63 protein-coding genes and 1 tRNA gene (2 of these 64 only partly in view) are annotated in these 57,671 nt (G+C 35.7%); 10 read left to right on the top strand and 54 right to left on the bottom strand.

Going from position 1 to position 57,671, the window contains the following annotated elements:
* From CBF31_RS01775 to CBF31_RS01765, 3 genes are all read left to right on the top strand, one after another.
* Positions 1-25, top strand: the 3' end of a protein-coding gene (locus CBF31_RS01775) for an ATP-binding cassette domain-containing protein (protein ID WP_126830372.1). 608 nt of this gene lie to the left of the window's left edge; the window shows 25 of its 633 coding nt (coding positions 609-633); the start codon falls outside the window, past its left edge; its stop codon occupies positions 23-25.
* Positions 22-537: a hypothetical protein gene (locus CBF31_RS01770; RefSeq protein WP_126830370.1), complete on the top strand. Its 516-nt coding sequence runs from the start codon at positions 22-24 to the stop codon at positions 535-537. The genes CBF31_RS01775 and CBF31_RS01770 overlap by 4 nt, the downstream gene beginning before the upstream one ends.
* Positions 538-924: 387 nt before the next feature.
* A complete protein-coding gene (locus CBF31_RS01765; RefSeq protein ID WP_126830368.1) occupies positions 925-1,281 on the top strand; it encodes a bacteriocin immunity protein in 357 nt (118 codons plus the stop codon).
* A gap of 243 nt (positions 1,282-1,524) precedes the next feature.
* On the opposite strand, the gene CBF31_RS01760 is transcribed toward CBF31_RS01765, so the two are convergent.
* Together CBF31_RS01760 and CBF31_RS01755 are read right to left on the bottom strand one after the other, a co-directional pair.
* Positions 1,525-2,775, bottom strand: a complete 1,251-nt coding sequence (locus tag CBF31_RS01760; RefSeq protein ID WP_170167837.1) for a DUF4767 domain-containing protein — start codon at positions 2,773-2,775, stop codon at positions 1,525-1,527.
* Between the two features lie 118 nt (positions 2,776-2,893).
* Complete coding sequence (locus CBF31_RS01755; RefSeq protein WP_126830364.1) at positions 2,894-4,249, bottom strand: acetaldehyde dehydrogenase (acetylating); 1,356 nt, start codon at positions 4,247-4,249, stop codon at positions 2,894-2,896.
* Positions 4,250-4,475: 226 nt separating this feature from the next.
* On the opposite strand from CBF31_RS01755, the gene CBF31_RS01750 reads away from it, so the two are divergent.
* The gene (locus CBF31_RS01750; RefSeq protein ID WP_126830362.1) at positions 4,476-5,255 is read left to right on the top strand and encodes a helix-turn-helix domain-containing protein; all 780 of its coding nucleotides are present in this window, start codon (positions 4,476-4,478) and stop codon (positions 5,253-5,255) included.
* Positions 5,256-5,352: 97 nt separating this feature from the next.
* Here the strand turns inward: CBF31_RS01750 and CBF31_RS01745 are convergent, their stop codons facing one another.
* From CBF31_RS01745 to CBF31_RS01735, 3 genes are read right to left on the bottom strand one after another with little or no spacing between them, the layout of a single operon-like run.
* Positions 5,353-5,661, bottom strand: coding sequence for a DUF3784 domain-containing protein (locus tag CBF31_RS01745; RefSeq protein ID WP_126830360.1), 309 nt, complete (start codon positions 5,659-5,661; stop codon positions 5,353-5,355).
* A 15-nt stretch (positions 5,662-5,676) separates the two neighbouring features.
* Positions 5,677-6,489, bottom strand: a complete 813-nt coding sequence (locus CBF31_RS01740; RefSeq protein WP_126830358.1) for an AAA family ATPase — start codon at positions 6,487-6,489, stop codon at positions 5,677-5,679.
* 11 nt (positions 6,490-6,500) lie between these two features.
* Entirely contained in the window at positions 6,501-7,070 is a 570-nt protein-coding gene (locus CBF31_RS01735; protein ID WP_126830356.1) for a GNAT family N-acetyltransferase, read from the bottom strand.
* 156 nt (positions 7,071-7,226) lie between these two features.
* On the opposite strand from CBF31_RS01735, the gene CBF31_RS01730 reads away from it, so the two are divergent.
* On the top strand, positions 7,227-7,553 hold the full coding sequence (locus CBF31_RS01730; RefSeq protein ID WP_126830354.1) for a DMT family transporter: 327 nt from the start codon (positions 7,227-7,229) through the stop codon (positions 7,551-7,553).
* Positions 7,553-7,879, top strand: coding sequence for a DMT family transporter (locus tag CBF31_RS01725; protein ID WP_126830352.1), 327 nt, complete (start codon positions 7,553-7,555; stop codon positions 7,877-7,879). The genes CBF31_RS01730 and CBF31_RS01725 overlap by 1 nt, the downstream gene beginning before the upstream one ends.
* Positions 7,880-7,915: 36 nt before the next feature.
* Here CBF31_RS01725 and CBF31_RS01720 read toward each other — a convergent pair whose 3' ends face one another.
* The 6 genes from CBF31_RS01720 to selA all read right to left on the bottom strand — a co-directional run bounded on the left by CBF31_RS01720 (position 7,916) and on the right by selA (position 14,104).
* Complete coding sequence (locus tag CBF31_RS01720; protein WP_126830350.1) at positions 7,916-8,131, bottom strand: hypothetical protein; 216 nt, start codon at positions 8,129-8,131, stop codon at positions 7,916-7,918.
* 51 nt (positions 8,132-8,182) lie between these two features.
* On the bottom strand, positions 8,183-9,565 hold the full coding sequence (locus tag CBF31_RS01715; RefSeq protein WP_126830348.1) for a hypothetical protein: 1,383 nt from the start codon (positions 9,563-9,565) through the stop codon (positions 8,183-8,185).
* Entirely contained in the window at positions 9,558-10,127 is a 570-nt protein-coding gene (locus CBF31_RS01710) for an RNA polymerase sigma factor (protein WP_126830346.1), read from the bottom strand. The genes CBF31_RS01715 and CBF31_RS01710 overlap by 8 nt, the downstream gene beginning before the upstream one ends.
* A gap of 150 nt (positions 10,128-10,277) precedes the next feature.
* Positions 10,278-12,128, bottom strand: a complete 1,851-nt coding sequence (locus CBF31_RS01705) for an acyltransferase family protein (RefSeq protein WP_126830344.1) — start codon at positions 12,126-12,128, stop codon at positions 10,278-10,280.
* Positions 12,118-12,552, bottom strand: coding sequence for an MORN repeat-containing protein (locus CBF31_RS01700; RefSeq protein ID WP_126830342.1), 435 nt, complete (start codon positions 12,550-12,552; stop codon positions 12,118-12,120). Before CBF31_RS01700 ends, CBF31_RS01705 begins: the two co-directional genes overlap by 11 nt.
* A gap of 145 nt (positions 12,553-12,697) precedes the next feature.
* Positions 12,698-14,104, bottom strand: a complete 1,407-nt coding sequence (gene selA / locus CBF31_RS01695; protein WP_211330804.1) for an L-seryl-tRNA(Sec) selenium transferase — start codon at positions 14,102-14,104, stop codon at positions 12,698-12,700.
* 201 nt (positions 14,105-14,305) lie between these two features.
* Here selA and CBF31_RS01690 point away from each other — a divergent pair, with 201 nt between their 5' ends.
* Positions 14,306-14,656: a hypothetical protein gene (locus tag CBF31_RS01690; protein ID WP_126830340.1), complete on the top strand. Its 351-nt coding sequence runs from the start codon at positions 14,306-14,308 to the stop codon at positions 14,654-14,656.
* Between the two features lie 47 nt (positions 14,657-14,703).
* Here CBF31_RS01690 and CBF31_RS01685 read toward each other — a convergent pair whose 3' ends face one another.
* On the bottom strand, positions 14,704-15,486 hold the full coding sequence (locus CBF31_RS01685) for a hypothetical protein (protein WP_126830338.1): 783 nt from the start codon (positions 15,484-15,486) through the stop codon (positions 14,704-14,706).
* Complete coding sequence (locus CBF31_RS01680; RefSeq protein ID WP_126830336.1) at positions 15,479-16,261, bottom strand: hypothetical protein; 783 nt, start codon at positions 16,259-16,261, stop codon at positions 15,479-15,481. Before CBF31_RS01680 ends, CBF31_RS01685 begins: the two co-directional genes overlap by 8 nt.
* Before the next feature lie 188 nt (positions 16,262-16,449).
* Here CBF31_RS01680 and CBF31_RS01675 point away from each other — a divergent pair, with 188 nt between their 5' ends.
* Positions 16,450-17,022: a hypothetical protein gene (locus tag CBF31_RS01675; RefSeq protein ID WP_126830334.1), complete on the top strand. Its 573-nt coding sequence runs from the start codon at positions 16,450-16,452 to the stop codon at positions 17,020-17,022.
* Positions 17,023-17,042: 20 nt separating this feature from the next.
* Here the strand turns inward: CBF31_RS01675 and CBF31_RS01670 are convergent, their stop codons facing one another.
* From CBF31_RS01670 to prdC, 14 genes are all read right to left on the bottom strand, one after another.
* A complete protein-coding gene (locus tag CBF31_RS01670) occupies positions 17,043-18,197 on the bottom strand; it encodes an aminotransferase class V-fold PLP-dependent enzyme (RefSeq protein WP_126830331.1) in 1,155 nt (384 codons plus the stop codon).
* A 31-nt stretch (positions 18,198-18,228) separates the two neighbouring features.
* Complete coding sequence (gene selB / locus CBF31_RS01665) at positions 18,229-20,109, bottom strand: selenocysteine-specific translation elongation factor (RefSeq protein WP_211330803.1); 1,881 nt, start codon at positions 20,107-20,109, stop codon at positions 18,229-18,231.
* Between the two features lie 20 nt (positions 20,110-20,129).
* On the bottom strand, positions 20,130-20,387 hold the full coding sequence (locus CBF31_RS01660; protein WP_126830327.1) for a putative Se/S carrier protein: 258 nt from the start codon (positions 20,385-20,387) through the stop codon (positions 20,130-20,132).
* Between the two features lie 12 nt (positions 20,388-20,399).
* Complete coding sequence (gene yedF, locus CBF31_RS01655; protein WP_126830324.1) at positions 20,400-20,996, bottom strand: sulfurtransferase-like selenium metabolism protein YedF; 597 nt, start codon at positions 20,994-20,996, stop codon at positions 20,400-20,402.
* Between the two features lie 24 nt (positions 20,997-21,020).
* Positions 21,021-22,040, bottom strand: a complete 1,020-nt coding sequence (gene selD, locus CBF31_RS01650; protein WP_126830322.1) for a selenide, water dikinase SelD — start codon at positions 22,038-22,040, stop codon at positions 21,021-21,023.
* A gap of 95 nt (positions 22,041-22,135) precedes the next feature.
* Positions 22,136-23,017, bottom strand: coding sequence for a sulfite exporter TauE/SafE family protein (locus tag CBF31_RS01645; protein ID WP_126830320.1), 882 nt, complete (start codon positions 23,015-23,017; stop codon positions 22,136-22,138).
* A 30-nt stretch (positions 23,018-23,047) separates the two neighbouring features.
* Positions 23,048-24,061, bottom strand: a complete 1,014-nt coding sequence (locus tag CBF31_RS01640; RefSeq protein WP_126830318.1) for a proline racemase family protein — start codon at positions 24,059-24,061, stop codon at positions 23,048-23,050.
* A gap of 24 nt (positions 24,062-24,085) precedes the next feature.
* Complete coding sequence (locus tag CBF31_RS01635) at positions 24,086-24,565, bottom strand: glycine/sarcosine/betaine reductase component B subunit (protein WP_126830316.1); 480 nt, start codon at positions 24,563-24,565, stop codon at positions 24,086-24,088.
* 22 nt (positions 24,566-24,587) lie between these two features.
* Positions 24,588-25,331 (bottom strand): proline reductase cluster protein PrdD, encoded by a 744-nt coding sequence (prdD, locus tag CBF31_RS01630; protein ID WP_126830315.1) that lies wholly within the window; start codon positions 25,329-25,331, stop codon positions 24,588-24,590.
* Between the two features lie 84 nt (positions 25,332-25,415).
* Complete coding sequence (locus CBF31_RS11310) at positions 25,416-25,661, bottom strand: hypothetical protein (RefSeq protein WP_245977898.1); 246 nt, start codon at positions 25,659-25,661, stop codon at positions 25,416-25,418.
* Between the two features lie 27 nt (positions 25,662-25,688).
* Positions 25,689-26,141 carry a glycine/sarcosine/betaine reductase selenoprotein B family protein gene (locus tag CBF31_RS11305; RefSeq protein ID WP_245977897.1) on the bottom strand — a complete coding sequence of 151 codons (453 nt, stop codon included), beginning with the start codon at positions 26,139-26,141 and terminating at the stop codon, positions 25,689-25,691.
* Positions 26,142-26,444 carry a CBO2463/CBO2479 domain-containing protein gene (locus tag CBF31_RS01620; RefSeq protein ID WP_126830311.1) on the bottom strand — a complete coding sequence of 101 codons (303 nt, stop codon included), beginning with the start codon at positions 26,442-26,444 and terminating at the stop codon, positions 26,142-26,144.
* 24 nt (positions 26,445-26,468) lie between these two features.
* Positions 26,469-28,358, bottom strand: a complete 1,890-nt coding sequence (prdA, locus tag CBF31_RS01615; RefSeq protein WP_126830310.1) for a D-proline reductase (dithiol) proprotein PrdA — start codon at positions 28,356-28,358, stop codon at positions 26,469-26,471.
* Positions 28,359-28,415: 57 nt separating this feature from the next.
* Entirely contained in the window at positions 28,416-29,702 is a 1,287-nt protein-coding gene (prdC, locus tag CBF31_RS01610; protein WP_281272802.1) for a proline reductase-associated electron transfer protein PrdC, read from the bottom strand.
* A gap of 208 nt (positions 29,703-29,910) precedes the next feature.
* Between prdC and CBF31_RS10995 the strand changes: the two genes are divergently transcribed.
* Positions 29,911-30,007 (top strand) — tRNA-Sec (locus CBF31_RS10995).
* 310 nt (positions 30,008-30,317) lie between these two features.
* Here the strand turns inward: CBF31_RS10995 and proS are convergent.
* The 24 genes from proS to CBF31_RS01490 all read right to left on the bottom strand — a co-directional run bounded on the left by proS (position 30,318) and on the right by CBF31_RS01490 (position 53,198).
* Positions 30,318-31,757, bottom strand: a complete 1,440-nt coding sequence (gene proS / locus CBF31_RS01605; protein WP_126830306.1) for a proline--tRNA ligase — start codon at positions 31,755-31,757, stop codon at positions 30,318-30,320.
* A gap of 421 nt (positions 31,758-32,178) precedes the next feature.
* Positions 32,179-32,625 (bottom strand): hypothetical protein, encoded by a 447-nt coding sequence (locus tag CBF31_RS01600; protein WP_126830304.1) that lies wholly within the window; start codon positions 32,623-32,625, stop codon positions 32,179-32,181.
* 170 nt (positions 32,626-32,795) lie between these two features.
* A complete protein-coding gene (locus tag CBF31_RS01595) occupies positions 32,796-33,989 on the bottom strand; it encodes a GNAT family N-acetyltransferase (protein WP_126830302.1) in 1,194 nt (397 codons plus the stop codon).
* A 99-nt stretch (positions 33,990-34,088) separates the two neighbouring features.
* Positions 34,089-34,592 carry a biotin transporter BioY gene (locus tag CBF31_RS01590; RefSeq protein WP_126830300.1) on the bottom strand — a complete coding sequence of 168 codons (504 nt, stop codon included), beginning with the start codon at positions 34,590-34,592 and terminating at the stop codon, positions 34,089-34,091.
* On the bottom strand, positions 34,589-35,380 hold the full coding sequence (locus CBF31_RS01585; RefSeq protein ID WP_126830298.1) for a biotin--[acetyl-CoA-carboxylase] ligase: 792 nt from the start codon (positions 35,378-35,380) through the stop codon (positions 34,589-34,591). The genes CBF31_RS01590 and CBF31_RS01585 overlap by 4 nt, the downstream gene beginning before the upstream one ends.
* 21 nt (positions 35,381-35,401) lie before the next feature.
* Positions 35,402-36,190: an acetyl-CoA carboxylase carboxyl transferase subunit alpha gene (gene accA, locus CBF31_RS01580; protein ID WP_126830296.1), complete on the bottom strand. Its 789-nt coding sequence runs from the start codon at positions 36,188-36,190 to the stop codon at positions 35,402-35,404.
* Complete coding sequence (accD, locus tag CBF31_RS01575; protein WP_126830294.1) at positions 36,183-37,058, bottom strand: acetyl-CoA carboxylase, carboxyltransferase subunit beta; 876 nt, start codon at positions 37,056-37,058, stop codon at positions 36,183-36,185. The genes accA and accD overlap by 8 nt, the downstream gene beginning before the upstream one ends.
* Positions 37,059-37,084: 26 nt before the next feature.
* Positions 37,085-38,443, bottom strand: a complete 1,359-nt coding sequence (accC, locus tag CBF31_RS01570) for an acetyl-CoA carboxylase biotin carboxylase subunit (protein WP_126830292.1) — start codon at positions 38,441-38,443, stop codon at positions 37,085-37,087.
* Complete coding sequence (gene fabZ / locus CBF31_RS01565) at positions 38,443-38,874, bottom strand: 3-hydroxyacyl-ACP dehydratase FabZ (RefSeq protein WP_126830290.1); 432 nt, start codon at positions 38,872-38,874, stop codon at positions 38,443-38,445. The genes accC and fabZ overlap by 1 nt, the downstream gene beginning before the upstream one ends.
* A gap of 30 nt (positions 38,875-38,904) precedes the next feature.
* Positions 38,905-39,369 (bottom strand): acetyl-CoA carboxylase biotin carboxyl carrier protein, encoded by a 465-nt coding sequence (locus tag CBF31_RS01560; protein WP_126830288.1) that lies wholly within the window; start codon positions 39,367-39,369, stop codon positions 38,905-38,907.
* A complete protein-coding gene (gene fabF, locus CBF31_RS01555) occupies positions 39,370-40,608 on the bottom strand; it encodes a beta-ketoacyl-ACP synthase II (RefSeq protein ID WP_126830286.1) in 1,239 nt (412 codons plus the stop codon). It abuts the gene before it with no gap.
* Positions 40,609-40,651: 43 nt separating this feature from the next.
* Positions 40,652-41,377 carry a 3-oxoacyl-[acyl-carrier-protein] reductase gene (gene fabG, locus CBF31_RS01550; protein WP_126830284.1) on the bottom strand — a complete coding sequence of 242 codons (726 nt, stop codon included), beginning with the start codon at positions 41,375-41,377 and terminating at the stop codon, positions 40,652-40,654.
* Positions 41,370-42,326 (bottom strand): ACP S-malonyltransferase, encoded by a 957-nt coding sequence (gene fabD / locus CBF31_RS01545; RefSeq protein WP_126830282.1) that lies wholly within the window; start codon positions 42,324-42,326, stop codon positions 41,370-41,372. Before fabD ends, fabG begins: the two co-directional genes overlap by 8 nt.
* 37 nt (positions 42,327-42,363) lie before the next feature.
* Positions 42,364-43,392 (bottom strand): enoyl-[acyl-carrier-protein] reductase FabK, encoded by a 1,029-nt coding sequence (gene fabK, locus CBF31_RS01540; RefSeq protein ID WP_126830280.1) that lies wholly within the window; start codon positions 43,390-43,392, stop codon positions 42,364-42,366.
* On the bottom strand, positions 43,392-43,625 hold the full coding sequence (locus CBF31_RS01535) for an acyl carrier protein (protein ID WP_126830279.1): 234 nt from the start codon (positions 43,623-43,625) through the stop codon (positions 43,392-43,394). Before CBF31_RS01535 ends, fabK begins: the two co-directional genes overlap by 1 nt.
* 56 nt (positions 43,626-43,681) lie before the next feature.
* Positions 43,682-44,665: a beta-ketoacyl-ACP synthase III gene (locus tag CBF31_RS01530; protein ID WP_126830277.1), complete on the bottom strand. Its 984-nt coding sequence runs from the start codon at positions 44,663-44,665 to the stop codon at positions 43,682-43,684.
* A gap of 12 nt (positions 44,666-44,677) precedes the next feature.
* Positions 44,678-45,118, bottom strand: coding sequence for a fatty acid biosynthesis transcriptional regulator FabT (gene fabT, locus CBF31_RS01525; protein ID WP_126830275.1), 441 nt, complete (start codon positions 45,116-45,118; stop codon positions 44,678-44,680).
* Positions 45,119-45,290: 172 nt separating this feature from the next.
* Positions 45,291-45,929, bottom strand: coding sequence for a nicotinamide riboside transporter PnuC (pnuC, locus tag CBF31_RS01520; protein ID WP_170167836.1), 639 nt, complete (start codon positions 45,927-45,929; stop codon positions 45,291-45,293).
* A 136-nt stretch (positions 45,930-46,065) separates the two neighbouring features.
* Complete coding sequence (locus CBF31_RS01515; RefSeq protein WP_126830271.1) at positions 46,066-46,908, bottom strand: HAD family hydrolase; 843 nt, start codon at positions 46,906-46,908, stop codon at positions 46,066-46,068.
* Between the two features lie 56 nt (positions 46,909-46,964).
* Positions 46,965-48,386, bottom strand: a complete 1,422-nt coding sequence (locus CBF31_RS01510; protein ID WP_126830268.1) for a glycoside hydrolase family 1 protein — start codon at positions 48,384-48,386, stop codon at positions 46,965-46,967.
* Between the two features lie 28 nt (positions 48,387-48,414).
* Positions 48,415-50,310, bottom strand: coding sequence for a beta-glucoside-specific PTS transporter subunit IIABC (locus CBF31_RS01505; RefSeq protein ID WP_170167835.1), 1,896 nt, complete (start codon positions 50,308-50,310; stop codon positions 48,415-48,417).
* A gap of 127 nt (positions 50,311-50,437) precedes the next feature.
* Positions 50,438-51,274 (bottom strand): PRD domain-containing protein, encoded by an 837-nt coding sequence (locus tag CBF31_RS01500; protein ID WP_126830264.1) that lies wholly within the window; start codon positions 51,272-51,274, stop codon positions 50,438-50,440.
* A gap of 219 nt (positions 51,275-51,493) precedes the next feature.
* On the bottom strand, positions 51,494-52,528 hold the full coding sequence (locus CBF31_RS01495; protein ID WP_126830262.1) for a sensor histidine kinase: 1,035 nt from the start codon (positions 52,526-52,528) through the stop codon (positions 51,494-51,496).
* Positions 52,521-53,198 carry a response regulator transcription factor gene (locus CBF31_RS01490; RefSeq protein ID WP_126830260.1) on the bottom strand — a complete coding sequence of 226 codons (678 nt, stop codon included), beginning with the start codon at positions 53,196-53,198 and terminating at the stop codon, positions 52,521-52,523. Before CBF31_RS01490 ends, CBF31_RS01495 begins: the two co-directional genes overlap by 8 nt.
* A gap of 126 nt (positions 53,199-53,324) precedes the next feature.
* Here CBF31_RS01490 and CBF31_RS01485 point away from each other — a divergent pair, with 126 nt between their 5' ends.
* Positions 53,325-55,679 carry an ABC transporter ATP-binding protein/permease gene (locus tag CBF31_RS01485; RefSeq protein WP_126830258.1) on the top strand — a complete coding sequence of 785 codons (2,355 nt, stop codon included), beginning with the start codon at positions 53,325-53,327 and terminating at the stop codon, positions 55,677-55,679.
* A gap of 34 nt (positions 55,680-55,713) precedes the next feature.
* Here CBF31_RS01485 and CBF31_RS01480 read toward each other — a convergent pair whose 3' ends face one another.
* The 3 genes in view from CBF31_RS01480 to trpX are tightly spaced (at most 15 nt apart) and all read right to left on the bottom strand, a layout consistent with a single transcriptional unit that may run on beyond the window.
* On the bottom strand, positions 55,714-56,481 hold the full coding sequence (locus CBF31_RS01480; protein ID WP_126830256.1) for an ABC transporter ATP-binding protein: 768 nt from the start codon (positions 56,479-56,481) through the stop codon (positions 55,714-55,716).
* A complete protein-coding gene (locus tag CBF31_RS01475; protein WP_126830254.1) occupies positions 56,482-57,366 on the bottom strand; it encodes an ABC transporter permease in 885 nt (294 codons plus the stop codon).
* 15 nt (positions 57,367-57,381) lie between these two features.
* Positions 57,382-57,671, bottom strand: the final stretch of a protein-coding gene (gene trpX, locus CBF31_RS01470; protein ID WP_126830252.1) for a tryptophan ABC transporter substrate-binding protein. The gene runs 712 nt beyond the window's last position; only the last 290 of its 1,002 coding nucleotides appear in the window; its start codon lies off the right edge, out of view; it ends in the stop codon at positions 57,382-57,384.

The following is a 57,671-nucleotide window of genomic DNA, read 5'->3' as shown; positions in this document are numbered from 1 at the left end:
AATTTTAAAAGAGGAAAAATTATGAAAAAGATAATACAATGGCTATTTATTTTTTTTATTGCTATTAGTGGAATACGGTATTATTTATTAAATAATACTGATAGGTATTTGATAACAGAATACGATGTAACTATAAATGAACCTATGGATATGGATAAACTGACATATACGATATTGGGCATTAAAAATAAGAAAGAATATAGCGAAAGCTATAAGCAAGATGTTATTAGGTACACTATTAGGTTTAAAGCTGAAAATAAGACAGAATCTAACCGAGACCTATCCATTTATAAAAAGCTAGCACTAATATCAGGAGGAACATCTTGGTGGATTGATCCGATAGAAAATTTAGAAAATTTGAGAAATGAAAAAGTATTGTTAACTTTAAAGCCAAATGAATCTACAATGGGAGAAGTTTGGATTGATGTTGTCCCTGATAAAGAAGGATTTTATACAGAAAATGTCCTAAAAGATGCGGACATATACTATATAGAACATTTTCATAGAGGAGCCTATAAATATCACTTATTATATTAAAAGGGAAGCCAAATCTTATTTAACCTCTTGATAAACATAATCTGATATTAAACCGGTAAATCCGTGAAAAATATTAATTCCAGTGTAGTACTAGCTTCAGACTTATGAAATTATGGTTACACTTTTGGTACTGCGTGTTCATATTATCTACAATCGCATCAAAAGAAGCCTCCTCGTCAGTAGGTAGGAGCGCTTTTTTATACTATAGACGAATCAATAAGAACGAAAGACCGTAAAACGAAGATAGGTATTTTGTGCGATATCTTTTTAAAACAGAAGGTTATACGTCTTGAAATCTAATTCTGATTGACAAATGTGATGTTAGTTGTAAAATTAAAGTGTAAGATATACAACTATAAAATCAGTTGAAGAATGGAGATTATTGTAATGGACAAAGAAATTAAAAATAACGCACAAAGATATGTAGGAGATCTTATCAAGCTTCTCGAGAGTCGCACAGAGCAACCTAGCAAACTTCTTGATATAACAGATGTGCTATCGCAAGTAAGTCTTAAACTTGATTCCGAAAGTAATCCTGAAGTGTTAGTAAATAAACTAGTGAATTATATTAGAAGTGTTGCAATAGCGGGAAGAATTAATTTTTCAAAAGAAGAAGAAGCTCTTGTTATTGAACTTGGCACAATTGGACAAAAAGCTGGGATAAATGGTCAATATATGGCTGATTTTTCTGATAAATCACAATTCTATGGTATCTTTGATAAGAATAAAATACCACGTCGTTAAAATATTTTTTTAAACGTTATTATTTGTCTGAAAGGCATACTTCTTTAGAATTGTATAGTTACAGTAATAACTTTTTTGTTAGACAATACAAAATAGGAGTAGATATATCATGTAGTATTAACATGTTTTTATATTTAGAATTTATATATTATTCTAGTTTACATAATATATATTAAAGAAAGTTGTGTTATTAAGATAAAAAAGAAGCCTTCTATACAAAGCTTCTTTTTTATCCTTATTTTATTAACTGTACTTAGCGATCAGCTCTTGTAATTTAGTTTGAGCTGCAGAATCTTCAGATACGATTAATGGTGTCGGTGGATATTCTGTGTTGAAAGAACCATCATCATTACACTCAGTGAATCCAGAACCTGGACTTAAGCCATCACCTGCAGCTTTTTTTAATTCATAAACAGTACCATTATCACCCAGTATGTATTTACTTGCTGGTAGAGACTTATCTAAATTAAGAGTGTAACCATCGGCTGTGGCTCCAGAATTTATTTTATCATCATGGCCAATAGTACCATCTAATGCGTAGAAGAATAGCATTCCACCGATAATATCGATAGGAAACGCATCGCCACCTGGTAAATTTTGCTTGTTATCTTGAACTAACATTTTACCATCAGGTGTTTCCGCATACCAATCACCACGACCTGCAGCACCGTGATTAAAATAAAGTGTTGTAATAGCCATATCTCCTTTTTTAGCCTGATTAGTTGCCCAAACGTAAAATTCATTAGTGATTGCTATTTTAGTATCATTACTGAATGTGTGAGCTGTCTTTTTAGATTTAGCTGGACCAGAAAAATTATGACCATTACCATCCGCAATAGACTTAAAGTTGCTCACTAAGTCTTGGTTTTCTGACTCTTTAAAATATAATAAGTTCTCAGCATTACCCTGATTTTGTGAGGTTACAAGAACGTGCGGTTGGTTGTCTTTAAGTGTAAAGAAATATAAATGCGCACCACCGAAACCAATATGATCAATATCAGAGTATATTCCTACTATTTGATACGTATTTTTATCAGTAGCCGCCCTATCATTAGTAACCATATTTATAGCTGAACCGTTTAGACCAAAATTATTTTTGGCTACATCATTAGGGTAATGATACCCATAGTAGTTAATTTCATGGCCACTCGGATAAGCTTCATCATACTCTTGGCCCATAACACTGCCAAATTTCGCCATTAAATCAGCTAGTTGTCTGCTTTTTTCTTTTGTCCATGCGGATGTTGAATTATTTTTTTGCTTTGCTTCCTTATCATTATTATTGTTTTCTTTAGTTTCTTTTTTAGCTTCTTTCACTGCTTTCTCAGCTTCAGCTTTCGCTTTTTTAGTTTCAGCTTTCGCTTTTTCTACTTCAAGTTTTAATTTTTCATTAGCTAACTGTTCTTTAACTTTAGCTGAGTCTTGTGCATCGTTACTCCCACAACCAGTTAAGAGTACAGTAGCGAGTAATAATGTCCCTAATAATTTTTTCATTTGATTAAGTATCCTCCAATAGTTTTATCTCCCTTTATTTTACAATAAACAAAGAGTAATTGAAAACAATTTCAAAAAAAGACTGATCTTATCTAAGATCAGTCTTTTTAGTATTATACTATTCCATCCCGTATGCAATATGGTACGTGTTAAGGAGTTGTGCCACATGAACGTTCTCAGATAAGCTACTTCCACCTACAGCACCGCAACCAAGTGTTAATGATGGTTTTAGTTTAGTAGTACTTCCGATAGCGCCAAGAGCGGCTAAGCTATTAATGATAATACGTGATGCAGGAATACTCACACCAAACTCACGTACTAATTGGTCATTGGTTGTATGAAGAACCGCTGTATGACCAATTCCTTCATTTTCTAATAAGGCACGACACGTTGCGACACCTTCTGTGAAATCTTCAACAGTATACATGGCTAAAATTGGTGTTAATTTCTCACGTGAATACGGATTTTCTTTACTAATAGTTGTTTGTGGTGATATTAATACAGTTGTTTCTTTAGGGACAACGATATCACTTAATGCGGCTACATCAAAAGCGGTTTGACCAACGATTTGTGGATTCATAGAGCCATTTTCGCGCATGATGTATTTACTGATTTTTCCAGCTTCTTCTTCTGATAAGAAGTACGCATTTTCTTCTTTAAGAGCGTTAATGACATCATCCTTAATGTCTTTTTCAATGACTAATGCTTGTTCTGATGCACAGATAGTACCATTATCAAAAGTTTTGCTTGAAATAATTTGGCTAATCGTTTTCTCGATGTCCGCTGATTTTTCGATTAATACAGGTGTATTTCCCGGACCAACGCCAATCGCTGGGTTCCCTGATGAATAAGCTGCACGAACCATTGCTTCACCACCGGTTGCTAGTATAAGAGCTGTTTTTTGGTGTGCCATTAAAGCTTGAGTTGCTTCTAGTGTTGGTGTTGGTAAAACTTGAACCAGATGTTCTGGAGCACCAAGTGTTGCCGCTGCTTCATTAATTAAGCGTGCTGTTTCTTGAATAGCGTGTAAGGCTCTTGGGTGTGGTGATAAGATAATAGCGTTACGTGTTTTAAGAGCTAATAGTGCTTTAAAAATTGTTGTAGAAGTTGGGTTAGTCGATGGAATTAATCCTGCTACAATTCCCATTGGAACAGCAACTTTCATTACTTTATCTTCTTTATTTTCTTCTAAAATCCCAACGGTCGGGATATCTTTGATACTTTCGTAAACTTCTTCACTGGCAAATAAGTTTTTGATAACTTTGTCTGACACTTTTCCAAATCCAGTTTCTTCATGAGCTAATTTTGCTAGATATTCAGCTTGTCCACTTAAGATTTCTGATACTTTTTTTATAATTAAGTCTACAGCTTGTTGTTCGTACGTTGCATATACCGCTTGGGCCTCATGTGCTTGATTGACTAAAATTTCTACCTCGTTTAAAGATTGTTGGATTTTATCATGTTGTTCTGTCATGTCTATCTCCTCCTTATTGATTACACCCTTATCATAACCCGTTGTAAGCGATTACTTCAGGACGATTATAAGATGCTTTTGGATTATTATAGACAAGTTTGTTAGCTTTATAACAAGCGTTATATCAACGTTTAAGACAGGTATATTTGTTTTATCTTTAATAAAAGTATGTTACACTTTAAGTGTAATGTAAGCATTTTCTAAGACTACCCAAGGAGGGGTTATTATGTGTCACGTACTTATTGCAACACCTATTGATGCTGATTGCCAATTTATTAAAAAGATTATTAGACGTGATTTTTTTAATATCAGTCTCTTACCTGATGCTCATACAACTGATGACGTTTTAAAAGCAGCTGATTCTCATGTGATCGACCTATTGATTTTGGATATTAGTGGTGCCATGGCAGATGCTTTCGAATGTAAAACGCAAGTTATCAAAAAATTTCCAAATATTAAAACTATATTGATAGATCAGGTTCAAGACTACCAACATTTACATAAATCACTACGTTGTGCGGCTATTGATTACTTAGTGAGCCCCTTAGATGAGGTTGAATGCCAACAAGCGATTCATAGAAGTATTTTATCACTTAATCAAATCTCTCTCTTATATGTAGAAACGGATAAAAAAATAACAGATAATAAGAGTGAACAAACGAAACAGATGATTCAATACATTCATGTTAATTATCAAGAAGCCATTTCACTTGATACGCTAGCTGCATTTACTCACCTTCACCGTAATTATGTTAGTCGCTTATTTAAAGAAGCGTCCGGAATGACATTTACAGAGTATTTAAATCAGTATCGTGTTGAGCAGGCGAAGCGTTTATTATCGACGACTCAACACTCTATCGCTGAAATTGCTGAAAGTGTTGGCTATTTAGACCCCGCTTATTTTAGTCGGTTATTTAAAAAGATAACAGGTTTAACGCCAAATCAATTCAGACAAGACTACCCTGGCGTCTATACACCAGGAGATATCGCTTTTGCACTGAGTTAATCGTATAAATAAAAAGGTTATGCAAGTTTAATTGCATAACCTTTTTTGTGTAACTGTATTTACTTAACAGAATATATTTATCGTAACCTATTGTTCTTTATTTTTTATTCAGACTAATCAAACACCAAATAGTAACCAATAAAATGCTAGCTATAGCAATCGCAATAACCCATTCCGTAGGTTTTAAAAGCATTGTAAAGCAGGATAAGGCTGATAGAAAACAGACTAGTGCTACTTTCTTGCCGACATTTCGTTCTTCGGCTCTACTTTTTTCTTGTGGGCTAGCAGTATTATAGCCTGCAATCAAGTTGAACCATTTTCCACGATAAAATTGAACACCGCAGATAAGAAGTAAGCTAATAATCGGTATCATGATAAATGACAATACAATGGTTTCTGTTGACATGATGTTTCCTTCTTTCTATGTATTGAACTGGTTGCTAAATTGACTAAAAAAATCATAGTATTCCTTCATTGCAGGAAGATTTGTCCATTTACTCGTCTGTATACCTGGTAAATCTAAATTATAGATAGTGCCCTCTAATTTTCCTAATAAAAAGGGAGAATGCGTGGCAATTACAAACTGACAGTTTAAAAAACGTGTGTGGTACGTAATGATATCTGCAAGAATAAGCTGATTTTTTGGTGATAAGGACACCTCAGGTTCATCTAAGAAGTAAATTCCATCCGGCATGAGGTAATCCTCAAATATCTGCATGGCCGTTTGTCCATTTGAATATTTTTCTTGAGCGAACAACAGCTTATCAATATCACGGTCAGTTTTTTCTTCGGATTGTTTGGTCATAACTTGTTTTTTAGATAGTCCTAAACGTTTACGCTCATAACGGTAACCTTCTCTCAAGACTTGTTCTTGTTGGATTTTTTTGACCTCATATAAGACATCTTCACTTTTCAGATAATAACTGTTTTCAGGGACTATTTTAGACCATCCTGTTTCTTCATCCTCTTCAAAGGTAATAGCTAGATGATTTAAATACTGCTCATAATAGTCTTTCTTGCCAAAGTTACGAGGCTTTTCAGCTCCTTTTATATTAAGTTTATCTACTAATAGATTCAATAAGGTTGATTTTCCTGAACCATTATTTCCGTAAAATAGTGTAATACTATCAAAAATGATTGTTTCAGCAAGTTTCGAACGTAAGCTATTATACGGATATAAATTAGGATTTTTTACGTCATCTTGTGGTAAGGAACAGGTTCTTATATAACGCATGACTTCCCCCTTTATTTAAAGTTGATTTTAGCATAATCTTCTTTTGTCATCCCATAACGTGCCACTTCTAAAGTGTCAGTTTGGTATTCTTCTGGACTGATGTAGTCTTTTCCCCAATAGCTCATGCCGATTTTCTCCATTACACGTCCGGAATTTGGATTCTCTACGTGATGTTTCGCTTCTATTTTTTGTAACCCTAGTTCTTCAAATGCAAGTTTTACTAGCGGTCGGGCTACCTCTACTACTATCCCTTGACCCCAATACGCTTCCGAAATAGCCCATCCAAATTCAGCAGACTCTGCTGTCATTCCCATCATATCGATGGTACCAATCATTTTGTTGGTTGCTTTATAGACAATAGCCCACTTCGATAATTGTTCAGGCATAAAGAAATTTGCGATTGCCTCTTCAGAATCACGGACAGACTGATGTGGTTGAAATGTAGTATATTTAGCGACATTAGGGTTTGAACAGTAGTCAAACATATCCTGGCTATCTTCTAATGTGATTTTTCGTAGAAAGCAGCGTTCCGTTTCGATGGTTGCATGTTCTGCTAATATTAAAGCTTGGCTTTTTTTCATAGTATCATCCTCATTTCAAGGTTTATTATGCTTAGATTATACCACTTTCGTGAATAAAATATTGACTTTCATTTAACGGTTGGATAAGATTAACCGGTTAGGTTTCTATTTTTATACATCTAACTTATCTTGACGAATAAATACGGAGGAAATGATATGAAAATAGCATTATTATTAGGTATCTCGATTCTTGCAGAGGTCGCTGCAAGTTCATCTTTAAAATTAACTGAAGGTTTTAAAAAAATAAAACCAAGTCTTATTGTAATTGGTTGTTATTGTCTTTCTTTTTACTGTCTGTCACTTGTATTAAAAGTATTTCCAATTGGAAATGCATATGCTATTTGGGGTGGATTAGGTACAGTATTCACGTGTTTAATAGGCGTTTTTTACTATAAAGAAAGTCTGACAAAACAAAAATTACTGGCCATTTCACTAATCATATTAGGTGTTATTGTTCTTAATTTATGGGGAGGAGCTCACTAATGCGTGGTTATATCTATTTATCCGGTTCTATCATTTTAGAAGTATTTGCTACAACAATGCTAAAATTTTCAGATGGTTTTAGTGTCTTACTACCAAGTATCCTACTTATTATAGGTTATGTGGGCTCATTTTACTGCCTGTCACTGTGTCTGAAATATTTGCCACTAAGTTTAGCTTATGCCATTTGGACTGGTTTAGGTACAGTTTTAACGGCTATTATTGGTATCGTATTGTGGCACGACCCATTTAATACCTTCACACTTATTGGCTTCGCTTTAATTATCAGTGGTGTTGTCTTATTAAATTTAAATTCTGAAGGGCATTAAAAAAGGAAGACCTTGTATTACAAGGTCTTCCTTTTTTTATAGTGATACGAGCTTGATTAAGTCTGCTATTTCCTTTTTACTAGGTATTTTTTCTAACGTTCCCTCTTTTAATGCTTGAGTAAACAAGACCTGTAATTTCTCTTGTAACTCTTCTTTTGACAAGTTTTCTTTAACGAATAAGCTTGCTTCTGTAATAATTTCTTGATGACCTAATACTGTTTTCTTTTTTCTAAAAAAATCAATAATTCCCATACTAGCCCCCCCTAATTCTTCCTTTTAAGAGTAGTATAGCATAGTGAGTTGTTATTTAAAGGGAACTGTCTTTCCAGCAATAGTCACAGACGCAACATCTTCTAGCTCAAAGTAAGTTAACTCCGACATAAAATGATCTGATTTTTTAGTCATGTCGCTTGGCTCAAAACTCACTTCTTTATGAGTCCCATTTTTTAATTCAATATCTGTTTTAATCGTTTTATCAAGACGTTTATCTAGAGTGTAGTCGAAGGATAAACCTAAAGGAGATAAACTAACATTTTTTAATTCAATACCCTCTTCTTTCAGTGAAAGATCTTCAAGTTCCTTGCTTACAAGGTACGTTGGTTCTGCTAATTTAATAGCCCAATTTCCTTTAACATAATCTTTCATAATCGAACCTGTTAGTTCTAAAGAGTAGTCCTTTAAGTCTTTGTCTCCAATATTGAATATAAAGTGTTCGTAATCAGTTCGACCACTCTCGTTATTGTGTGTTCCTTCATCAACTTGGAAGCTAGCAACATATCCAAGAGCTACTCCATCCTGTTTAGACTTTACTATCAGATCAAATCCATCATGATTGACGTCATTAGGTCTTTTAATTAACATATGTAATAACCCGTCTTCTAGTGCCATATTTTCTAGTATAATATCTTGTTTGGTTGATACTACTTCATTTATTACACCAGGTTTAAGAACTCGCTTGTCTAATTCGTCCCAATCCAAGCCTAATTTATCTAATTCCACGTCATTAGCCCCACCACCAGAGTTAGTATTATCAATCCACTTAGCCTCTTTTGGCATTAATTTTTCTAAATCACCCTTGTATATTTCGTCGAATTTTTCTTCATGACTTATAAAAGAATTCAGCTTAAATCCTAGTAGTTTTGTAGTATCCTCCATAGTAATGGCACGTGTTACTAATGTAGCTGTTTTCGTCTTAGGATTATAATCGACCACTTGAGTGTTTCCGCCGCTCAACATTTCCCACCTTTGAATACGTGTGTCCTTTGCTAAACGATCTTCTTTTAAATCTGTTAATTCACTGACAAAATAAGTCCGATTTTCGTCCTTAAAGCTTGTTTTCGCTTTTAATTTAAGTCCATTATCAACGACCTCGTCGTTTAGTTTGTCCGATTTTAAAAGTAATTTTTGAGATTCCGTTCCAAATGATTTCATATAAGCTATTTTGATGTTATCACGTTGGCTAAATGCAGATAATAGTAAAACGCTCGCTGCTGCTGTTGCAATAATTGTTGCTTTTTTCTTTTTAAAAGGCATCACTTTCTTTTCCTCCGATTGTTTTACTTTTATTTTTTGCGTTAATTCTTTTTGCTCAATCTCTCTAAACGGCATCTCTAAATAATTTAAAAAGTCGTCCAGCTGTTCATCTGTTAAATGTTCTAATGGCTCTTTTTTATAGTTTTTATCCATGTCCCCTCACCTCATTTATAAATGTTGTATAATTCAGTTCCTTCTTAATCTTTTGCTTTCCTCTGTAGAGTCTATTGTCTACTTCTTTAGCGGATAAATTGAGTTCTTTTTGAATAGCAGCTGGTTTCATGTCACAAAAGAAACGTTTGATAATAACAGACCGAGTAGGCTCATCTAACGTCATGACGACTCTATAAAGCTCTTGCCAATCTAATTCCGTCATCTCTTCCGTAGTTATCATTTCTGATAAATCTGATCCATCTGTTGGTTTTTCTTTTTGCCGTTTCCTTGTTGTCAAAAGATTGATTGCCATACTTTTGGTCATAACTGCCAAATAAGTCTTAATCGTCCCCCTTGCAGGGTCGTAACTCTTAGGATTCCGCCACAATCTTATAAAGACATCGCTAACCAGCTCTTCAATATCCTCTCTAGCTTGAGGTTGTGTGGGAGTTAAAACTGAAGCTGCTACTGCCCATAGTAATTTAGAATAATCAGTAACCACCTGATCGAACAGCTCTTCATCACGGTTTAACAATCCCGTATAGATTTCCTCATTTGTCATTTAATTACACCTCCTAACGTCTTGTTCGCTAATATTACAATCAGAAATTTAAAATTCCTCACATTTTTTACATTTCTTTTAAAGTTTAGTTTAAATGGTATGCAAATGTAAAAAAATAACCCTTATCTTCTTAATAGATAAGGGTTATTTTTACTTGTCTTTTGCTGGACCTTCAGATGATTTAATCACGGCATCGCGTATTGTTTCAGTAAATAGTTTACGTCCTTTTTTATTATCTAAAACATGAATTTTATCTTCAGCTAATTTATCTAAATTTTGTGGTGCAATAGTTGCCCAATCAGCAAGTGTAATAAAAGGAAATTCATTCTTTATTTTACGTTCAAATTCAGTTACTTTTTCAGCTACTGCGACTTTACTGCTATCTATGCCACCATTAAAAGGTGTGACAAGTATTAAACGCTGTCCCTTCTTAACGCCATTAATCATACTAGCTAAGTCTTGTCTCCAATTTCCAGTATCTTGTTCATTCAAACCAAGTGATAGGATTATATAATCATACGGATCATCCTCTTGAATAATTTGATTAAATACAGCCAACCCTTGGTTCATATTTCTACTTATCTCTGCATCAAGATTACTGATAGGGAAGACAGTTTTTAATTCATCATGAGCTCCAAGAGGGACGGAATCACCAATGAGCATTGTTTTAACATTAAGTGTCCCTTTTTCCGAAAGTTTTAAATGAGTTGGATTTTTTAATCTTGGTAGAGCTCGATCTGGTGCTAATTTATCACGTCTATTTATTATTGCGGCAATATCTTTCTTTTGATTACCTGCAATTATCCCTTTTTCAACAGAATTCATTTCTTTAGAGTTAAATGCTGCTATTAGCGAAATAACTGCAAGTACTGTGATACCGATTGAGATGACTAATTTACCATTGGTTGATACTTTATCAGTTATCAATGTATTAGGTAATGATTTTGTCATATGATGTGTGACAAACGCTAAACCAAAGCTTGTAAAAAACGCTAAGATACTCACAATGATATTATTAGAAGTTACATTTGAAAATAAAATATAGAGAGGCCAATGGAATAAATAAATTTGATAAGAAATATCTGATAATACTCTCAACATCACAGGTTCATTTTTGTTAGGTTGTAAGTCATGCAAACATCGTGCACCAATAATCATAATTGCTGTTGCAATACTTGCAATTAAAAATCCAAATCGATAAGTCGTGTGATTGTTAAATTTTAAGAATACTCCTAAAAGGATCAGCACTATGCCTGCTCCTAAAATAGCCCCCAATATTTTTGAGCTAGCGCCTTGCTTTTGAAGCACTCTAGTGATACGCTCATTTTCCCCAATGCCAAAATAAACAGCTACGATTGACCCAATAAAGAATGGAAACATATGGCTAATAGTTGAGAAATAGGCACGTGAAAGATCACTAGGGTGTGTTGCGACTTGCCACTGCATAAACCCAAAGGAAAACAAGGCAATAAAACCACTGAAAATTAGGATGTTCGTACGGAATTTATTGCTTTTACCACTGCTATCTTTACTAATAATGGCTAAACTCGATAAGCCTAAGCCAGCTAAAATATATGAAAACATTTCAATGCTTAATGACCACGTATGGACAAATAAATGCGGAAATAATTGCCCTTCATATCCTGTGCCTGAAAATAATTCATATTGATTCGTTGTAAAACTCAATACACCTGAAACTTGTCTCGTTAAATCAACTCTATAATCACTACCTAAAAATAGTGATAAGGGTAACATGAGTAATAACATGACAACCAAGCTTGGATAAAGTCGCCAAAATCGGCGTTTTATAAATGATATAAACGACAGTTTCCCAGAATCTCGGTATTTTATAATCAATAAAGAGGTAATTAAATATCCAGAAAAAACAAAGAAAACATCTACTCCAATGAAACCACCGGGTAACGCACTTGGAAAGAAATGATAAATTAATACCAATAGTAATCCTATAACACGAACTAAACTTAACCACTTAATTTTCATTTAGTATGTCCTCCTGTACCTCATCTGTTGGTTGTAATTTAGATTTAGTTTGAGGTTTTTTACGAGGTTTAGTACTATCATCAAAAACTTCAACAGCACCAGGTATATGTAACTGACCATCTCCAGCTCTCTTTCCTTTTTTGAAAGTTCCTTTATATATAGACCCGTCGTTTAGGATGAGTTGGCCTACTCCCTCAAAACGGCCACTTGAAAAACCGCCTACATATACCTCTCCTGATTTGGTTATAAGCGTTCCCGTTCCTTCAGCACGCCCACGTCGTTTTACACCAATAAATTTCAGCCCTTCTGAATCATAGTCCTTTTGATTAATACTTTGATCTGAATTAAAAATCATACCACTAGAGTATAGTCCTAAGACAAGTATTGCCAGAGTAAATATACCCCAACCTATTTGTTTTTTCACATCTTCCCTCCTAAACCTTTATAAAATCTATTTACTTTAAGTTTACTTGTTTAGACTATCAAAAAAAAGCTTTTTACAAGAAAAAAACCAAATCAGTCCGTTTTTATAAAATTTAACGTCGGATTCGGTCTAATTCTTTATATTTTTAACTTAAAATTTCTTTAAAAGCTGTCACGACATAATTGAAATCTGCTTCAGAGATGGTTCTCACATCTAGAATCAACTCATTATCTTTAATACGCGCGACAACAGGCACCTCAACTTGTCTTAGTTTTTCTTCTAATTGACTTGTTGATAATTTATCTGAGGTAAGACTTAAGATAACACTTGGAATTTCTTCACCTGGATAAGACCCACCACCAACTTGTGAGAAAGCTTCTTTTTTAGTTATTGTAAGACCTAACCCTAGTTCGTTTAACGCTTTAGCATACTCAGTAGCTCGAGTGTCTGACTCTTCTTTAGTCATCGTTAACATTTGAAGGGTTGGAATATGCTCTAGGGCTTGTTTTTGGTCACGGTAAAGGGACATCGTCGCTTCAAGTGATGCTATGACCATTTTATCAACACGTAGAACACGTGTTAATTGATTTTTCTTCATACGTTCAATGTATTCTTTTTTCCCTACGATAATCCCTGCTTGTGGCCCTCCTAAGATTTTATCTCCACTGAATGTGACCACATCTGCTCCATTTTTAAGAACATCCATAACAGTTGGCTCGTAACTAAAACCATATTTACTTAAATCGACAAGCAAACCACTCCCTAAATCTTCTATATAAGGAATATCATGTTTCTTGGCTAAATCACAAACGTCGTAACCAGGTACTGAATCAGTAAATCCTACAACTTTAAAGTTACTTGTATGGACTTTTAATAACGCGCCGGTATTTTCGTTTATCGCGTCTTCGTAGTCATATAAATGAGTTTTGTTAGTTGTACCTACTTCTTTTAAATAACATCCACTCGCTTCTATAACACTCGGAATGCGGAATGAGCCCCCTATTTCGACTAATTCCCCACGTGATACGACTACTTCTTTATCTTTTGTAAGAGTATCTAATACAAGTAAGACTGCCGCTGCATTATTATTAACCACCAAAGCATCTTCTGCACCAGTTAATTCTCTAACCACTTCAATTAAATGATCATAACGAGAGCCACGTTTGCCGTTAGCCACGTCATACTCTAAATTGGAATAACCACCTGCGATTGTCGTTAAATGCTCCATAACAAGCGGTGAGAGGTTAGAGCGTCCTAAATTAGTATGTAGAACTGTTCCAGTAGCATTAATCACTTTTTGTAAACTTGGCTTCGTCTTAATTGAGACTGCTTTTTCAAGTTCGTTTAAAAGAACCGCAGTATTCTCTTGTTTATTATTTGAAATTACCGTATCGTCACCTGATAAAAAATGTTCACGCTTATTGGCCAACAGCTCTCGTGCAGACATTGTGATAACATCTTGCCCATGGATCGTAATAAGTTCTTTTATTTTATCTTGTTTCATTAAATCGTTAATTGATGGTAAACATGCTAATTTACTCTTATCTATCACGTTATATTCCTCCAATGATTCCGTCTAGGTTCGTGTCTTATGTTACTTTGTAATCCCTTGATAGTCAAGGGATTATCCTGTATTGTGAATTGATTAACTAAAAACAATTAATTAGATTGTAGATTTAAATCAGCACGTGTATAATAAGGGCAAATAGCTGACAATTAGTAGCAGGTCACACTATTAAAAGGAGGAACACGTATGCCTACCGTTTCTAAGCTCTATTCTCATTTTATGACCTATTTCCATTATATCGGATTAGCTATCACGGTGTTTATCATTTTCTTATTACTTAAAATTGATGGGATTATCCCTACGCACATGACCGCTACCATGCATATTGATGGATATGGAAGTAAATATATTCTATTATTGTTACCTATCGCCTTTTTATTTATGAGTGTTGCTGCTAAGCCTAAACTTATTGATACGATGTACCCTAATTTCACGGATAGTAACATCATAACTAAAGTTATTTTTATGGCGATTAACAGTTTATTACTTGTTACTAGTATCATCTATCTCGTACAGGTTATGATATTTGTAGTTTAATCCAAAAAGGTTACGACGATTGATTTATCGTCGTAACCTTTTTTATGTTATGAATAAAATCTGATAAGTAAACCAGTTACAACTGAAAAAGCCAAACTCAAAAGATTACCTACTAAATAATACTCTGCGAACTCTTTATCATCTTCGATACTTTTAAAACGAGATAATGTTTTAAGTGCAATAACTGTAGCCACACCTGAATAAGCTTCACCTACTACAAATAAGATAATAATACTTCTCTCTAAAACTCCAATGATAATACCGATACTCTGATTAGAAATAGGAGTCCCTTTTACATTAGAGAGACTTAGTGCTGACAAAAATAGCTTTATAATCTGAGCAGCTGATAATGTCCCGATTAGAAAAAATGTTAGGATTAACAAGTTAACCGTTTCTCTAGGAATTAATGTAGCATCTAAAGTATTAATCACCTGAAATGTTAGTAAACTACGGTGACTAACTATACATGTTACAACATAGATACTTCCAAGTCTTGCGATTTGTTCGGTAAGGTATATAAATAAGTCCTTATATTTTGGAAACCATTTTTTAAACGTCGTTTTTATTGACTGACAGGTTAGTACATAATCTATAAGACTATTAGTAATAAAGACAAGTCCAGTTGAAAGTAACCAATTTCCCCAGTTCAAATCTAAACCACTCAGAATTAAAACTACTGTTAGGACTATACTTATTAGAACCCTTATTTTAAAAGAGGTCACTATGTGAGTAGATTTGTTTGATGGTATCGCTTGATTATCTATTTTTTTTATAATTGTAAAGTTACTTATAAGTTGAGAAATCATTAATAAACAAAATAATTTAAGCATGGGTCCCCCCTATATTATAGTGATGATGTAAAAATAATCTTAAATCATCTACTGATTTTTTATACAAGTCATATTGAGATTTTGTTGTTAGATTGCTAATTTGACTAGAAATTCGTCTACGGTCTGTCACATCATTTTCATCGAACTCATACCCCATAATCTTAGCAAGTTCGTAGTTCTTAGCATGTGGTAACGCCTCTTTTAAGCTAAACAATTCATTTTGGCGATTATTAGCAATTAACTTTTCAAAAATCAAATAAAACATCGGGTTTAAGATAGTATTAATAGTGTCAGATGAATCTGTTTTAGCGTAAAATTGAAAAGATTGTAATTTAAAAGCATAATCAGATTTTGAAGTCGTGGCCTCTTTTGCTGAATCAGCTGCTTCTTTTGCACGACTAATCGCAGTACCATTAACCGCTTCAATATTTGTTAGCACATTATCAGGAGTTGTGATATCGCCAACTCCAACTCCAAAATAATATTCAATAGTCTTAGGATTAATTTGGTGCTGAATTGAAAAAGTCATAAACTCATCAGCAAAAGAAAAGCCAATACAACTTTGGTAGATATCTATCATTAATCTAGCATCCTCCACCCCGCCTATAATGGCATCACCTTGTCTAACATCAAAAGGTGTGATCAATTGTTTTTTATATTTTTTATTTAAATACGTCGCCAGTAAATTAAGCAGCTCATTCGCCTCTCCTTGGTTAGCGAATACTTTTCTACTTCCTTTGATATCAATGAAAAAGTATATCAGATTATTATGCAACTAAACCACCCTTTCTCACATAAAAGTCTATCTGAATTCTAACATACTTAGGTAAGTATGTCTACAAACGGATAGATTTATTGCCGTGTTGGAATAACTACAGTGTGAATTATATCAAATAAATATTTGACTATAATATAGTTAATCTATACTATGGGTTATATAAGACTATTTAGGAGTGATAATGAATGTTTGAATCGAATATGGGCACTATTATGAGTGCTGTTATTGGTGGATTAGTTGGGATGGTTGGTGTAGCAATTGCGCTTTATTATAATTATAAAACGAAACTTAATACTCAAAAATTCCAGCGAGAATTAAATGAAGAACAACATCTTTTTCAAAAAGAGTTACTCTCACTGAGTCTCAATCAACATAAAAACACAGGTTCTAACATTAATGAGCGCTCTTTTAAAGCAGAGATGATTTGGCAGAATAAATACAATACCTTTATTCAGTTAATGAGTTACCGTCATGAACTAGAGTCAAAAGAATTTAAAGCTGCACTAAATTCCATTACGGGTTCATTTTGTGAATCAAAAATCATTTTAGATAATACAAATAAATTACATGCTTCACTTGCTGATGTTAGTGCATTAGAAGGTCGAGCAAAAGATGACTTAATTACCTTATTAAAATCAATGATGACAGACTTGGGATTAGAAACTAAGAATAATGATATGATCTTTACCAATATTTTTGCTATTCCGGATGCCCCTACTGTTGTACATGTTAATATTCTTAACCAAAAAGACGCGTAATCATAAGATTACACGTCTTTTTATTTATATTTCTCAACCAATTCCTTCATCGCATTCACGGCATAATTAACTTCTTCGACTGTATTAAAGCTAGAAAAAGAGAAACGAACCATGCCCTGTTCTTCCGTTCCAAAAGTTTGATGGACCAGAGGAGCACAATGAGCGCCGGGTCTTACTGCTATATCGTAGTATTCTGACAAGTCATTTGCTACAGTTGCAGCAGAAATACCTTTGATATTTAATGACACTATTCCTGTTTTCTTATCGTTATTAGTTGTTCCGTAAAAGATAAGTTCAGGTAAATGGCATAACCTCTCATAAAACGTTCTAACTAACGCGTGTTGAGCACCTATTAAGTTCTTTGTCTTGTTTTCTATCACATAATCAAGTCCTGCATCGAGTCCCAAAAGACTATGAACATTTGCTGTACCAGATTCAAGAAGGTCTGGAAGTTCTGATGGTTGTGTTTTAGAAAAAGATTGCGTCCCACTGCCGCCAACAAGTAGTGGTGTTAATGAACAGCCTTCTTTTACAATTAAACCACCCGTTCCTTGAGGCCCATAAAGTGATTTATGACCAGTAAAACATAACGCAGTTAAATTTAATTCATCAAAATTGATATCGCAAACACCAGCTGTTTGTGAAGCATCTACTAGTAACATCAACTCATGTTTTTGACAAAATTCTGAAATAAAAGCTAAATCAAGAATATCTCCCAATACATTTGAACCATGAGTACAAACAACAGCTTTGGTTTCAGGTGTCAACAACTTTTCAAAATCATCATAGTTCAACTGATTAGCTTCAGTATCGTAGCTTACAAATGACGTTGAAACACCTCTGGCTTCTAGCTGATAAAGTGGACGTAAGACTGAATTATGCTCTAATACCGTCGAGATAACATGACTATTGTCGGGTATTAATCCTTTGATTGCGATATTTAAAGCCATCGTCGCATTCATTGTAAAGCCTATAGTTAACTCATTAGATACGTGGAACAGTTCTGCTACTTTAAGTCGCGTTTGATATAGACTTCTAAAAGCATTAAGAGAGGGTTCGTGAGCACCTCTAGACGGGTTTCCTAATGTCTCTGACTGTATAGCTTCAAATACAGCAGTCGCCACACTGGCAGGTTTTTTTAAAGTTGTTGCTGCATTGTCAAAATAATAAACCATCTCTACCACCCTCTCTTTTACCTTACTTTACTTAATATAATTCACGCGTATTTTCAACGCGTTTTGTTACATGCATTTTATCCATATATTCTAGAATTAACATTGAATATTTACGACTTGAACCGGTCATATCACGGAAATCTGCTAACGTCATACTACCATTTTGGGTAATAAACTCACTTGCTTTGCTTACAGCTTCATCGTAATAGTTTTTATGAATAACAGTTGTATGATCTAATCTAATAACACTTACACCCACAAGAGAATTAATAACTTCTTGGATTTGGTCATCCCCTTTAGTCAAATCTTCATCTGAAGGTGGTGTGAATTTAGCTTTTAACAGCGTACTTTCAATCTTATCTCGGTGTGCTTGATTGTATTTATTATACACGACTTCAAAGTCTTTAAGTGAAAGAAAACCATTTGTTTCTTTTAGTAACCCATCAGCTAAGTAAAAAGCTAGCAAGGTATCAAATTCTTTCCCTTTCATCTCTAATTCACTACGAGATTTAAGCTCTTCTTTTGGCATTCCTTGACGTAAGCGGAAGTTCTTATGGTATTTATCTAACACAGCTACCAAATCATTGCCAATACGGTTGTACTGATTAATACTGATATACTTCCCATTAATATCTTTAACAGTACCCTCATCAATCATATCAACCAGTAGTTCAGCTACTTCGGTTTCACTCTTACCAATATTAGTTGCAATAAACCCTTTAGGAGATAATCCTTTCCCTTGTTGGTCTAATAATTCAACTAAAATATCTTGAATAGACCCTTCTTCTTTAATTGCAAGACTAGCTAAAACTGAGTCATCATAACGTTTATTCTTCTTAGGTTGGCTATCTAAAATAACACCACCACCGATTGTATGGACAGGTGAATACGAGCGGATAATAAAACGATCACCATCGCGTGCAACAACTTGCTCTTCTAAACGAAGTTGAACAAACCCTTCTTCACCAGCTTCTAATTGTTCGACACCTAGCGGAACAACACGTGCAAAGGTTTCTGTTGTCCCAATTCCTAATCGAACTCTATCCCATAATTTAAGCCCTTCAGTAGCACTAGGGAGTAAGTTAATTTTAACGTTCAACATCCATGATACCGTCACATTATCTTTTGTGGTAAGGACGTCACCACGACTGACATCTTCAAGTGTAACATTCGTTAAGTTAATGGCCGTACGTTTTCCTGGTCCAGACATCTCTTCATCCTGTTCATGAACTTGCAAGCTACGAACACGTGTTTTGATTTCTTGAGGATAGATAATTACATCATCACCGACATGCAACTCCCCTTCAAGTAATGTTCCGGTAACGATTGTTCCAAACCCTTTTAAAGAGAACGAACGGTCGATATTTAAACGAGGCTGCCCTGTGGCTTTCGTTGGTTCGATTGTTTCACATTTTTTAGCTATTGTATCAAGTAAAGTAGGGATACCCGTCCCACTGATAGAATCCACCTCAACTACAGGAGCGTCTTCTAACACTGTGCCTTCTAATTGTTGCTCGATATCTTCTTTAACAAGCATCATTAAATCCTCATCGACTGTATCTACTTTTGTTAACACGATAATAAATTCTTTAACACCTAATAAGGTCAAGATATCCATATGCTCACGAGTTTGTGGCATAATCCCTTCATTAGCATCAATGACCAGTAATACAAGATTGAGACCAGCAGACCCTGCTAACATATTTTTGATAAATTTTTCATGACCTGGAACATCAACAACACCGACACGCTCTCCATTTGGTAAATCAAAATAAGCGAACCCTAGATTAATTGACATCCCTCTCAATTTTTCTTCTTTTGTTTTATCCGTTTCAATCCCTGTCAGAGTTTTGATTAAGGTTGATTTTCCGTGGTCAATATGACCAGCTGTACCGATTACGATATTAGACATAATTTCTCCTTACCTCTTGCTTACTTAATTTCTTGATAAACTTTTGTTCCCGATTCACTTATGACCTGGTAAAGACCGTGCCACGTAATTGAGCGTTCTTTTAAGAAGTCTACAATGGCGTGTACGTCTTGTTCTGTTTTTAAGGTTAAGCCACATCCAGCTGTAATCTCTCCAGGAGTTGGAATTAAACGAAACGTGTAATCTGTTCCTTTTAATAACGTTTCAGACTTAATAGCCTGATGGGTTGAATCAAATGATAGTAAATAATACTCGTTCATTGTTTTTTCTCCTTATGAAGGTTTTACAGTATGGTACTGACGCATTGTTTCTAAAATACTGTACATATTTGTAACTGACCCTACTGCTAACTTGTCTTTAACTTGATAATAATCAGCACATAGGCCACATGATTCTATTTCCACACCTTTATCAGCTAATTGACGTAAGTCTTCTAAAGATTCAGAGTTTTTTGTTGCTAAATAGACACCTGAATTGTAGAACAAAATCTTTTTAGGTAAGACATCTTGCTCAGTTAGAGCATATAAGAAGCCTTTGATTAAGATTTTACCTAATTCTTCTTCGCCGCCACCCATTTGATTTGAAGAAACTGCAACAATATATTCGCCTGTTTCTGATACTGGTGATGTCATAATCTCACATGTTTCTTCTTCAATAGTTCCATCTTTAGAAATCACAACGTTATATTTTTTTTCATCTAATTGAGTGGTTTGGCAAGTAAACCCTAATTGTTTTGACATTTTGGCCAAGTTTTGCGTCGCTATTTCATTGTCTACAAGAACGGTTACTTGATTATTTTCTCTTAAGGCTTTCTTTGTTTTAATAACGGGTAATGGACACGCTTCTCCGATGCAGTTAATCATTTCCATGATAAAACACTCCCTTAAATTTAATTAGTTAATTGTAATTTTTGTTGGTTTTGCTGCCGTCACTTTCCCAATGATAGAAGCTGTCACATTATTCTCTTTTAACTCAGTTAATAGGTCATTTGCGATAGCTTGAGGTACACTGATTAGCAACCCACCTGATGTTTGTGGATCAAAAATTAATTCTTCGACAGCGAAATCATTTGTTTTATTATCAACAAATTGCTCAAACTGATTACGATTACGTTGACCACCAGCTGTTATTAAGAACTCTTTAGCGCAGTCATAGGCCGCATTAATATAAGGAATATCCTCAAAAATAAGCTCGGCACTATAATTATCATCTAACATCTCTAGTAAATGACCAATCAAGCCAAAACCAGTTACATCTGTACAACTGTTAACTGGGTATTTAGTAAAGACTTCTGACGCATATTTATTTAGAGTCTGCATAGCGTCTGTCGCTTCAATAAAAGATGCTTCATCAACTTCTCCGACACTATAGGCTGTTGTGATAATCCCAACTCCTATCGGTTTAGTCAGTATTAAAACATCATCTTCTTTACAATTATTGTTTTGTAAAATTTTATCAGGATGGATTGTCCCTGTTACAGATAAACCATACTTCGGTGTACTATCGTGGATAGAATGACCGCCGACTAAAACACCGCCAGCTTCTTTAACCTTCTCTGCACCACCTTTTAAAATCTCACCTAAAATTTCTATATTTTTTTCTTCTGGGAAACACACAATGTTCATAGCTGATAATACTTCCCCACCCATAGCATACACGTCACTAAGAGCGTTAGCGGCAGCTATTTTACCATATAAATAAGGGTCAGCTACCATTGTTGGGAAAAAGTCTAAAGTCTGAATAATTGCTGTATCATCATTTATTTTTAAAACGGCAGCATCATCTGCTGTATCAAAGCCGACTAATAATTTATCCGATGACGTTTTTGGAATATCTTTAAGTATCTTACTTAAATCACCTGGTCCGATTTTAGCATTACATCCACCACATATAAATAACTGTTCTTCTGACATATTAGTCCTCTCCTCCAAAACGTAATAATAACTCTAGATGGCTCGCCTTGATTAAAGCCATCAAGACGAGCCATAACAATTATTATTATACCAAATTAAGCAGCACTAGGCGCTTTTTTTGATTTAAGTAACATATTAACACCAGTGTAGATAACAACCGCAATGATAACCCAAGTTAAGATATTCATATCTAAACCTGAAACGAAGTTAACAGCTAAGACAACTCCGATAACACCACCGACTGTAATACCTAATGAAATTTTACGAGCATAGTTACCTGTTTTAATAAACTCACGACTTGCTACTGGCATTAAAGCCGCGCAACTTGTCATCATAATAGGCATTGCTACAATTGGGCTAACACCTAACATGTAAATCATCGCCATACATGGTGCATATAGACCAACACCGGCTGTCATTAGGGCACCAAATACTGCATTACCAATAATACCAATGATTAGTTTAAATCCAGTAAGACCGATTGCTGTATTACCTGTACCAAGCATGTCTAACCAGCCTAATTGTTTAGCACCCATTAATAATGCTGTTACAATCAAAGCGATCCCCATAACTAATTGAACCTTACGTTCAGGCATTTTCGCAACAATTTTTGATCCGAAAATTGAACCTACTGCTGCTGCAATAACTAATGAAAATAAAGTCATTGGCTCAACTTTTACAACTTTTACGAACAAAATAGCTTCAACAATAACGGGTATAGTATGAGCCACATTTAACGTACCAGGCAGTTGACGATCAGATTCTAATTGTTTTGTTGCATCTAATGCTAAAGCAGTTGGTGCAAAACTACCAATCCCTAAAGTATCTAACGCATCGGTAATGAACCCAATAAGGAATGCAACTACCCAATTTCCTTTACCTAAATCGTCTTTATTTTCCATAATATCTTTAATAAATATAACACTGAAGTATGCTGCTAGAATTACTAATAACACTTGAATGGCTAATACTACCATATCGTCACTCTCCTTTTTCTATGTGTCTGCTTACGCTAGTACGAAACCATCTGACAATGGATCTTCTGGGTCAAATAAGAACGTATTGAATCCAGTAATATAAGCAGAACCAGAAATTTCAGGAATAATTGCATTGTAACCAGCTAATTCAGCTTCACGCACTACTTTACCAGTGAATAATGTTCCTAGGATACTTTCATAAACAATGCTTTCGCCGACTTTTAATTCACCTTTAGCAAATAATGTAGCGACTTTAGCTGACGTACCAGTTCCACATGGTGAACGGTCAATTTGGCCATCACCAAATACTACAACATTTTTATGAGTAGCTTCTGGATGTGTTGGTTTGTCATAGATTTCAATTAAATCAGCTGATTTAATATGTTCTAATGTTGGATGTTGAATTTCAATGTTTTCATTAACAGCGTTTAAGACTTTCATACCGATTTCAGAAATTTTAGTTCCATTTTCTGGTTTGATTTCTAAGCCTAATTCGCTTGCATGAATGATAACGAAGAAGCTACCACCGAATGAAATATCGAATTTAACTGTTCCAACACCTTCAACGTCAAGTGTTTGATTTTCTTTATAAAGGAATGATTCCACGTTTTCAAATGACACTTTTTCAACTTTGTAATCGTCTTTCATAAAGGCTTTAGCACGAACAAGTCCTGCTGGTGTATCTAAGTTAACTGGAGTGATTTCTTCCCCACTAGGTTTAACCATACCAGTTTCTACAGCTGCAGTTACAGCGGCAATACTGTTATGTCCACACATGTTTAAGTACCCCCCTGCATCCATGAAGATAATCCCAAAATCAGCATTATCAATTGTTGGTGCTAAGATAAACGCACCAAACATATCGTTATGTCCGCGTGGTTCAAGCATTAGAGATGTTCTTAAAACATCATTATGGTCAAGTAAATATTGTTTCTTCTCTGCCATTGATTTACCAGGAATAAATGGAATACCACCTGTAATTAAACGAGCTGCTTCCCCTGCTGTATGTGTATCAATCGCTTGTAACATTCTAGAAAATTTCATTAGTTTTTCCTCCCATTGTTTAGGTTATTTAGTTTCACTGTGATCTTTTCGGATTTTAAGTTTTAAAAGTGCTAGAGCTTTTCTAGCATCCAAAACATTGAGATTGTTTTCACAAACAACCTCAGTTTCAATCCCTTTTTCAGACTTATTAATGTCTACCATCAATTCTGTATGCTTATTAGTGACGACAAATTTGGCTTGCTGTCCAATAAATTTCATGCCAACCACGCTGATGCCTCGTGTCCCTATTTCTTCTAGGGTATTAGCAAAATCAACGTCTGAATTACCCCAACCATCAGATGATACAATCGCACCATCTGTACGCATACCTTCTAACCATACCGCAGCACGGTGGCCCACAAGGTGCTTCATCCGGTTATCTTGAGGCGTTCCAATTAACATGACCCCTTGTAAATCAACATCTGGATCATTCCCAACCACATCTAATAATGGGTCTCTGAAATGATGAAGTGATGTTTCTTTTGTTGAAGGCCCGATTCCCATACGCTCACTTCTTTCTAGAAAATTAAACCATTGCCCGAATGGCACCGTCTCGGTATTCATTTGGAGAAAGTAAAACAGGCATGTTATTTAAATCAATAATGGATAGTCCTCCTGCTAAACCACTTGGTTCATCAGGGAATAACAAATTATCATACATAGCCCCTTGCCCTGCTATCTGTTTAACAATAGCGACTTTAGGTTTTCCTTCTCTTACTTTATCTTCATAAACATGAACTTCGTCGGCTTTTCGACCATTTAATAGTTTTAATTTTTCTCTAATTGGTTGAATATAGTCATCTGAAACTTTAAACATAGTAGTGGCTAACTCTCGAGTATAGCTTTGATTTGGCTTTAAGATCATATCGACGTGAATAATATAATCATCTGATCCTGGTGAGCCAGCTCGGTTTAAAACTAACTGCTCAGATAAAATACCTTCTGAAGAACCAAATTCATGCATTTGGACACCGTCAGTATCTGCACCTGTAATCATGACATACGCTCCTGTTAAGGTATGAGTAATCCCTTCACCTAAACGCCCTAAAACCTTTGTCGAAATAGGGACAATATCCATAATCGTGTTGATTTTAACGTCATGCTCTCCTGGACGAATGATATTAATCGAAACGTCTTCAAAGAGTGTGTCGTCATAGTCAACAGACTTTGATAACAAAAGAGTGTGGTCTTTGATTGCGGTTGTTTCAGAGAATTCGACTGACGTCATATGATACGCTTTAATCCGTAATTCTCTTTGAACTTTTTTCATAATCCTCACCTTATAAAAAATAAGAGTGGTGAAGTAACAACTTACATTCTCCACTCTTATTTTCATCATTAGATAGTTATTTTATTACACGTGCGCAATATATTCGTATGGTAATGAAACGATTTTACCTGCACTTGGAATTTCAACTAATTGAGTTAAAGTATCTTTTAAGATACCAGTTTGCATTTCGATGTTATGTGGTTCCCCAGCGTTAGCACCCATTGGTACAAGTGGTGCAACAGATCTAGGTGTTCCGTTTTGTCTTACTACTGGAGGTAACGCTGCAATTAAAATTGTAGGAATTCCAGCTTCTTCAATGGCTCTCTGCACGATCACGGCAGTTCTATGACAAGTCCCTCAACCAGCGGTTAAGACAACTGCGTCAACTTCTTCAGCCTTAAGTTTTTCAGCGATTTCTGGACCAGTTACGTTTGTAAACGCATCTTGGTCTCCTCCGCCTCCCATAAAGCCGAAGTGCATTGGAGCAACTTCTTTAATAAATCCTTCTGCTGCTAATTCATTTAAACGGTCAATTGGGAACATGCAGTTAACGTCTTTATTTACGTCTCCGTTATCATATCCTCCGTGTGATACCATTAAATCATCGCTAGGAGCATTACCTGGAATTTCACGGTAACCTGTATCCCCTGCTAAGTTAAAACGTTCGTCTGATTTTAAGTGAACCCCTGCAGCTGTCGCTAAAGCAACGCGCATTTCTTTCAACTCTTTAGTTACTGGAGTGAAGACTGGGTTAGGCGTAATCGGAACAAAAATTTCTGATTGTAAGCCTTCAATTGATGTTAAAGTCATCTAAATTTCTCCTTCCACATGTTGTTCTTTATTTTTTTCTTGCATTTCTTTTTGACGTCTTTGGTTTTCTTCAAGTGCATTTACATACTCTTGATTAGGTTTTTCATCAAGAACTTCTGGATAAGACAACATAAATCCAACTTCTTGACCTATTTGTAGTTCATGTTCTGAAATAATCATTCGTTTAGGAATTTTGAATTGGCCTAAGCGACCTTTTAAGTCGATTGTAACGCCACCATCAGTGATTTCAACAAGAATCCCTTCAAACATTCGTTCTGTTGAGATATATTTTAATCTTTCCATTGTTCTGTCAGCTACCTTCGTCTATTATTCTTTTTCGTAAACTTCTAAACGTTTTTTACTCTTAGGTAATGATTGTTCATTGTCTACTAATTCAATTTTTCTACCTGTTGCTTTTTCGATTGCATCAATGTTATTTTGTTTAACATTTGCATTCCATTTGCGTTCAGGTTTTTTGATTTCTCCGCCAGCCATTGATGTTTTTAACATAGCCATTGAACGGATTGCATCTTCTTCACACAATGTATTGTTTTCTAAAATTTCATTTTCAATACCTTGCATTGATTTATTATTATCCACCATACAGTTCATGTATTTGTTACCAACTACTAATGCACCTTGGACTGCTGAATATGTAACACCTACAACACTAACGCCACGGCTACCGATTTGTTCGATATGTGAAGCGAAGTCGATGTGGTTATTACCAAATCCTTCAGTTGTTACGATAGCACCATCTAAGTCCATTGCTTCAATCATCATACCTAAGCGTTTTGATACGTAGAATTTCTCTGAGTTAGCTTGAGGAGATCCGACAAATGCCACACCTACTAAGTCAATTTCAGGGTCATTCATTGCTTCAATAACTAAAGGTTCTCTGAAGTAATGACGAGAACATTCTTTAGATGCAGGTCCAATACATGTTAACGCATGGATACCACCATCTAATACTTCTGTTGGTGCTAAGATAACTGGTAAGTTACCTAAGTCAACGTTTGGTTTCGCGCCTAAAGTACCAACTGGCTCAACTGGCATGATTAAGTTATCATGCATTGCGCCTTGTCCCATGATTTCTTTAACGATAAGGACTTTTTTGTTACCATGACGACGTTTTTGAACGATTTCTTCAGTATTTACTACGATTGAATCATCAATTGTTTTTAATACTTTACGGATTTCTTCAGTCACATAGTCTGATGCTTTATGAGCGGCTAATGGTCCAACACGTTCCATGTTAGTACCAGCTTTGATTGTTACTTGTGTTTTGATAAAGATATCGCCTTTATCTGGAGCACCTGGACGGTTCCACATGATGTTTTTGTCTAATTCACCTTCAGATGAACCGAACTCACCGATTTGAACGCCGTTAGCGTCAGTACCAGTTAAGATCATAACAACGCCATCAACCACACGTGTAACACCATGGCCTAAGTCGCCTTCTTCTTTAGTAGCAATTGGTTGAACATCCATTACTGTTTCACTATAAGTATTATAGTTATCAGGTGTGATGATTTCCATGCTCATGTCTTCAACAAGTTCGTGTAAAGCGATAGCTTCGTCACAAATTTCTTTAGGGTTACGTAAGTATAATGTATTCCCTTCGATTTTAGTTTCTTCAGCGAACTCTACTTTGTTGATTTTGTAATATTTTTTGATTAAGCTACGAACTACTGTTTCTTTAACTTCAGGTTCTGTAGCCATTGGAGCTGTTGTTGTTTGTACTTCTGCGGCTGCTTGAGCAGGTACAACTCCGCTTGCAACTGGAGCGACTGGTGCTGCTTGTGGCATTGGAATTTCTAAGTTAATTCCTTTACCTTCAGCGATTTGAATTTTAAGAACTTGACCGTTAGCTACTGCTACTGGTGCAACTGGAGCTGCTGGTGTCGCTACTGCTTCACTAACTGCTTCTTCTTTAACTTCAACTGTCTCTTCAGTTTCTGCTTTTACAATGCCGTCTACGATTGATGGAGTTAACGGAACAAGAGCGTCCGTTGTTTTAGTTAATTTAGCACCTAAAACTTCCTCAATTGTTAATGTATCTTCAGGTAATGTTAGTAAACCTGAATCGATTAAATCATCGAATAAAGCTGGATCTTCTAAGTTTGATGGTTCGATTACGATACCACCTTCTGCGCGACAACACAATACCGCTGGATCTTTCGCATGCTCTTTAGCTGTTTCTACAGTAATTGACATATTGTCAAAACCTCCTATTAGTTTTTATCGAATTTTTTTGTTTCTAATTGATTAATCTTAGTTCGATGGAAGTCTTCTGTATAGCTTGTGGCTTGCTCCGCGTAAAACGTGATCGGTACTGTGATAAACTGGAACTCCTAACCTAGGAGCTACACCCATGACGGTGTTTGTTCAATCCTGGCATGTACCAGCAAGAACAGTTTCTGCGCCGTCTTTCTTCATAGCGAGTACTTTCTCAGCTTGTCCCGGGCAAATGCCTGGTAAGCTACATCTATATCTTCCATTTACTTCAACCATACGTTTACACATTTGTTCAGAGACTACCTCTGCACCCATACCTTCAGCAATTTCGTGTAATCGTTCTCTACCAGCACCACATTCGCAAATTAGGATACCTACTTTACGTTTGTCGTTTGGATATGGCATAGCAACTAAAGCACCACCAGTTGTTTTAGTAACAGGTGTATCTTCTGAGCCACTTTGACCAGTGAATGGTCCGCCAACAACGATTTCACCATGTGGATGAATGTATCCACCAGCTTCGTCGATAAAGTGTTTTAATGGTAAGCCAATCGGTTGGTTCATGAATACTTTTAATTCATCTACCACACGGCCGCCTACTGTTAAATCTTTATCAATTACAGGTTTTCTAAGGTCAATCGCTTCTGAAATGTGTTTAAGTGTTTCCACGTTGACAACTACAGCATTCGCTTTAAGTGGTAATTCACCAGGTTCAAGCGTAATACCAAGGATTTCACGTACGATCACTCGTTCGTCACCAGCAGGGTACATATCTGATAAATACTTAAGTTGAATACGATCATCTTTTTTAGCTGCTTTACTCAAGGCGATCATTGCTTTTTTATTTTTAGGTTTGATTGCGATATACGCCGCTTTCGCTTCTGTAATATCTAAACAGTGAATCAAACCATCAATAACAGTTTCTGGATGAGTCTCCATTTGTTCCACGTTATGTGAAAGTAATGGTTCACATTCAGCTGCATTGGCTAAAATATAACCACCAGGAATTTTAGTACTTAATTTTACATGTGTTGGGAAACCTGCACCACCAGCTCCTACAATACCTGCCGCTTCAATAGCTTCAAGTTTTGTTGCTGTCTCAGGGATTTTCATGAAATCTGTTGTAAAATCACCAATTTGTTCAATTTGAACACCTTGATCTGTGATAGCTACAACTTTTCCATTAACACTTGCATGGATGTTAGCACCTAGCCCTTGTGGCTTAGCAATTAATTGTCCTCTTTTCACCTCGTCACCAACTGATACAATCGGTTCGCACGGGGCTCCAACGTGTTGTTTTAATGAAATCATTAGACTTGTCATTTTTTTCACCTCCTTATATATAGAGTGACTTTCAAAGTAAGTTCAATTAGAACATCTCCCTCACTACAACAGAATGATAACATCTTCACAATACTATTGCAATACTTTTCACAATCTTTTCGTGAGATAAATTCATCAAAAAAACATCTCATTATTTTCTTGCAATGTGTTTGGAGCTATGTTATATTTTTATGTGTTAAAACATTTTGGGAATGGATGGGTTCTGGTGTTCCCTCTGGTCTTCAAAACCAGTATGAGGAGTTAAGAGCTTCTTGGGTGGGTTCGATTCCCACACTTTCCCGCCAAATAGATTATTCAAAAGCTACTGAAAATTTTCAGTAGCTTTTTTCTTTTATCATGAAAGTTTTCTTTTGTTATAGAAATATTTCACAATATATACATTGCGGTTGTGCGAATGTTAACAATCAGTTTCATGAAAGTACTATTTATCATTTTTAAATTGATGACGCCTTTCTTCTATAGTAGAAGAAAGCAAAACCACCCTCCATATTTTGGAGGGTGGTTTTGCTGTTGGCTTAGCCAACATATATAGTATCACCAATTAGAAGCAAGAATTCGACAACTTACTATTAAGGTTATGACACACACTTTTTATTAATACGCTCTTGCCCAGTGAACTAAGTGTTTCGCTTGTCCACCGCAGCAGATACATTTCTTATCTGACATATCTTTGTCTAAGTTTTCAAAACTCATACAGCGAGATGTTGCCATTGTATTCTCTTTAATCTTCTCTTCACAACTTTCTTCGCCACACCAAGGTGAGATTGCAAAACCACCTTCTTTAATATGTGCAGCAAATTCATCTTTATCTTCTGTTTCAAGAGTTTTATCGTCTGCACGTTTTTTAGCTTGTTCAAACATGTTGTCATGGATTTCGTCCATAAGTGCTGCAATATTATCATTTAATGACTCATCTAATGTCATTGTTACTTTTTCTAACGTATCGCGACGAACCACAACGACTTCATTATTTTCGATATCTCTTGGTCCAATTTCAATACGAACTGGAATACCTTTCATTTCACAATCGTTAAATTTCCAACCAGGTTGTTTATCAGAATCGTCTACTTTCACTTTGAAATCAGCAGATAATTGTTCTTTCAAATCAAAAGCTTTATCTAGAACCCCATCTTTATGTTGGGCAATTGGCACGATCATAATTTGCGTTGGCGCAATACGTGGAGGCATTACTAATCCACGGTCATCCCCATGAACCATGATCATTCCACCAATTGAGCGTGTTGTAATTGCCCAAGATGTTTGATGTACAGCTTCTTTTTTACCTTCTTTATTTAAGAAAGTAATATCAAACGCTTCACTAAAGTTTTGACCTAGGTGGTGAGATGTCGTAATTTGTAATGCTTTTCCATCATACATTAGTGTTTCGTTCGTATAAGTATGAACAGCACCAGCAAAACGTTCGCTCTCTGTTTTGACCCCTCTCACAACTGGAATAGCTAAGATATTTTCGCAAACATCTTTATACATTTCTAGAATTTCACGTGCTTCACGGTCAGCATCTTCATAACCATTATGACACGTATGACCTTCTTGCCAGAAAAATTCTGTCGTTCTAAGGAACGGGCGTGTATTTTTTTCCCAACGAACCACACTCACCCATTGGTTGTATAATTTTGGTAAATCTCTATATGAATGAATCACATTTTTGAAGTGTTCTGCAAACATAACTTCTGATGTCGGACGAATCGCTAGACGTTCTTGAAGTTCGTTATTGCCACCATGAGTTACCCAAGCAACTTCTGGCGCGAATCCTTCTACGTGTTCTGCTTCTTTTAGTAATAAATGCTCAGGAATCAGCATTGGCATCATCACATTTTCATGTTCTGTTTTTTTCAGTCTTTCGTCTACAATTTTTTGAATGTTTTCCCATAAGGCATATCCTGTGGGGCGAAGAACCATACAGCCCTTTACACTAGAGTAGTCACATAGTTCTGCTTTTAATACAATATCCGTATACCATTGGGCGAAATCTTCATCGCGTGTTGTAATTTCTTTAACAAATTCTTTTGACATACTGCCACATCCTTAATAATTTTTTTATAAAAACAAAAAAGCAACACTTTGATAAGGGACCGGATAACCGGCGGTACCACCCTTTTTCAAAGCATTGCTTTACGTCTCATACGATTTTAACGGTATCAAACCGAACGTGCATTACACACATTTTCAAATTTGGTAGGTTCAAGGTCCGTCTTGAGATTTCTCAGCACTCAATCTCATCTCTGTATGTGTTGTCCTTTACTAGTCCAAATGTCTTGCTTGATTACGAGTATAGACTCTTTTTTTTAAATGTCAAGCACTTTAATGGCAAAAAAATAAGTATAGGATATATTTTATCATTATTTTCTCATCTAAACACAAAACTATGTGAAGACTGTTAATGCAGACAAGTAAAGGTTTTCATCGTATTGTTTCACAAAAAAAAACGATAAAATTATCGTCTCTTTTTTTGTCCTTTATGAATAATATGACCACGTGGTTTTTTCTTAACCATTGATATCGAAACACCCGCTATTGTTATTGCTAATACGAAAAAAGATAATGTAAATTCTATCTCTAACTTTTCTTCAAGTAACTTATTAATTTTAGATGTTTTGTTGTCTGGAATAAAAAAATCAACTAGATTAATTTGTTTTCCAGTTTTACCCATATGACCAATATCGCCACCGGTTCCTTTTCTACCTTTTCGGCCTTCACGACCAGATCGCCCTTTTTTACCGTCGTGACCATCTAAACCATCTAGTCCATCATCTGGAGGAGGCCAAAAACCAGGTGTATGTTTGTACTCGACTTTCTTTTTCGGTGCATTAGCAAACTGACGGTATCTGTCTTCAGATAACGTTAATTCATCTATTGAAATAAATTGAACAACATCGTACATGATACAAAATCCTTTCCAATACACTTAAAAATTATCACTCTAATATAATTATAAAATAAAAGAAATCGTTTTTACAGTATCAATTCAAATTCATACATTTAATACCTTTTTGCAAGTTAATGAACACACTCACTCTTGGCTTATATGGTACTCAATAAAGGACTTTTTATTTAGAAATAATCATATAAACAAGGTGTGACGTTCGGTATTGCATTTTCTAGTTCTTCAATTTTTTCTTCAGAGTTTCCTGTTATGTACTCTAAGAAAATATGACTGTTTAACTTAGAATGACCCATAAATACTTGTGTCCATTTTTGAATTGTTCCAGAAAAATCTGCATTTTCTAAATGGTCATCAGACAGTTTTTTACAGCTAGCTGCCCCGTTTTCGATGGTTAATTGCCAAGTGCCGTCATTGTATTGGCTTGAATTATCTTCGATAGATAAAGAAACAGAAAGATTTGTATTAGGATTAAACGGATATGAAGTCATGAACTTGTCGAATAAAACAATCTTAACCATCATGTCTTGTTCAATCTTTTGTTCTAATACTCGACATTCTGGGAATAATAATGTCATTTTTTCTAATAAGCTCGCGCTGTAATGAAACGTTTCAAATGTCCCACTGTGAGATGAAATAAAGCCGTTCAATTTATAAAGAGCTTGTTTTGTCTTATAGGCTAATTCTTTAATAATGAACTTAGACCCTTCCATTTGATACATCAAATAGCCTACTGGTTCTTGGGCACTGTCAAAAACAACAGCGACTTCATGGATTTTACGGTAGCTAAGTTTCGCTTCCCACCACCAGTCTTCACGTACAACTGTTCCAAAATCTTTTCCTAATGTTTCGCTGTATAATGTCTTTAAAATTTCTCGCCACTTAGGGTCATTTTTGTCTACACGTTTAATAGTTCCTTCAGTAGTAAAGGGCAACTGCGTGACAGTATCACGTGTTAATGTGCCTGATACTGTTTCGAATACTGTTTCATAACCAAATTTACGGTAGAAGGGTTGGCTAAATGGTGCTAGATAAGAAAGTGGGATTTCTTTTTCTTCTAGTTCTTTGAATATTTCTCCAAAAAGGGCTCTAATCCCACCATTACCACGATATTCAGGATAGGTTGCGACATTCCCTATTCCGGCCATCTGTACATCCTGTGATCCTATTTTAACACTATAAGGTAAAACCATAATTTGACTAGTTAGCGTCTCGTCATCAAAAGCCCCCCATAAGTCACAATGTGGGATCATGTCTAATGCGCGTTTGTCATGGTCTGGTGTTCTTGTATAGTTAAATGCATACGAATTTAAATTTAAAAACTGTTGCTGATCATGTTCTGAATTAAATTTTTTTATTGTCATTATTCACACCTCTTTTGTTATTAGTCACTCTAGTTTAACGTTTATCCTTTTTGTTCGCAAATTTAAACCTAAAAAAAACTACCCTAAATTGAGTAGTTTTTAATAACTTATTTTTATTCTTTTCGCAATACGGTAAGCTACTAATCCTTTTACTACATCACCTGGAATAAATACCAACATGCCCATTTGTATAATTTGCACTAATGTAAAGGAATTTTCTTGTATCTTAACTAATACAACCCACATATAGGTTAACCCTATAACGTATGATAGTAGTGTTGCCATTACTATCCCTATAATCAAATACTTTGATTCCCTATGATAGTTTCGGTAATACCATGAAAGTAGACTGGCTATCACTGGAAAACTTATTAAAAATCCAAAACTAGGGAGTATCACTAAGCCAAATCCCATTGTTAGAAACTTTAATAAGAAATGTATAATCTGTGACCATGCTGCTTCTTTAGGAGATAGAATAACACCTGCTAAAAGTACCACCAGAGTTTGAAGTGTTATGGGAACAGGTCCTATTGGCAATGATAAATACCCACTTATAAAGGAAAGAGCTCCTAATAAGGCAATTTTAGGTAACTGTTTTCTCACCGTTTTAGGCCCTCTTTTTCATAAGCTAAGATGCTTGTATCACCATGATTAAGGATTTCATCACGACCGCTTTCCATTTTGACAACTAACTCCCCACGAGGTGTTAATTTTTCAGCTCGTCCGACCATTGTTCTTCCATTCTTCTTCCATGAAATAATTTGATTTAAAGTGAAACATTTAGTTTGATAAGCGTTTATATAATCTGATGTCTTATTATCTTCAAGCATTTCTACAATACGATTAACAAGTGAAATAGCCCAGTCTTTTTTATCTTGTGCCGTCAATTCTATCTGATCTTTGAATAGAAAACCTCTTTTGTTCCGCAAGTCTTCTGGTTCATCCTCTTTTTCATTACGACTTATATTAATACCGATACCTATCATTAAATTTTGATTGCCCACTGGAAAAAAAGTGCTTTCCGCTAAGATTCCAGCTACTTTCTTACCATGTAAATAGACATCATTCACCCATTTTATAGCAGGCGATTGGGTAGTTCTTTCTTCTATTTCCATAGCAACAGCTAAAGCGGCTAAAAAGGTTAGACAATCATCCTCTGTTATCTTAAATCGTGAAGGGAGAGTGAAAGTTAGATAAAGCCCTGACTCTCTCGGTGAATAAAACTGACGACCAAATCTTCCGTACCCTGCACTTTGACAATCTGAGACTATTATCCAATTTTTAGAAACGTCTTTAATTTTACATTGCTTTGCCACTATATTAGTAGATGTTACGTCACTAAGATGCTCAAAATGAAACAAATCATCTTGAATCATTATTTTTTCAATCATCTTTTCATGTCACATCCCTAATTAAAATTTACGATATTTAGCATAACGTTGTTCAAGTAACTCTTCTAACTCTAAGTTTTGTAACTTGCTGAGTTCCTTCTCTAATACACGTTTTAAGTTTGATATAATTTGATTTGAACTTAACTCTCCATCATCATCTGTTTCGTACACGATCTCATCTACCACACCTAGTTGATTTAACTCATCTGCCGTTAACTTCATTAAATCAGCCGCTTCATTTGTACGACTTGTATCTTTCCATAAAATTGAAGCAAAACCTTCTGGTGATAAAATAGAGTAAATACTATGTTCTAACATCATAATTCGGTCTGTTAAAGCTAGTGCCAACGCACCACCGCTTCCTCCTTCACCAGTAAAAATAGCTAGAGTCGGAACGTTTAAATCACTTAACGCCATTAGACATTTGGCAATAGCAGCGCCCGCTCCTCTTTCTTCTGCTTCTATACCGCAAAAAGCTCCAGGTGTATTAATAAATGTAATAACAGGTCTATTAAATTTTTCTGCTTGCTTCATTAAACGATAGGCTTTTTGATACCCTTCCGGATGAGGAGAGCCAAAGTTACGTTTCATATTTTCTTCCAAATCTCGCCCTTTTTGTATCGCTAAAATCGTGACCGGTTGCTTATCAAGATAGGCTAAACCTCCAATTAAAGCTTGATCATCACCTAAAAATCTATCTCCATGACATTCGATAAACCCATCAAAAATAGTATCAATATAATCAAGGGGGCTTAGTCGAGAGAGTTGTCTCGCAATCGCTACAATTTCGTTTGGACTTTTTTTAACCATCATTATCCTCCTTGCTTTGACAATGAAATTCTAAAAACTTACCTATCGTTTCTTTGAGTTCTTCTCTAGGTACAATTTTATCAATAAAACCATGGTCTAATAAAAATTCAGCACGTTGGAAATCATCTGGTAGTTTTTGTTGAATCGTTTGTTCAATTACTCGAGCTCCTGCAAAGCCTATTCGAGCATTAGGTTCTGCTAGAATGATATCACCATCCATGGCAAAACTAGCTGTTACGCCGCCCAATGTTGGGTCTGTTAAAACCGTTAAATAAAAAAGACCTTGATTACTATGTCGCTTCACTGCATTTGTTATTTTGGCCATCTGCATTAAGGATATAATACCTTCTTGCATACGAGCCCCACCTGAAGCTGTAAAAATAACAACAGGTAAACACTTTTCAGTTGCCTGTTCAAATAAACGCGTAATCTTCTCACCAACTGCTTGACCCATACTGCCCATCATAAACTGACTATCCATAACAGCAATCATAGTTGGTACTGTATTAATAGTTGCTTTTCCAGTAACAACCGCTTCTGTTAAGCCACTTTTAGCTTGTTCAGTACAAATTTTTTCTTGATAACCTGGAAAATTTAGTTTATCTTGTCCCATTATGGTACTGTCGATTTCTTCAAATGTATCCCTATCACAAATCAATTCCAGTCGATCTCTCGCACCTAATTTAAATGCAAAGTCACAGTGAGGACATGTCCGGTAAGCTGTTATACTTTTAACATAAATAGCTTTCCTACACGACTCGCACTGAACCCACATATCATCAGGAACGCTAGGTTTTGGTAACTGTATATCTGAAGATTGTTTTGTGGCAATCGGTATATACTGTCTCTTCTTTTTAAATAATCCCATAGGCAGTTACACCTCCTAACTGTTAACTAATCAAACCATTTAGGTAAAAATTTTTCTTCTAAGAAACTTGTATCGTAATGTCCCTCTAAAATAGCCGAATCTGCAATTAAATCAAGTTGAAATTGTTTATTTGTGGCAATTCCCTCAACATTTAATTCTGATAAAGCACGTTGCATTTTAGAAATGGCTTCTAGTTTTGTCTCCCCATGAGTAATAATTTTTGCAATCATTGAATCATAGTACGGTGAAATGTCACAGCCTGAATACATCGCACTTTCTACTCTAAGGCCCATCCCTCCACTTGGTAAGTGCAGATGAGTAAGACGCCCTGGTACTGGTGCGAAATTAAAACTTGGGTCTTCTGCATTAATGCGACATTCAATACTAAATCCTTTAAATGAAATATCTTCTTGTATTAGGTTTAAAGGTTGACCGTAAGCTAGTTCAATCTGTTTTTTTACAATATCTATCCCTGTAATCATCTCTGTAACCGGGTGCTCTACTTGAATTCTTGTATTCATTTCCATGAAATAAAAATTATCATCTTCATCTACTAAAAATTCAATTGTTCCTGCATTTTCATAAGACACGGCTTTTGCTGCCTGAACAGCAGATTGACATATTTTAACTCTCGTATTCTCAGATAAATCTATCGCCGGAGCTGTTTCTAAGACTTTTTGATTGTGGCGTTGAAGAGAACAATCTCGTTCTCCTAAATGCACGCTATTCCCAAACTTATCTCCTAAAATTTGAATCTCAATATGTCTAGCTGGGTAAATTATTTTCTCAATATACATGTCATCATTACCAAAAGCCGATAAAGCTTCTTGTTGGGCACTTTGAAATTGACTGACTAACTCACCAGGGTTAAGAACTTTCCTAATCCCTTTTCCACCGCCACCAGCTGCAGCTTTTATCATTAAAGGATAGCCGATAAGTTCTGCGATTTGTTTTGCTTCATCTACTGTCGCGATTTTTCCATCACTACCTGGAATGACAGGAACACCCGCTTCTATCATAGTTTTTCTGGCATTTATCTTATTTCCCATTAATTCAATAGTGTCATGATTTGGACCGATAAAGGCTATCTGACAGTCCTGACACATAGCGGAAAAGGTACTATTTTCTGATAGAAAACCAAAACCGGGATGAATAGCCTCTGCTCCTGTTAGTATAGACGCACTTAAAAGTTGCTGCTGATTTAAATAAGAATCGATAGCATGAGCCGGTCCAATACAGACCGCTTCGTCTGCTAGCTCAACATGAAGTGCATAACGGTCAGCCTCAGAATAAACTGCAACTGTTGCAATTCCCATCTCTTGGCAAGCACGGATTATTCTAACGGCGATTTCACCTCTATTAGCAATAAGTACTTTGTTAAACATTATTTTGCTCCAATAATAAAGGTCATTAAAGCTTCACAGACTTTTTTATCTTCCACATAAGCGATAGCTTTTCCTACACCAATATTTCCTTTTTGTTTAATAATTGTCATTTCCATCTTCAGAACATCACCTGGAACAACTTTTTGACGGAATTTAACTTTATCTATGCCACCTAAATAACCAGTTTGACCTTCAAATTCAGGACTTTTCAGCAAAGGAATTGACCCTGTCTGAGCTAATGCTTCTAAAATAAGGACACCTGGCATAACAGGTTCTCCTGGAAAATGCCCTGGGAAGAAATGTTCATTGTAGGTTACATTTTTAATAGCAACCACTCGCTTACCTGGTTCTAATTCTAGAACACGATCGACCATCATAATAGGGTAACGATTTGGGATAATTTCCATAATTTCTTGTACATTTAATTGCATGTTAGTGCCCTCCAATTAGGTTAATTTTACTTACTTGCTCTCAACTTCAAATAATAGTTGTCCATACTCTACAACCTCTTCATTACTAAATAAAACTTTCGAGATAGTCCCTGATACAGGACTCGGAATATCATTCATTATCTTCATTGATTCAACAATACAAACTGTTTCACCAACTTCAACAGTATCTCCAACTTGTTTAAATGGACTACTTGTTGGATCACTGCTTGTATAAGCAATTCCTACTAACGGAGACGTTATAAATTCGCCCTCAGTTGGTGTTGCGACAGTATTTTTTTCAGCTGTTGGAACAACCTGATTATCTGATATTTCTGCAACTGATGATTCCTCATTTATTACTGTATCTTGTTTTGTTAAAGTATTTATCTCATTTTTATTAACGTATAACTTGTAGTCACTGGTTTCCAAATTAAACTCTCTAATAGAACTTTGATCAATATAAGTAATTAAGCCTTTTAATTCGTTATTTTTCACTTATGCTTCCTCCCACTTTTTAAAGAGGCAAACGGCATTGTGCCCACCAAATCCTAATGAGTTACTCATTGCATAAGTTAAATTAGTCTCCCTGCCTTCATTTGGAACATAATCCAAATCACACAACGGATCGTTATTTTTTAATCCTAATGTTGGTGGAACAAATTGGTCTGTAAGAGCTTTAAGACAAACAATCCCTTCGACTGCTCCAGCCGCTCCTAGTAAATGACCAATCATACTCTTTGTACTTGAAATAGCCACGTTAGAGGCCTCTTCACCAAGAGCATATTTAATCGCTGTTGTTTCTGCTGAATCGTTATTTGGTGTACTTGTTCCATGGGCATTGATATAACCTAAGTCACTAGCTGTTATTGAGGCTTCTTCCATAGCTTGCATCATGGCACGTCCCGCTCCTGAACCATCTGGATTTGGGCTAGTCATATGGTACGCATCACTTGTTGCACCATATCCTACTACTTCGCCGTATATCTTAGCATTACGTTTTTGTGCATGTTCCAATTCTTCTAATACAAGCATTCCAGATCCTTCTCCCATAACAAAACCTGAACGGTCTTTATCAAATGGGATAGACGCTCTAGTTGGGTCTGTTTCTTTTGTTAACGCTGTCAAAGCACCAAAACCAGATATTCCGATTTCACAAATCGTTGCCTCAGCACCACCTGCAACAATGGCATCGGCATAACCGTGTTTAATTGTTCGGTAAGCTTCACCAATAGCGTTAGTCCCTGATGCACATGCGGTAACAATCGAAGTTGATATTCCTTTTGCTCCAATATAATAAGAGATATTACCAGCAACCATATTGCCAATCGCCATAGGTACAAATAATGGGGCTACACGTTGTGGACCTTTTGTAGACATTTTGATAACTTGTTCTTGAATGGTCGTCATTCCGCCAATCCCTGAACTCGCAATCACACCTAAACGCTCTGGATCAATAGATTCTAAAGTAAGATTACTATCTTCCATTGCTTGCAAGGCAGCCGAAACACCATAGATTGAAAAAAGATCCATACGTTTTGTCGCTTTTTTCTCCATGTATTGAATAGGTTCGAAATCTTTTACTTCTGCCGCCACTGTAATACCTGTTTCACTTGCATCAAAACGTGTAATTGGGGCAATACCCGACTTACCTTGTCTTACATTATCCCAAAATTCTGATACTGTATTTCCTAATGGGGTAATCGCTCCTAAACCAGTTACAACTACTCTTCTCATAACTTATTTCTCCTTATGCCAATTCTCTGATTGAATTGGTTATTTAACCGTTCATCACCATGCCACCATCAACATTAAGGACTTGTCCTGTCACATATGTTTGGTTAGCTAAATATAAAGCAGCTTGTGCTACATCTTGTACTGTTCCAAAAGCTTTCAGTGGAATTTGGTTCTTGGCCTGCTCTTGTTGGTCTTGAGTCAGCACGTCTGTCATTTCTGTTGAAATAAAACCAGGCGCAATCGCATTACAGTAAATATTACGGCTCGCTAATTCTCTAGCAACAGATTTCGTCAATCCAATAACACCCGCTTTACTGGCCGCATAATTAACTTGACCTGCATTACCAAGCTGTCCTACCACGCTTGCTATATTTATAATATGGCCACTTCTTTGTTTTAAGAAAAGTTTGCTACTTGCTTTAATTGTATTAAATGTTCCCGTTAGATTTATGGCAATCACATCTTCAAAATCTTCTTCTGACATACGCATCAAAAGCGTGTCACGTGTGATGCCCGCATTATTTATTAAGACGTCTAAACAACCAAAATGCTCAACCGTTTTGTTAATCAAAGTTGTCGCATCCTCTAGTTTTGCAATGTTTCCAGGAATGTAGTAACTTGTTTCTTGATATTCTTGTAGCCAGTCAGGTGCTTCAGTGCCACGTCCATTGATTACGACTGAATGACCTTCTTTCAAAAATGCCTCAGCTAATGCCTTACCAATACCACGTGTACTTCCAGTTACAATCACAACTTTATTTTTAGACATTTCTGTTCTCCTCTGTAGTTAAGTTTGTTCTTACTTTTTCTAACGATTTTAAATCTTCTACATTAAAAGTAGCGACCTGTTTAACCGTTTTTCGTATAAAGGTACTAAGACTACGTCCTGGACCAACTTCTATAAAAATTTCAACCCCATTCTCATATAAGGTCTCAACTGATTTTTGCCATAAAACCGGTGATTTCACCTGTGAAACTAATAATTGTTTAACATCACTATCTAAAGAAATGATCTCTCCCGTCACATTTGCAACGACAGGATAATTTCCAGTTTTCAAAGTTAAAGGTTTAAATTCATTTTGTAATAATTGAGCTGCAGGCTCTAATAATGCCGTGTGAAATGGACCACTCACATTTAAAGGAATTATTTTACGAGCTCCCGCTTGAGTCAAGCGTTCCTTAGCCAACTCTAATGCCGCAATCTCTCCTGAAATAACAGTTTGATTTGGCATATTATAATTAGCTGGTTTAACCAAACCTCTTTGTTCTTCAGTAATCTCTTTACAAATACTCTCTATTTCTTCTGCAGCTAAGCCCATAACAGCGGACATGCCGCCTTGTCCACTCGGAAAAGCCTCTTCCATAAAAGTGCCTCTTTTCCGAACAAGACATAGAGCTTCTTCAAAAGTTAAGGTGCCATTTATCACAAGGGCACTATATTCTCCTAAGCTCAATCCAGCTAAGTAATCTGGTTTAATTTCAAATTCTTCTATTAATAATTTGGCAATCGCGACACTTATCGTTAAGATTGCCGGTTGGGTATAGGCTGTTTCATTTAGTTTATTATTTTCTTCAAAACAAAGTTTAGTCATATCGATATTTAAAATCCGTGATGCATCGTCTACAACTGACTGAACGATTGGATAGGTGTCATATAATTCTTTTCCCATCCCTATATATTGTGATCCTTGACCACTAAATACAAATGCTGTAGCCAATTGGCACCTCCTTAAATATATCTATTTAGAACTTTACTTATCGCGCACGTTCTATTGCTATATAATACTCTTCTACCAATTCATCAATTATTTCTTGACACGTTTGATTTCTTTTCGTAACCAGACCTGCGATTTGGCCAGCCATCATAGAACTATTTTCTGTATCTCCATCGACCACGGCTCTTTTTAGAGCTCCTTTACCTAAGTCTTCCAATCGGTCCCAATCAGGTTGGTCTTTCTTCAATTCTTCTCGTTCCGCTTTGTCGTACTGACGTGTTAGTTTATTTCTAATCCCTCTAACAGGGTGTCCAGTAGAGAGTCCAGTAATAGCGGTATCAATATCACGGGCTTTTAAAACGGCTTCTTTATAATTTGAGTGAATATCTGTTTCTTCCGCCACTAAAAATCTAGTGCCTAGTTGAACGGCATCCACACCTAACATAAAGGCAGCGGCTACACCTCTTCCGTCTCCAATACCTCCTGCAGAAATAACTGGAATTGAAACAGCATCTACAACTTGTGGGACTAAAGCTAAAGTGGTTAACTTTCCAATATGTCCACCTGCTTCCATACCTTCCACAATCACAGCATCTGCTCCGTCTCTTTCCATTCTTCTTGCTAAGGCAACTGAAGCGACTACTGGAATAACTGTAATATTAGCCTCTTTAAATTTAGACATGTATTTAGCTGGTGAGCCAGCACCTGTTGTCACAACTCTTACCCCTGACTGACACACCACTTCAACTACTTCATCAACATGAGGAGAGAGTAACATTATATTGACGCCAAAGGGATGGTCCGTTAATGCTTTGGCTTGTTCGATTTGACTTTTTACAAATTCAGCGGGTGCATGTCCAGATGCGATAATTCCTAATCCACCTGCATTAGATACTGCACTCGCTAATTCTGCCTTAGCCACCCAAGCCATCGCACCTTGAAAAATAGGGTATTTTATATTCAACATTTTACATAGTTTTGATCGTTTCATTCTTATCTCCTCGATTTTATTTTTAATAAAAAAGCAGTCATCAAAACAGAGGTTTGACGCTACTTTTTTATCATTAATTATTTAGTTTTCAATTGTGCATCTACAAAGTTAACAACATCTCCAACAGTGCTGAAATCATCATCAGATTCAAATTTCACATCGAATTCGTCTTCAATATCGTTAATGATTTGGAACACATCTAAGCTATCCGCCTCTAATCCTTCTTTAAAACTTGTTGTTAAAGTAACGTCACTTTCTTCTTTTCCTAATTGATCGACAATAATTTCTTGAATTTTATTAAAGCTTGACATGTTAAATTCCTCCTAATGGTTTTAAACAGTTATAGTTTTTTATATTTAATTCTTTATTAAAGCTGTACTGACATAAGACCATATGATAGTCCACCGCCAAAACCAGCTAATAAAACAATTTGATTGCTTCCTAATTTTAATGTGCCATCCTCTAGCTTATCCGTTAGTAATAGCGGAATAGATGCGGCAGATGTATTTCCATAATGCTCAATATTTGTTAAGAATTTATCACTTGAAATACCTGTATTTTTACTCAACGTAGAAAGTAACCTCAAATTTGCTTGATGAGCCACTACATAATCTAGTGCGTTTAGCTCGTCTGAAGGCAACTCTTTAATCGCTGTTGAAACTGTTCGACTAACAAAATCAAAAACAGACCGGCCATCCATCGTTAAATAAGGGCTTACTGTCCCTTTATTTGTTGCATAGGGGCTAGCATTTACCTGTTCTCCGCCCATCAAAGACTGAGAAGAGTCACCAAATCCTCTTAAAGACTCAATATAGTCATACGCTGACGCCATATTGGCCTCTACTAGAACACCTGCTGCCCCGTCTCCAAATAAGACGGCTGTACTGCGGTCTTGCCAATCAATCAGTTTAGACATACAATCAGCACCAATAACAAGCCCTCGTTTGTATGTGCCACTCACAAGATATTTCTCAGCAACAGAAAGTGCTGAGACGAACCCTGAACACGCTGCACTAACATCTAAAACCATGGCATTCGTAGCTTTTATGTCACGTTGAACTAACGCTGCTACCGATGGCGTAGCAAAATCAGGTGTCATAGTGGCTACGATGATAAAATCAATTGAATCTGGCGATACGTTTTGTTGTGTCAGTAACCGCCTTGCCACATCGCCACACAAACTTCCCGTTGTCTCATCAGTCACAACATAACGAGTCTTTATACCTGTTCGAGATATAATCCATTCATCTGTCGTTTCTAAATGCTGTGTTAAATCGTAATTAGATACTTTTTTATTCGGAAGTGCTTTTGCTGCCCCTCGAATAGATAGTGTCGTCTTTCTTTTAAGCATAGAATGCTCCTCTTAATAATGTCTCTGTAAAAATGTATGAAGATTTTTCAGCCCTTTTGAAATAGCAGCTTGTTCTTCTTCACTCATATCAGATAAAGCAGCTTGAACCATATTTTTATGAAATTGTGCATGAGCACGGTAAAATAGTCGGCCTTTGTTAGTCAATTTCAAACGAACAACACGACGATCTTCATCTGTTCTTACACGCTCAACATACTCTTTTTTTACTAGATTATTAATGGCTACAGTCAGTGTTCCTACTGTTATAGATAACTTCTCGGCTACCTCACTTGACGTTTTTGTATCATGTAGACCGATTGCTTCAATCGTATGCATCTCTTTTACTGAGATGTCTGAAAATTGACCCGATTGTAATTCTGACTCTTCAATTGACAAAATATCATTAAACACCGCTACTAAGTAATCATTTACCTGTGCGAGATTTTTGTCCATCACGTCGCCCCCTTCTTAATTACTTTGATCATCAAACTATTTGATAAACGAAGTATAAAACAACGAAATAAAAAAATCAATAGTTTAAATAAAAATACTTTGATTATCAAACTATATTCACAAAATCTTAAGAATTTAAGAAAAACAAAAAAACTACTCTTAATAGAGTAGTTTAATCGATAACTTGTTCTTTTTTGAAAACCCATAAATACAGACCATACAATGAATTGGCTAAGAATACAAAATACATTACGCCGGTTGCAAAACCGTCACCATGATGCAGACTCATCCACACGGCTACTTGAAAAACATTGGCTCCCACCCATGCCACAAAGGCATATTTATATTTTCTGGCTGTAAAATACATCGCAAGTAAACCTGCAGCACCCGCCGTAGCATCTACCCATGAATTTGAAACGGTTGATAATAATACCACAAAAATTATAACTGCTCCTACAATTGCCGCTACAACTTCCTTAGCAGGTAAGGCACTTGTTTTATCTTCTGCATCATACTCTTTACCGAATCGATACCACATATAAATTCCAAAAACATCAAAAACAATATAACCTAGTTGAACCAAAGCTTCCCCTTTGATACCGTTGTTCCAAGCGGATAACATAAAAACAAAACTACTAAAAAATCCTAGAACAAAGTTCCATTTGTTCCCTTTAGCAATTAAAAAGACACATGTGAGTGCCATAAAAGTAGCGACCATTTGCAAAGGATCTGATACTCCCAGTATCGACCACGTGATTGTTTGAATAATATACATTGCTGCCAACCAAAATAAACTTTTATCTTTTACCATAAAGCCTCCCATAAAAACTTTTTTACCACCTATTATTAGAACACATTTTTTTATGGAGTACAATCTATTTTTTGTAAGCGCATTACACAAAAAGAAGAAATACTGAACAGTATCTCTTCTTTTTATAACAAAATAATTATATTAATTCATATTTATTAAAAGCCTTAGCTAACCCATCTTCATCTACAGCAGCTGTCACATCATCTGCGACCGCTTTAAGCTTATCCGTCCCGTTAGCCATAGCAATACCTAAACCAACAGCAGAGAACATTGCAATATCGTTATCCCCATCCCCTAAACCTATGCTATCTGTCTTATCTAGGTCTAAATAATCTAAAACAAAATTAATAGCAGCATATTTGTCTTGATTTTTGACGCCAGCCTCACCACTATTTTGACCATACTGAGGAATCGTTGAATGATGAAGTTCTACCTTTTCACCAAAGTCGCGTTCAATAGACTCAAACGGGTAATTCTTATTAATAAAACATATTTTATTAATTTGGTTATATTCCAATTCATGATTTCTCATATCTTTCAATAAACTAGTAAACCATTCAACTTGAGATAATGTTTTTTCCTTAACTTCTGGTGTATCGGGTAGTCCCGCTAATAAATTATCATGTATAGAACTAATGCAATAGTCATTGCTAAAAAGTCCATTATTCGTTTCTAAATAACACCCTATCTTTTCTTCTCTAAATAGTTCTAATAGCTCTCGTACAGTACTCTCTGGTAATGTCTCATGCTTCACAACTTGATTATCAATTTCAATATAAGCTCCACCAGCGCCTATGATACCGTCAAACCCAATATCACGAATACTTGGTAATATTTCAGGATTTGATCGCCCCGTGCAGATAAATACAAGGTTTCCATTTTTTCTCGTTTGTCTAATAGCGTCGATCGCCGATTGAGGTGCTTTGCTATCAAATCCTACTAATGTTCCATCAATGTCGATAAAAATTACTTTTTTCATCCGTCTTTATCTCCTTTTATAAAAAACGAGACCTTTAGGCCTCGTTTTTTTATGTATTATAAACCATTTTTTTCAATAACATTTTTGTACCAATCAAAAGATGCTTTCTTAGAACGCTCCATTGTTCCGTTACCCTCATCATCTAAATCAACATAGATAAAGCCATAACGTTTACTCATTTCACCTGTAGAAGCACTTACTAAATCAATACAGCCCCATGGCGTGTACGCAATTAAATCAACACCATCTTCATTAATTGCTTTTGCCATCTCTGTAATATGTTTTTCTAAATAATCAATACGGTAAGTATCATTAATAGTCCCGTCAGCTTCTACTGTATCAATAGCACCTAAGCCATTTTCAGAGATGTATAACGGCACACCATAACGACCGTATAAATCATTTAAAGCAATTCTTAAACCAACTGGGTCAATCTCCCATCCCCACTCACTGGCTTTCAAGAATGGGTTTTTAGTTCCACCGAAGAAATTACCAGATGATTTTGTTAATTCAGGATCTGTACTAAACGCAGATGACATGTAGTAGCTAAATGATAAATAATCAACAGTGTGAGCTTTTAATAACTCTAACTCACCTTCAGCAATTTCTAATTCAATTCCTTTTTCTTTGAAATAGGCTAACGCGTAACTTGGGTATTCGCCACGTACTTGAATATCGTTACAGAAATAGTTGAATAAACGATTTTGTTTTTCTTTCGCCATGACAGTGTCTGGATTACAGTCATAAGCATACATCGTCGCATAGATACTCATACACCCTACTTTAAGTTCTGGATTTAACTCATGAGCAATTTTTGTTGCTAAAGAGCTAGAAACAAATTGATTATGTAACGCTTGGAAATTATCTTGCTCTGTAGCATTTCTCATTGCTGTTGTAAAAAATGACCCAAATACACCTGTATTAATTTCATTAAATGTCATCCAGTATGTCACTTTTGTATGATATCTTTCTAAAATAGTACGGGCGTAGTTTTCAAATAGAGCAATTAACTCACGGTTCTTCCATCCTCCATAGTTCTTCACTAAATTAAGAGGTGTTTCATAATGCGACATTGTAATGGTTGGTTCAATATTATATTTTAATAACGTATCGATCACTTTATCATAATGAGCTAGTCCTGCTTCATTAGGTGTTTTATCATCACCATTAGGGAAAATTCGTGCCCATGAGATTGACATACGGAACGTTTTAAATCCCATTTCCGCAAACAACGCAATATCTTCTTCAAAACGGTTATAAAAATCAATACCTGCATGATTTGGGTACGTGTATTTTTCCTCATTAATTTCTAAAGGAAGCTCTCCTGACATTAATAAATCTAAACGATGTTTACCACCAGGTGAAATATCTGCAATAGTTAAGCCTTTACCGTCGACATTGTAAGCTCCTTCACATTGGTTAGCAGCTGTAGCACCGCCCCATAAAAATCCTTTTGGAAATGTTAAATTCGTTGTCATAATAAATTCCTCCTCATTTTGTTATTAATTATATGATATGTACAATTTCTTCTTCCTTATAGATTACCCCATTATCCTGGGCAGGCGAAACATCAGTATAATTGGCAGTGTTAGTAACTATTACCATAGTTGTTACATCCACGCCTTTAGCTCTTAACTCATCAAAATCTACAGTCCCTAAAACTTGCCCTTTTTCAATATGAGAATCTACAGTGACGTCTAAATTAAAACCTTCTCCACCTAATTCTATCGTATCAATCCCAATATGTACTAATACTTCCACTCCATTATCTCCTAAAATACCAATAGCATGTTTAGATTCAGGGAAAATTTTAACAACACCTGAAATTGGCGCTACTACTTGATTATCTGATGGAATAATGGCAATCCCTTTTCCTACTAATTCTTGAGCAAATGTTTCATCGGCTACTTGATTTAATGGGATAATTTCACCGTTTAATGGTGAGAAAATACGATTATTTTCAATAGAATTGACTGCTACTACAGGTGACTCTTGAACTACTTCATCTTTTTCTATTTCTTCATCAAACCCTAAAACTAATGTGAAAATAAATGATAATGCCCAACTTAATGCCAAAGCAACAATAAACCAAATCACATTCATAGTATCTTTATCATTGATAAATGCAGGAATAGAGAATAAACCAGGCATCCCGCCTCCACCATAAGCTTTTAAATTCATAAATGTTGAGAAGCCACCAGCAATACCACCACCAGCTAGTGAAGCATAGAATGGTCGTTTAAGTTTCAAATTGACACCATACATTGCTGGTTCAGTAATACCAATTGAAGCTGAAATACCTGATGATACAGCAATCTGACGCATTGATGAATCTTTAGTTCTTAAAGCTACCGCAAAAGCTGAACCAGACTGAGCCATATTTGTAACAGAATTGATTGGAGTAACAACATTTTCAAACCCATTTTTTGCATAGCTCGTTAAAGAAATCGGAGCTAAAGAATAGTGCATCCCTGTGATAACTAACAATGGGAATGTCGCCCCCAAGATAAGGCCTGCGAAAGGTCCTCCTACTTCGAATAACCACGCAATACCGTCACCTACAAAATTACCAGCATACGTTCCAATTGGCCCAATAATTACCATAGCAATTGGGAAAGTTATTAGTAAAGCAACCATCGGAGTAAACATTAGAGTCAAACTACCTGGCATCCATTTCTTAATCCAATTAACCACATATTTTAAAACAACTACTGAAAAAATAATAGGTAATACTGAACTTGCATAACTTACTAATGGCAATGGAATAATACCAAACATATGCCATGGAGCTGGAGCTTCACCACCTGTAAAACTAGCTTGCATCGCTTGTTGCGCAGCATTTAAATAAGTTGGATACATCATTGCTCCCGCCAATGCTAAAGCAAGGTATTCACTTGTTCTAAATTTACGAGCTGTAGATACAGCTAATAAGAACGGTAGGAAATATAAAACTGAATCCGCTAGGCCGTACAAAACTTGATAAGAAGTACTATCAGCTGTCGTCCAACCAAAAATAACTGCTAACGCTATAAAACCTTTAAGAAGTCCAGTTCCTGCTAATGCGGGGACAATAGGTGTGAAAATCGCTGAAATAATATCAAATAGCTTCGATAAGAATCCTTCATCCGTATTAGTTTTTTCATTACTACCTGAGTTACCGACAATTGATTCTACTTCTTCAAAAACATCCGCAACTGTATTTCCAATAATAACTTGGAATTGGTCTCCTGAGAATTGTGCCCCCATAACACCTGGAATTTTTTTGATTTTATCTACCGGTATATTATTTTTATCTTTTAGATTAAAACGTAAACGTGTAACGCAATGCCATGCATTTACCACATTTTCTTTACCTCCGATAGCCTCAACAACTTGAGTTGCAGTCTCTTTAAACTTTGACAATTTTCTCACTCCTTAAATTTTTTTATAAAAAAAGAATAATGAAAATAAGCAAGGCCACCTAATGGGCCTACACTTATATTCATTATTCAGTAATGCCTGATCGAATCAGTTACAAGCCAAATAGTGACTATATTGATTTTATTCGTTTCAAATGAACGGTTAGATAGATTTTTTCTTCTATCGATATTGTCCATCCCTCTTTCATATACAGAAAATCTGATATTTTTTCAGCCATCTGATACTCTTCAGGGTACTTCATTTTATACATTTGTACTAGATCCTCATCCATTTCATCCGCATAAGACTGACTGTATAATTTGCGTAACATAAAATACCTTAAATGATTAACAAATTTACCATGAGCAAAATGATTTGGATCCAGCGACATTTGAAATTGATACTCTACTAATTTAACAATTTGTTTAATCAATTTAATGACATGTACAGTGTCACTTAATGTACTATCTTTATTAGAAGCATTTACAAAATGATTTGTTAAAAATTCAAGTTCTGAATCATCTAATTTCTGAGTAAGCGTATCATTTATTAAACTTAAAGCTTCACCTGCCAATTTGAACTCATCAGGATGTATTTTCCTCAGTTCCCAGTAATTTAATACAGGATACTCAATCCCTTGTTCCTGTCTTTTAATAGCAAAATCAATATGATCTGCCAAAATCAGATAATGAGCATTATCAAAATCGATATTTAATTTAGTTTTCGCAAGATCACTCACCTTGCTTGTAATTGCAACAATATCAGAAGGCATTTCTTGTAATACCTTAAGGTCTTGATTGTCACCCTCGTCATCCTTTAAAATATACCGACGATCAATCCTATCATCAGGAATACTATCTCCTTCTTTTAATGAAAAGCCAATACCTTTTCCTAAAACAATATAACCTGTTCCATCTTCATCGTTAGCAAAAGCAACATTATTATTAATTTTTTTAAGAAACCTCATCGTCAACCTCCTTTCCAATAAAAAAACCTACTTTAATAAACCACGCAAGTAGTCGATTAAAGTAGGTTATGCCTGATCGAATCAGTTACAATCCTGTGCTATGTTTGTTGCTTTGAAATTATTATATCACACCATTTTTAAAAGGCAACCGTTTTCAATAATTATTTTTTAGAAATTATCTCCCATGCTCTTTAGTTTACCATAATTATATTATGGTAATTATTGTCTTTCAAACAGTTCTATCTTAACCGTTGTTCCTTGTTCTTTTTCACTTTGGATTACCATATGACCTTCAACTATCTCTACAATACGGCTAACCATTGCAAGTCCAAGCCCTGCACCTTGGTTACTTCTAGAGCTATCTCCTTGGTAGAATTTTTCCGTAGCCCGTTCGATTTCTTCTGGTGTCATCCCACAGCCTTCATCTTTAACCAAGAATGTTATTTTATCAGCTTCTTTTTTCAAACAGACTGTTATCTTACCACCTTTATTAGAGAATTTAATCGCATTACTCAAAATATTTTGCCAAACGTGTTGCAAGAGTTCTTTATTCCCTTTCATCTCTACATCGTCTATCTTGATGTCTAACTCGATTTCTTTCTCAGACCAGCAGCCTTCTAACAACAATAGCACTTGTCTAACTTCTTCAGAAAGTGAGAAGACAGTTTCTTTCTCTTTGATTTCTTGATTATCTAATTTTGACATATATAAAATATCACTAGATAATGAATTTAAACGTCTCGCACTCACGACAATACGTTCAATATAATCGGCTTTTTTCTCTTCACTTAATCCTGATGTCTTTAATAAAGAGGCATAACCGTCAATTGCCGCAATCGGTGTCTTTAATTCATGAGAGATGTTAGCAATAAACTCCTGTCTCATGTTATCTATCTTACCTAACTCACTGACCATAATGTTAAAATTTTGTGATAAACCTGCTACTTCGTCTATCCAATTGTCTTCTTCAATACGAATTGAAAAATCGCCCTGAGCCACTTCTTTTGTCGCTCTATTTAATACAGCGAAAGATGAAAATAACCATCGTCCTAAGATATGTGCCACGATTGTACTTATAAAAATACTCGATAAGCACAGTACTGCAATAACAGCCAAATGATTGTAGCCACTTAAATAATCATGTTTGATTAAATAATACATAGCCGAACCGACTAAAAGAGTAGTCAGACTCACAATGATGAACACACTGATAGAGAACGCTAAAATCATCTTAACGGGGTGTTTTTTATGCATCTCTTTCTCCTAACTTATACCCTAGCCCCCTAATGGTTTTAATAGTTAAATCAGGATTATCTGCTAATTTATCTCGTAATCGGTTAATATGGACATCAACTGTTCGAGGGTCTGTCTCAGAGTTCAACCCCCAAATATCATCCATTAGTTGTTGGCGCGTGAATATTTTATTTTGCGAGGACGCTAGTTTATATAACAGTAAAAACTCTTTTTGAGGCAAAATCAGTCTATGCCCTTGCCACATGACTTTCAGCTCATCTAATGCTAAGACAGTTTCACCTATGGTCATTTGTTGATCTGTTAAAATCTGAGCGCGACGCAATAACGCCTTCACTCTAAGTAACATCTCGTTAATATCAACTGGTTTTACCATATAGTCATCTGTTCCTACCATAAAACCAGCTTCTTTATCCCTAAAGGTATCTTTCGCTGAAATCATTAAAATCGGAATCGTTTTATTAGATAAACGAATGGCTTCTGTTAATTCTAACCCATCTATTTCCGGCATCATGACATCTGAAATCACAAGGTCTATTCGATTTCTTTCCAATTCTTTTAAAGCTTCTTTACCATTGGTTGCCGCTATGACATCATAGCCCACACCAGATAACACTTCTGTATATAAATTTTTAAGTTCTAAATCATCTTCTGCTACTAGTATCTTAACCATACGTCTCTCCTTTACACCTAGATAATTAAATACTATACCACAAATATCAACTCACTATTAAGTGTTTTGTTAACATACAGTTTAAAGTCCCATGTTACAATATAAGCAGTAAAGAGGAGGCTTTCTATGATTGAATTACAGCACTTAAAAAAAGAATATATAACAGGTGACTTTCATCAACTTGCTTTAGATGATGTGAGTTTAACCTTTAGAAAAAATGAATTTGTAGCCATACTTGGCCCTAGTGGCTCAGGTAAAACAACCTTACTTAATATTATCGGCGGACTTGACCGTTATGACTCAGGCGACTTACTAATCCAAGGAACCAGTACTAAAGAATTTAAAGATGGCGATTGGGATGCTTACCGTAATAACAGCGTCGGCTTCATCTTTCAAAGCTACAATTTAATTTCTCACCTTTCTGTTGCAGACAACGTTGAGATGGGCATGACATTATCTGGTGTTCGTAAAAAGGTAAAACAACAAAAGGCCTTAGAAGTACTGGAACAAGTTGGATTATCCGACCATGTGACTAAGAAACCTAACCAATTATCTGGTGGTCAGATGCAACGTGTGGCAATTGCTCGTTCTCTAGCTAACAATCCTGAGGTCATCTTAGCTGATGAGCCAACTGGTGCATTAGACACTCATACAAGTGAACAAATTATGGAACTTATTCAATCTATCTCTAAAGACAAACTAGTCTTGATGGTCACCCATAATCCAGAATTAGCTGAAGCTTATGCTGACCGTATCATTCGCTTTTCTGATGGACAGGTCTTATCAGATAGTAACCCTTATGAGCCCTCTCCTACTCGTCGTAAATACAAACCTAAAAAAACGAGTATGAGTTTTTTCACCGCTTTAAAATTGTCTGGTAATAATATTATTACCAAAAAATGGCGTACCGGCCTAACTGCCTTTGCTTCAAGTATTGGGATTATAGGAATAGCTCTCGTCCTATCTTTATCTAACGGTTTTAACAAACAAGTGGGTGATTTTGAAAAAGGCTCGCTTGCTAATTACCCCATTACAATTGGGACTCAAATGCAAAGTATGCATAAACGACCTGATTCGACTAAAGCTGGCACAAAAGAATTTACATATAAAAAACAGCTCTTTCCTGTTGATTTAGAAGAAGAAACAGTTCAACACAAAAATAAATTATCTGACGAGTATCTGACATATATTGATAAATTAGACCGTGATTTAGTAGAGGGAATTAACTACACACGTCAGCTTAATCTATCACTATTAGACCCTACTGCTACAGAACCTAAATTGATTAATACAAGTAGCTTACCGTTCTCTAGTTATCCTACAAAGAAAAAAACATTCGATACGACTTACCTAGAAACAAACTACGACGTACTAGCTGGTCAATTCCCACAGGATGAAACGGAATTAGCCTTAATTGTCGATGAATCGAATAAAATGCCAACTACAGTTTTAACTGAACTTGGTTTCAAACTGGATAAATTAAACCCAATTGACTTTGATGACATTATAGGTAAAAAATATCAATTAATTCATAACAATGACCTGTATCAAGAGCAAGGTGAACTCTACAAAAACAAATCCTCTAAAGAGGACTTAAAAGAACTAAAAGATAACAAAAACAACACGGAACTTACAATTAGTTCAGTCATTCGAATTAAAGAAGATGCTTCCATTTCAACCCTTCCTGAAGGGATTGTTTACAGTGATATCTTAGCTCAATCTGTTATAAAAGAAGCTTTAGATTCTAATGTTGTGAAAGCACAAAAGAAAACAGACTATAATATTCTGACAGGCCAACCTTTTGGTGATGATAAAGCGCCAGAAAAAGAAAGCTCTCGTTTCCGACCAGAAGAAAAGGTGCCAACTCCGACACTCGTTACAAAGGCTCAAATCTTAGCACAACTTGGTGCAACAGAAATGCCAGTTGGTATTGATATTCATCCTAAAAATTTTGAGTCAAAAGATAAAGTCATCACTTATCTCGATAAATGGAACAAAGGTAAAAAAGAAAAAGAGAAAATTATATACACAGATTTAGCCGCTATGATGGTTGATTTAACTGGTAATATTATGGACGGTATTACCATCGTCTTAATTGCCTTTGCCGGTGTATCCTTACTCGTATCCATGATTATGATTGGGATTATCATCTACATCTCTGTGCTAGAACGTACTAAAGAAATTGGTGTCCTTCGTTCTCTTGGTGCGCGTAAGAAAGATGTGACACGGGTGTTTAATGCTGAAACGTTCATTGTTGGCCTTTTCTCTGGCTCGCTTGGTATTGCTATCACCTATCTTTTAACTATACCGATTAACAAAGTCTTCTTAAATTTAGCAGACTTAGAAAATGTCGCACAATTAAACCCAGTACACGCGGGTATCTTAATCTTAATTAGTGTTGTTTTAACGATGATTGGTGGCGCAATTCCTGCTAAAATGGCTTCTAAAAAAGACCCAGTTACCGCTTTACGTTCAGAATAAACAAAACCAGCTGAGACTAATCTCAGCTGATTTTTTATTTCCCTTCAAACAACTCTAATAAATCCGTTAACGTTACGTTTTCCTTCTCTTCTTTAGTTAAATCTAAAACTACTTTCCCTTTTTCTAAGACAATCAAACGATTGCCATAAACCAAAGCATCTTCCATACGATGAGTAATCATTAAACAGGTTAACTCATGGTCTTCAATCTGTTTTTGAGTCAAGGTCATGATTTGCTTAGCAGTCTTTGGATCAAGTGCAGCGGTATGCTCATCAAGTAACAACAAATCTGGTTTAGTCATGGTTGCCATTAGTAAACTTAAGGCTTGTCTTTGTCCTCCTGATAACTGTCCGACAGGTGTATCTAAATGTTTTTCCAATCCATTTCCCGTTAAACAACATAATTCCTCAAAATAAACTTTATTTTCTTTTAATTTACGACGCTTAAATCCTCGTCTTTTTCCTCTATCTAACGCAACTAACAAATTCTCTGCTACGGTCATGCGAGGCGCTGTGCCCATCTTTGGGTCTTGAAAAACCCGTGCCAAATAATTCGAACGTTGTTCTTCTTTTTGATGTGTCACGTTTTGACCCTTCATAAAAATATCGCCTGAACTTAAGGTTAGATTTCCTGCAATACTATTAAAAAGTGTTGATTTTCCAGCACCATTTCCTCCTAATACCGTGATAAACTCACCAGGTTTTACGGTTAAATTCAAATGGTCCATGATTAAACGATTCTCCATGCCATCATTATCTAAACATTTTACACCGTCTTTAATTTCCACTACTGCTACTGCCATTTAGTTTCCCACCTTTTTTAATGTTAATCGACCAAATAATCGTGTTCTAATTTGTGGCATCATCAAGCACATGGCTAGGATAATCGCCGAAATTAATTTTAAATAGTTGGTGTTAAAGCCTAGTTTGATGACTAATAAAATAAGAAGTTGGTATAAAATACTCCCCATTACAATCGCGACTAATCGTTCGATTAGGGTTAATTGACCAAATAAAACTTCACCTATAATAATTGAAGCAAGTCCTATTACAATAACACCAATTCCTTTATCAACACTGGCATACCCGTCGTTTTGAGCAAGTAACGCGCCGGACAATGCGATGATACCATTTGACACGGTTAACCCAAGTATTTTCATTCGATCTGTATTGATACCAAATGAACGAGCCATCACTTCGTTATCTCCTGTTGCAACGTAAGCTTGACCCAGTGTTGTATGAAAGAATACTCCTACTAATGTCACGATTACGATAACCGCACCCCCGCCTATAACCACTGTATCAAAATAAGGAGGTAAGCTTAGAACATTGACTGAGTCGTGTAATTTCTTTTGATTTAATAACGATAAACTCGGTGATTTCATAATGTATAAAATAACAGAATTCAAACCTGACATCACTAAGATACCTGATAGAATAATTGGTATTTTACCCTTAGTATAAAGTAAGCCTGTTATAAGACCTGCTATCATACCTGCCAAAACACCTAAAAGAGTGGCAACTATCGGTGATACCCCTTGCGTTATCCCCATCACACAAACAGCCGCACCTAAGGGGTATGACCCTTCTGTTGTCATATCTGGGAAATTAAGAATACGGTACGTCATAAATATTCCTACTCCTAAAATTCCCCACATTAATCCTTGTCCTATTGTTGATACAATCATCTCTATTCCTCTTTTCTATTTCGTTTTTTTAGCCTTCTCTAATACATCTTTTGGAATCGTCACCCCTAATTTTTCAGCCTGTTGTTCATTCACAATCACATCTCCTGTCGTAAATGTATAAATCGGTGTGCTTTCTGGTTTAGATTTTCCGTCTAATATATCGCCCACCATTTTTCCGGTTTGACGACCTATCTCATATTGATTTATCCCTACTGTCGCTAAACCACCTTGTTCTACCATCGTATCCACGGAAGGTATGATTGGAATAGATTTTTTATTAGCACCATCAACTACCATCTCCATAG

Origin of the sequence: Vagococcus fessus (assembly GCF_003987565.1) — a bacterium.
Taxonomy (GTDB): domain Bacteria; phylum Bacillota; class Bacilli; order Lactobacillales; family Vagococcaceae; genus Vagococcus_D; species Vagococcus_D fessus.
Note: the sequence above shows the minus strand (reverse complement) of the source record. Positions and strands in the feature narration are given on the sequence as shown.

Coding starts and splice junctions, on each gene's coding strand:
- CBF31_RS01730 (WP_126830354.1), top strand. CDS start 7,227: ATGAAAATAGCATTATTATTAGGTATCTCGATTCTTGCAGAGGTCGCT.
- fabF (WP_126830286.1), bottom strand. CDS start 40,608: ATGAGAAGAGTAGTTGTAACTGGTTTAGGAGCGATTACCCCATTAGGA.
- CBF31_RS01510 (WP_126830268.1), bottom strand. CDS start 48,386: ATGACAACGAATTTAACATTTCCAAAAGGATTTTTATGGGGCGGTGCT.
- CBF31_RS01725 (WP_126830352.1), top strand. CDS start 7,553: ATGCGTGGTTATATCTATTTATCCGGTTCTATCATTTTAGAAGTATTT.
- pnuC (WP_170167836.1), bottom strand. CDS start 45,929: ATGGTAAAAGATAAAAGTTTATTTTGGTTGGCAGCAATGTATATTATT.
- CBF31_RS01485 (WP_126830258.1), top strand. CDS start 53,325: ATGATTGAATTACAGCACTTAAAAAAAGAATATATAACAGGTGACTTT.
- fabZ (WP_126830290.1), bottom strand. CDS start 38,874: ATGCAATTAAATGTACAAGAAATTATGGAAATTATCCCAAATCGTTAC.
- CBF31_RS01490 (WP_126830260.1), bottom strand. CDS start 53,198: ATGGTTAAGATACTAGTAGCAGAAGATGATTTAGAACTTAAAAATTTA.
- CBF31_RS01660 (WP_126830327.1), bottom strand. CDS start 20,387: ATGAACGAGTATTATTTACTATCATTTGATTCAACCCATCAGGCTATT.
- CBF31_RS01600 (WP_126830304.1), bottom strand. CDS start 32,625: ATGTACGATGTTGTTCAATTTATTTCAATAGATGAATTAACGTTATCT.
- CBF31_RS01585 (WP_126830298.1), bottom strand. CDS start 35,380: ATGATTGAAAAAATAATGATTCAAGATGATTTGTTTCATTTTGAGCAT.
- CBF31_RS01495 (WP_126830262.1), bottom strand. CDS start 52,528: ATGCATAAAAAACACCCCGTTAAGATGATTTTAGCGTTCTCTATCAGT.
- accC (WP_126830292.1), bottom strand. CDS start 38,443: ATGTTTAACAAAGTACTTATTGCTAATAGAGGTGAAATCGCCGTTAGA.
- CBF31_RS01760 (WP_170167837.1), bottom strand. CDS start 2,775: ATGAAAAAATTATTAGGGACATTATTACTCGCTACTGTACTCTTAACT.
- CBF31_RS01480 (WP_126830256.1), bottom strand. CDS start 56,481: ATGGCAGTAGCAGTAGTGGAAATTAAAGACGGTGTAAAATGTTTAGAT.
- CBF31_RS01515 (WP_126830271.1), bottom strand. CDS start 46,908: ATGAAAAAAGTAATTTTTATCGACATTGATGGAACATTAGTAGGATTT.
- CBF31_RS01635 (WP_126830316.1), bottom strand. CDS start 24,565: ATGGGAATCGGGCCTTCAACAAAAGAAACATCACTTCATCATTTCAGA.
- accD (WP_126830294.1), bottom strand. CDS start 37,058: ATGGGATTATTTAAAAAGAAGAGACAGTATATACCGATTGCCACAAAA.
- CBF31_RS01770 (WP_126830370.1), top strand. CDS start 22: ATGAAAAAGATAATACAATGGCTATTTATTTTTTTTATTGCTATTAGT.
- CBF31_RS01645 (WP_126830320.1), bottom strand. CDS start 23,017: ATGGTAGTATTAGCCATTCAAGTGTTATTAGTAATTCTAGCAGCATAC.
- CBF31_RS01735 (WP_126830356.1), bottom strand. CDS start 7,070: ATGAAAAAAAGCCAAGCTTTAATATTAGCAGAACATGCAACCATCGAA.
- CBF31_RS01740 (WP_126830358.1), bottom strand. CDS start 6,489: ATGCGTTATATAAGAACCTGTTCCTTACCACAAGATGACGTAAAAAAT.
- CBF31_RS01640 (WP_126830318.1), bottom strand. CDS start 24,061: ATGAAATTTTCTAGAATGTTACAAGCGATTGATACACATACAGCAGGG.
- CBF31_RS01715 (WP_126830348.1), bottom strand. CDS start 9,565: ATGGATAAAAACTATAAAAAAGAGCCATTAGAACATTTAACAGATGAA.
- accA (WP_126830296.1), bottom strand. CDS start 36,190: ATGGTTAAAAAAAGTCCAAACGAAATTGTAGCGATTGCGAGACAACTC.
- CBF31_RS01720 (WP_126830350.1), bottom strand. CDS start 8,131: ATGGGAATTATTGATTTTTTTAGAAAAAAGAAAACAGTATTAGGTCAT.
- CBF31_RS01755 (WP_126830364.1), bottom strand. CDS start 4,249: ATGACAGAACAACATGATAAAATCCAACAATCTTTAAACGAGGTAGAA.
- CBF31_RS01675 (WP_126830334.1), top strand. CDS start 16,450: ATGTTTGAATCGAATATGGGCACTATTATGAGTGCTGTTATTGGTGGA.
- CBF31_RS01765 (WP_126830368.1), top strand. CDS start 925: ATGGACAAAGAAATTAAAAATAACGCACAAAGATATGTAGGAGATCTT.
- selB (WP_211330803.1), bottom strand. CDS start 20,109: ATGTCTAATATCGTAATCGGTACAGCTGGTCATATTGACCACGGAAAA.
- prdD (WP_126830315.1), bottom strand. CDS start 25,331: ATGAAAAAAGTTCAAAGAGAATTACGGATTAAAGCGTATCATATGACG.
- CBF31_RS01750 (WP_126830362.1), top strand. CDS start 4,476: ATGTGTCACGTACTTATTGCAACACCTATTGATGCTGATTGCCAATTT.
- CBF31_RS01685 (WP_126830338.1), bottom strand. CDS start 15,486: ATGCTTAAATTATTTTGTTTATTAATGATTTCTCAACTTATAAGTAAC.
- CBF31_RS01670 (WP_126830331.1), bottom strand. CDS start 18,197: ATGGTTTATTATTTTGACAATGCAGCAACAACTTTAAAAAAACCTGCC.
- CBF31_RS01710 (WP_126830346.1), bottom strand. CDS start 10,127: ATGACAAATGAGGAAATCTATACGGGATTGTTAAACCGTGATGAAGAG.
- CBF31_RS01475 (WP_126830254.1), bottom strand. CDS start 57,366: ATGATTGTATCAACAATAGGACAAGGATTAATGTGGGGAATTTTAGGA.
- CBF31_RS11305 (WP_245977897.1), bottom strand. CDS start 26,141: ATGACTTTAACATCAATTGAAGGCTTACAATCAGAAATTTTTGTTCCG.
- CBF31_RS01620 (WP_126830311.1), bottom strand. CDS start 26,444: ATGGAAAGATTAAAATATATCTCAACAGAACGAATGTTTGAAGGGATT.
- CBF31_RS01595 (WP_126830302.1), bottom strand. CDS start 33,989: ATGACAATAAAAAAATTTAATTCAGAACATGATCAGCAACAGTTTTTA.
- proS (WP_126830306.1), bottom strand. CDS start 31,757: ATGTCAAAAGAATTTGTTAAAGAAATTACAACACGCGATGAAGATTTC.
- fabG (WP_126830284.1), bottom strand. CDS start 41,377: ATGTCTAAAAATAAAGTTGTGATTGTAACTGGAAGTACACGTGGTATT.
- yedF (WP_126830324.1), bottom strand. CDS start 20,996: ATGGAAATGATTAACTGCATCGGAGAAGCGTGTCCATTACCCGTTATT.
- CBF31_RS01530 (WP_126830277.1), bottom strand. CDS start 44,665: ATGCTTAAAAGAAAGACGACACTATCTATTCGAGGGGCAGCAAAAGCA.
- CBF31_RS01745 (WP_126830360.1), bottom strand. CDS start 5,661: ATGTCAACAGAAACCATTGTATTGTCATTTATCATGATACCGATTATT.
- CBF31_RS01705 (WP_126830344.1), bottom strand. CDS start 12,128: ATGAAAATTAAGTGGTTAAGTTTAGTTCGTGTTATAGGATTACTATTG.
- selD (WP_126830322.1), bottom strand. CDS start 22,040: ATGTCAGAAGAACAGTTATTTATATGTGGTGGATGTAATGCTAAAATC.
- CBF31_RS01500 (WP_126830264.1), bottom strand. CDS start 51,274: ATGAGGTTTCTTAAAAAAATTAATAATAATGTTGCTTTTGCTAACGAT.
- fabT (WP_126830275.1), bottom strand. CDS start 45,118: ATGGACAAAAATCTCGCACAGGTAAATGATTACTTAGTAGCGGTGTTT.
- prdA (WP_126830310.1), bottom strand. CDS start 28,358: ATGTCAATTACTGTAGAAACAGCTAAAGAGCATGCGAAAGATCCAGCG.
- CBF31_RS01690 (WP_126830340.1), top strand. CDS start 14,306: ATGCCTACCGTTTCTAAGCTCTATTCTCATTTTATGACCTATTTCCAT.
- CBF31_RS01535 (WP_126830279.1), bottom strand. CDS start 43,625: ATGTCAAGCTTTAATAAAATTCAAGAAATTATTGTCGATCAATTAGGA.